Origin of the sequence: Pseudomonas sp. SWI36 (genome assembly GCF_002948105.1) — a bacterium.
Classification (GTDB): domain Bacteria; phylum Pseudomonadota; class Gammaproteobacteria; order Pseudomonadales; family Pseudomonadaceae; genus Aquipseudomonas; species Aquipseudomonas alloputida.
Map to the genome: position 1 here is coordinate 3384685 of NZ_CP026675.1, position 55757 is coordinate 3440441.

The 55757-nt window shown below is 63.1% G+C and carries 54 protein-coding genes and 1 pseudogene (2 of these 55 only partly in view); 28 read left to right on the forward strand and 27 right to left on the reverse strand.

The features are described 5' to 3' along the window. Window positions 1–71, forward strand: partial view of a MerR family transcriptional regulator gene (locus C4Q27_RS16150; RefSeq protein ID WP_041167076.1) — the 3' end only. The gene continues 865 nt to the left of window position 1, outside the view; only the last 71 of its 936 coding nucleotides appear in the window; its start codon lies off the left edge, out of view; the stop codon is at window positions 69–71. On the opposite strand, the gene C4Q27_RS16155 is transcribed toward C4Q27_RS16150, so the two are convergent. Continuing rightward, window positions 56–673: a hypothetical protein gene (locus C4Q27_RS16155; protein WP_064491632.1), complete on the reverse strand. Its 618-nt coding sequence runs from the start codon at window positions 671–673 to the stop codon at window positions 56–58. The genes C4Q27_RS16150 and C4Q27_RS16155 overlap by 16 nt on opposite strands. A gap of 59 nt (window positions 674–732) precedes the next feature. Beyond that, window positions 733–1161, reverse strand: a complete 429-nt coding sequence (locus C4Q27_RS16160; RefSeq protein WP_014592344.1) for a PAS sensor domain-containing protein — start codon at window positions 1159–1161, stop codon at window positions 733–735. Between the two features lie 115 nt (window positions 1162–1276). Here C4Q27_RS16160 and C4Q27_RS16165 point away from each other — a divergent pair, with 115 nt between their 5' ends. Further along, a complete protein-coding gene (locus C4Q27_RS16165) occupies window positions 1277–1732 on the forward strand; it encodes a flavodoxin (RefSeq protein WP_003251656.1) in 456 nt (151 codons plus the stop codon). Window positions 1733–1753: 21 nt separating this feature from the next. Here the strand turns inward: C4Q27_RS16165 and C4Q27_RS16170 are convergent, their stop codons facing one another. After that, on the reverse strand, window positions 1754–2635 hold the full coding sequence (locus C4Q27_RS16170; RefSeq protein ID WP_064491629.1) for a LysR family transcriptional regulator: 882 nt from the start codon (window positions 2633–2635) through the stop codon (window positions 1754–1756). Window positions 2636–2732: 97 nt separating this feature from the next. On the opposite strand from C4Q27_RS16170, the gene C4Q27_RS16175 reads away from it, so the two are divergent. From C4Q27_RS16175 to C4Q27_RS16190, 4 genes are all read left to right on the forward strand, one after another. Continuing rightward, entirely contained in the window at window positions 2733–3119 is a 387-nt protein-coding gene (locus C4Q27_RS16175) for a CidA/LrgA family protein (RefSeq protein WP_020192814.1), read from the forward strand. Then, complete coding sequence (locus C4Q27_RS16180) at window positions 3109–3795, forward strand: LrgB family protein (RefSeq protein WP_010955287.1); 687 nt, start codon at window positions 3109–3111, stop codon at window positions 3793–3795. The genes C4Q27_RS16175 and C4Q27_RS16180 overlap by 11 nt, the downstream gene beginning before the upstream one ends. Window positions 3796–3971: 176 nt before the next feature. After that, window positions 3972–4877 carry an alpha/beta fold hydrolase gene (locus tag C4Q27_RS16185; protein ID WP_020192813.1) on the forward strand — a complete coding sequence of 302 codons (906 nt, stop codon included), beginning with the start codon at window positions 3972–3974 and terminating at the stop codon, window positions 4875–4877. Window positions 4878–5209: 332 nt separating this feature from the next. Beyond that, a complete protein-coding gene (locus C4Q27_RS16190; RefSeq protein WP_104887062.1) occupies window positions 5210–8434 on the forward strand; it encodes a hypothetical protein in 3225 nt (1074 codons plus the stop codon). Here the strand turns inward: C4Q27_RS16190 and C4Q27_RS16195 are convergent. Beyond that, entirely contained in the window at window positions 8365–9198 is an 834-nt protein-coding gene (locus C4Q27_RS16195; protein WP_064491627.1) for an IclR family transcriptional regulator, read from the reverse strand. The genes C4Q27_RS16190 and C4Q27_RS16195 overlap by 70 nt on opposite strands. A 112-nt stretch (window positions 9199–9310) precedes the next feature. Between C4Q27_RS16195 and hmgA the strand changes: the two genes are divergently transcribed. From hmgA to maiA, 3 genes are read left to right on the forward strand one after another with little or no spacing between them, the layout of a single operon-like run. Next, window positions 9311–10612, forward strand: coding sequence for a homogentisate 1,2-dioxygenase (hmgA, locus tag C4Q27_RS16200; protein ID WP_019436969.1), 1302 nt, complete (start codon window positions 9311–9313; stop codon window positions 10610–10612). 3 nt (window positions 10613–10615) lie between these two features. Further along, window positions 10616–11908, forward strand: a complete 1293-nt coding sequence (fahA, locus tag C4Q27_RS16205) for a fumarylacetoacetase (RefSeq protein ID WP_064491625.1) — start codon at window positions 10616–10618, stop codon at window positions 11906–11908. Window positions 11909–11920: 12 nt separating this feature from the next. Continuing rightward, entirely contained in the window at window positions 11921–12553 is a 633-nt protein-coding gene (gene maiA, locus C4Q27_RS16210) for a maleylacetoacetate isomerase (protein WP_003251674.1), read from the forward strand. On the opposite strand, the gene C4Q27_RS16215 is transcribed toward maiA, so the two are convergent. Next, entirely contained in the window at window positions 12547–13353 is an 807-nt protein-coding gene (locus C4Q27_RS16215) for a SirB1 family protein (protein WP_064491624.1), read from the reverse strand. The two genes, maiA and C4Q27_RS16215, sit on opposite strands and share 7 nt — an antisense overlap. A 124-nt stretch (window positions 13354–13477) precedes the next feature. Between C4Q27_RS16215 and C4Q27_RS16220 the strand changes: the two genes are divergently transcribed. Next, window positions 13478–14497, forward strand: a complete 1020-nt coding sequence (locus C4Q27_RS16220) for a Glu/Leu/Phe/Val dehydrogenase dimerization domain-containing protein (protein ID WP_020191462.1) — start codon at window positions 13478–13480, stop codon at window positions 14495–14497. A gap of 58 nt (window positions 14498–14555) precedes the next feature. Here the strand turns inward: C4Q27_RS16220 and C4Q27_RS16225 are convergent, their stop codons facing one another. The 3 genes from C4Q27_RS16225 to C4Q27_RS16235 all read right to left on the reverse strand — a co-directional run bounded on the left by C4Q27_RS16225 (window position 14556) and on the right by C4Q27_RS16235 (window position 15776). Then, complete coding sequence (locus C4Q27_RS16225) at window positions 14556–14819, reverse strand: YebG family protein (protein WP_003251679.1); 264 nt, start codon at window positions 14817–14819, stop codon at window positions 14556–14558. Window positions 14820–15115: 296 nt separating this feature from the next. Continuing rightward, window positions 15116–15379, reverse strand: coding sequence for a DUF3077 domain-containing protein (locus C4Q27_RS16230; RefSeq protein ID WP_104887063.1), 264 nt, complete (start codon window positions 15377–15379; stop codon window positions 15116–15118). Window positions 15380–15533: 154 nt separating this feature from the next. Beyond that, complete coding sequence (locus C4Q27_RS16235) at window positions 15534–15776, reverse strand: hypothetical protein (RefSeq protein ID WP_064491623.1); 243 nt, start codon at window positions 15774–15776, stop codon at window positions 15534–15536. A 448-nt stretch (window positions 15777–16224) separates the two neighbouring features. Between C4Q27_RS16235 and C4Q27_RS16240 the strand changes: the two genes are divergently transcribed. Both C4Q27_RS16240 and C4Q27_RS16245 read left to right on the forward strand, forming a co-directional pair. Beyond that, on the forward strand, window positions 16225–16695 hold the full coding sequence (locus C4Q27_RS16240; protein WP_003251685.1) for a phosphate-starvation-inducible protein PsiE: 471 nt from the start codon (window positions 16225–16227) through the stop codon (window positions 16693–16695). 114 nt (window positions 16696–16809) lie between these two features. Beyond that, entirely contained in the window at window positions 16810–17106 is a 297-nt protein-coding gene (locus C4Q27_RS16245; protein ID WP_064491622.1) for a hypothetical protein, read from the forward strand. Between the two features lies 1 nt (window position 17107). On the opposite strand, the gene C4Q27_RS16250 is transcribed toward C4Q27_RS16245, so the two are convergent. The 5 genes from C4Q27_RS16250 to C4Q27_RS16270 form a co-directional block, all read right to left on the reverse strand. Then, complete coding sequence (locus C4Q27_RS16250) at window positions 17108–17410, reverse strand: DUF3509 domain-containing protein (protein ID WP_064491640.1); 303 nt, start codon at window positions 17408–17410, stop codon at window positions 17108–17110. Window positions 17411–17530: 120 nt separating this feature from the next. After that, window positions 17531–17878, reverse strand: coding sequence for an HPF/RaiA family ribosome-associated protein (locus C4Q27_RS16255; protein WP_014592331.1), 348 nt, complete (start codon window positions 17876–17878; stop codon window positions 17531–17533). Window positions 17879–18056: 178 nt separating this feature from the next. Further along, window positions 18057–20381 (reverse strand): TonB-dependent Fe(3+) dicitrate receptor FecA, encoded by a 2325-nt coding sequence (gene fecA / locus C4Q27_RS16260; RefSeq protein WP_064491621.1) that lies wholly within the window; start codon window positions 20379–20381, stop codon window positions 18057–18059. Window positions 20382–20475: 94 nt separating this feature from the next. Continuing rightward, a complete protein-coding gene (locus C4Q27_RS16265) occupies window positions 20476–21402 on the reverse strand; it encodes a FecR domain-containing protein (protein WP_064491620.1) in 927 nt (308 codons plus the stop codon). Continuing rightward, entirely contained in the window at window positions 21399–21911 is a 513-nt protein-coding gene (locus C4Q27_RS16270) for a sigma-70 family RNA polymerase sigma factor (protein ID WP_064491619.1), read from the reverse strand. Before C4Q27_RS16270 ends, C4Q27_RS16265 begins: the two co-directional genes overlap by 4 nt. A 139-nt stretch (window positions 21912–22050) precedes the next feature. Between C4Q27_RS16270 and C4Q27_RS16275 the strand changes: the two genes are divergently transcribed. The 6 genes from C4Q27_RS16275 to C4Q27_RS16300 all read left to right on the forward strand — a co-directional run bounded on the left by C4Q27_RS16275 (window position 22051) and on the right by C4Q27_RS16300 (window position 28404). Continuing rightward, complete coding sequence (locus C4Q27_RS16275; RefSeq protein WP_064491618.1) at window positions 22051–22356, forward strand: DUF3649 domain-containing protein; 306 nt, start codon at window positions 22051–22053, stop codon at window positions 22354–22356. Beyond that, window positions 22353–23930 carry a PepSY domain-containing protein gene (locus C4Q27_RS16280; protein ID WP_064491617.1) on the forward strand — a complete coding sequence of 526 codons (1578 nt, stop codon included), beginning with the start codon at window positions 22353–22355 and terminating at the stop codon, window positions 23928–23930. Before C4Q27_RS16275 ends, C4Q27_RS16280 begins: the two co-directional genes overlap by 4 nt. Next, on the forward strand, window positions 23930–24256 hold the full coding sequence (locus C4Q27_RS16285; RefSeq protein WP_104887064.1) for a DUF3325 domain-containing protein: 327 nt from the start codon (window positions 23930–23932) through the stop codon (window positions 24254–24256). The genes C4Q27_RS16280 and C4Q27_RS16285 overlap by 1 nt, the downstream gene beginning before the upstream one ends. A 5-nt stretch (window positions 24257–24261) precedes the next feature. Beyond that, window positions 24262–24837, forward strand: coding sequence for an RNA polymerase sigma factor (locus tag C4Q27_RS16290; protein WP_104887864.1), 576 nt, complete (start codon window positions 24262–24264; stop codon window positions 24835–24837). Beyond that, on the forward strand, window positions 24834–25814 hold the full coding sequence (locus C4Q27_RS16295; protein WP_104887065.1) for a FecR domain-containing protein: 981 nt from the start codon (window positions 24834–24836) through the stop codon (window positions 25812–25814). Before C4Q27_RS16290 ends, C4Q27_RS16295 begins: the two co-directional genes overlap by 4 nt. 199 nt (window positions 25815–26013) lie before the next feature. Next, complete coding sequence (locus C4Q27_RS16300) at window positions 26014–28404, forward strand: TonB-dependent siderophore receptor (RefSeq protein WP_104887066.1); 2391 nt, start codon at window positions 26014–26016, stop codon at window positions 28402–28404. Between the two features lie 29 nt (window positions 28405–28433). On the opposite strand, the gene C4Q27_RS16305 is transcribed toward C4Q27_RS16300, so the two are convergent. Next, window positions 28434–29309 (reverse strand): helix-turn-helix domain-containing protein, encoded by an 876-nt coding sequence (locus tag C4Q27_RS16305; protein WP_104887067.1) that lies wholly within the window; start codon window positions 29307–29309, stop codon window positions 28434–28436. Window positions 29310–29494: 185 nt separating this feature from the next. Between C4Q27_RS16305 and C4Q27_RS16310 the strand changes: the two genes are divergently transcribed. Then, complete coding sequence (locus tag C4Q27_RS16310; protein ID WP_104887068.1) at window positions 29495–30397, forward strand: DMT family transporter; 903 nt, start codon at window positions 29495–29497, stop codon at window positions 30395–30397. A 309-nt stretch (window positions 30398–30706) separates the two neighbouring features. On the opposite strand, the gene C4Q27_RS16315 is transcribed toward C4Q27_RS16310, so the two are convergent. Then, window positions 30707–31681, reverse strand: a complete 975-nt coding sequence (locus C4Q27_RS16315) for a D-glycerate dehydrogenase (RefSeq protein WP_020193821.1) — start codon at window positions 31679–31681, stop codon at window positions 30707–30709. Window positions 31682–31856: 175 nt separating this feature from the next. Next, the gene (locus tag C4Q27_RS16320; RefSeq protein WP_003251712.1) at window positions 31857–32804 is read right to left on the reverse strand and encodes a LysR family transcriptional regulator; all 948 of its coding nucleotides are present in this window, start codon (window positions 32802–32804) and stop codon (window positions 31857–31859) included. 192 nt (window positions 32805–32996) lie between these two features. On the opposite strand from C4Q27_RS16320, the gene C4Q27_RS16325 reads away from it, so the two are divergent. The 4 genes from C4Q27_RS16325 to C4Q27_RS16340 are packed head-to-tail and all read left to right on the forward strand — an operon-like array spanning window position 32997 to window position 37761. Next, complete coding sequence (locus C4Q27_RS16325; protein WP_104887069.1) at window positions 32997–34526, forward strand: efflux transporter outer membrane subunit; 1530 nt, start codon at window positions 32997–32999, stop codon at window positions 34524–34526. After that, a complete protein-coding gene (locus C4Q27_RS16330) occupies window positions 34523–36700 on the forward strand; it encodes an FUSC family protein (protein WP_104887070.1) in 2178 nt (725 codons plus the stop codon). The genes C4Q27_RS16325 and C4Q27_RS16330 overlap by 4 nt, the downstream gene beginning before the upstream one ends. Further along, entirely contained in the window at window positions 36690–36890 is a 201-nt protein-coding gene (locus C4Q27_RS16335; protein ID WP_003251718.1) for a DUF1656 domain-containing protein, read from the forward strand. Before C4Q27_RS16330 ends, C4Q27_RS16335 begins: the two co-directional genes overlap by 11 nt. A gap of 10 nt (window positions 36891–36900) precedes the next feature. Beyond that, window positions 36901–37761 carry an HlyD family secretion protein gene (locus C4Q27_RS16340; protein ID WP_004575355.1) on the forward strand — a complete coding sequence of 287 codons (861 nt, stop codon included), beginning with the start codon at window positions 36901–36903 and terminating at the stop codon, window positions 37759–37761. Between the two features lie 71 nt (window positions 37762–37832). Here the strand turns inward: C4Q27_RS16340 and C4Q27_RS16345 are convergent, their stop codons facing one another. Then, a complete protein-coding gene (locus C4Q27_RS16345; RefSeq protein WP_104887071.1) occupies window positions 37833–38285 on the reverse strand; it encodes a universal stress protein in 453 nt (150 codons plus the stop codon). A gap of 216 nt (window positions 38286–38501) precedes the next feature. Between C4Q27_RS16345 and C4Q27_RS16350 the strand changes: the two genes are divergently transcribed. The 4 genes from C4Q27_RS16350 to C4Q27_RS16365 all read left to right on the forward strand — a co-directional run bounded on the left by C4Q27_RS16350 (window position 38502) and on the right by C4Q27_RS16365 (window position 43626). After that, window positions 38502–39407, forward strand: a complete 906-nt coding sequence (locus C4Q27_RS16350) for a LysR family transcriptional regulator (protein WP_019752517.1) — start codon at window positions 38502–38504, stop codon at window positions 39405–39407. Window positions 39408–39543: 136 nt separating this feature from the next. Further along, window positions 39544–41085, forward strand: coding sequence for an MFS transporter (locus tag C4Q27_RS16355; RefSeq protein ID WP_104887072.1), 1542 nt, complete (start codon window positions 39544–39546; stop codon window positions 41083–41085). Between the two features lie 28 nt (window positions 41086–41113). Continuing rightward, window positions 41114–42175 carry an HlyD family secretion protein gene (locus tag C4Q27_RS16360; RefSeq protein ID WP_104887073.1) on the forward strand — a complete coding sequence of 354 codons (1062 nt, stop codon included), beginning with the start codon at window positions 41114–41116 and terminating at the stop codon, window positions 42173–42175. Continuing rightward, on the forward strand, window positions 42172–43626 hold the full coding sequence (locus C4Q27_RS16365) for an efflux transporter outer membrane subunit (RefSeq protein ID WP_104887074.1): 1455 nt from the start codon (window positions 42172–42174) through the stop codon (window positions 43624–43626). The genes C4Q27_RS16360 and C4Q27_RS16365 overlap by 4 nt, the downstream gene beginning before the upstream one ends. A 374-nt stretch (window positions 43627–44000) precedes the next feature. Here the strand turns inward: C4Q27_RS16365 and C4Q27_RS16370 are convergent, their stop codons facing one another. Next, on the reverse strand, window positions 44001–44813 hold the full coding sequence (locus C4Q27_RS16370; protein ID WP_104887075.1) for an SDR family oxidoreductase: 813 nt from the start codon (window positions 44811–44813) through the stop codon (window positions 44001–44003). 123 nt (window positions 44814–44936) lie between these two features. After that, the gene (locus C4Q27_RS16375) at window positions 44937–45401 is read right to left on the reverse strand and encodes a hypothetical protein (protein ID WP_014592314.1); all 465 of its coding nucleotides are present in this window, start codon (window positions 45399–45401) and stop codon (window positions 44937–44939) included. Window positions 45402–45564: 163 nt separating this feature from the next. On the opposite strand from C4Q27_RS16375, the gene C4Q27_RS16380 reads away from it, so the two are divergent. Next, entirely contained in the window at window positions 45565–46023 is a 459-nt protein-coding gene (locus C4Q27_RS16380) for a hypothetical protein (RefSeq protein WP_371919358.1), read from the forward strand. Between the two features lie 39 nt (window positions 46024–46062). On the opposite strand, the gene C4Q27_RS16385 is transcribed toward C4Q27_RS16380, so the two are convergent. From C4Q27_RS16385 to C4Q27_RS16425, 8 genes and pseudogenes are all read right to left on the reverse strand, one after another. Then, window positions 46063–47517 carry a mannose-1-phosphate guanylyltransferase/mannose-6-phosphate isomerase gene (locus C4Q27_RS16385; protein ID WP_104887077.1) on the reverse strand — a complete coding sequence of 485 codons (1455 nt, stop codon included), beginning with the start codon at window positions 47515–47517 and terminating at the stop codon, window positions 46063–46065. A gap of 35 nt (window positions 47518–47552) precedes the next feature. Continuing rightward, window positions 47553–48200, reverse strand: a complete 648-nt coding sequence (locus tag C4Q27_RS16390) for an alginate O-acetyltransferase AlgF (RefSeq protein ID WP_104887078.1) — start codon at window positions 48198–48200, stop codon at window positions 47553–47555. Between the two features lie 20 nt (window positions 48201–48220). Continuing rightward, window positions 48221–49377: pseudogene (locus C4Q27_RS16395) on the reverse strand (alginate O-acetyltransferase). 11 nt (window positions 49378–49388) lie between these two features. After that, complete coding sequence (locus tag C4Q27_RS16400) at window positions 49389–50846, reverse strand: MBOAT family protein (protein ID WP_010952409.1); 1458 nt, start codon at window positions 50844–50846, stop codon at window positions 49389–49391. Between the two features lie 198 nt (window positions 50847–51044). Continuing rightward, a complete protein-coding gene (locus C4Q27_RS16410; RefSeq protein ID WP_104887079.1) occupies window positions 51045–52148 on the reverse strand; it encodes a mannuronate-specific alginate lyase in 1104 nt (367 codons plus the stop codon). A gap of 8 nt (window positions 52149–52156) precedes the next feature. Beyond that, window positions 52157–53596 carry an alginate O-acetyltransferase gene (locus tag C4Q27_RS16415; protein WP_064490717.1) on the reverse strand — a complete coding sequence of 480 codons (1440 nt, stop codon included), beginning with the start codon at window positions 53594–53596 and terminating at the stop codon, window positions 52157–52159. A 13-nt stretch (window positions 53597–53609) separates the two neighbouring features. Further along, window positions 53610–55169 carry a mannuronan 5-epimerase AlgG gene (algG, locus tag C4Q27_RS16420; RefSeq protein ID WP_003251754.1) on the reverse strand — a complete coding sequence of 520 codons (1560 nt, stop codon included), beginning with the start codon at window positions 55167–55169 and terminating at the stop codon, window positions 53610–53612. A gap of 21 nt (window positions 55170–55190) precedes the next feature. Continuing rightward, window positions 55191–55757, reverse strand: partial view of an alginate export family protein gene (locus C4Q27_RS16425; RefSeq protein ID WP_064490718.1) — the 3' portion only. The gene runs 912 nt beyond the window's last position; the window shows 567 of its 1479 coding nt (coding positions 913–1479); its start codon lies off the right edge, out of view — the gene reads right to left on this strand; its stop codon occupies window positions 55191–55193.

Sequence of the window (55757 nt, forward strand, 5' to 3'; positions counted from 1 at the left end):
GCCTGGGCGCGCAGGGCAGTGTGATGCGTCAGCGCTTGCGGCAGTTTCTGGCCCGTCAGCTCGATACTTGAGTGTGCAGTTCGGGGTGGGCGTGGCGGTGGGCCTGGAGGATGTAGTCGCGCAGGCGTTCGATTTCTTCGGCTGGGCTTTGGCCGAGGTCGTAGGCAGCCAGGTCCGTGCCGATGCGCCGGCCCAACACACCATGCAGTTCGATCGGGGTGATGCCGCCCGGGGCGAAGCGCAGCTCGAAGCGGGCGGGGGCTGTTGGCAAATCACGGACTTCCAGCAGCACGCCTTTGAAGGAAATCTCGCGCACCCACAGGCCACTTGCCTCGTCATGGGCATCGAGCAGTGCGCTCGGCTGGTCCAGCGACAAGCGCCATGGGCGCAGCATGGGGCCGTCTTCGTAGATTTCCGGTGATCCCAGCTGCAGGTGCAGGGCGTGGAACTCGTCCTCTACCAGCTGCAGGGGAAAACTGATCTGCTGGTTGTTGAACTGGGCCTGCAAGGTCACCTGCTCGTTAGCCACCAACCGGGTGAGCAAGCTTTGTATGCGGCGGTCGCCATTGACCAGCAGGCTCGACATGGTGTCAGCCAGGTTAAGTTGCGGCGAATGCTGCATGTTCTGTATGAAATCCAGCTCGTCCTGGGTCAGGAGCGCGTCTGCTTGCATGATCGAACTCGGTGGTGGCGATTTCTTCAACGGAATTGACCGTGCGTGGCGGACTTGGTTCAGGCGCGTTCGTCGGGTTTCGGACGAGCGCGCAGTTCTGCCAGCTCCCGTTCCAGTTCGACCTGGCGGCTGACGTCCTTCTGGATGCCGATGAAGTAGGTGCGCTGGTCGAAGTCGCTCTTCACCGGCGTGATCGACAGCTCGTTCCAGAAGGCGCTGCCATCCTTGCGATAGTTGCGCAGCACTTCGCGACATGGGCGGCCCTCGGCCATGGCCTTGCGGATGCGTGCGCGGCCAAGCTGGTCACGGTCGTCACCCTGCAGGAACCGGCAATCCTGATAGAGAATCTCGTCACGGCTGTAGCCAGTGAGGCATTCGAAAGCGGCGTTCACGTAGATCAGGATGGTGTCGTCGCCTTCCTTTTCGGCAACCACGATGCCGTCATTGGACGCATCGACCATCGATTGCAGCAATTGCGCATTGATCATGTCCGGGCCATTGGTAAAGAAAAACGGAAGATGGCGCCGTGGGTAACGGCGGCCTTTTGCCAGCGTTGAATGCTAGTATCCTACGTTTTCACTCAGTTTCGGAATCCTCTACCCGATGAAAGTCGCCATTATTTCCGGCTCGGTCTATGGCACCGCCGAAGAAGTCGCCCGTCATGCTGAATCGCTGCTCAAGGCGGCGGGGTTCGAGGCCTGGCATGCTGCGCGTGCCACCCTTCAGGATCTTCAGGGCTTTGCCCCCGACGCCTTGCTGGCCGTGACCTCTACCACCGGCATGGGTGAGCTGCCGGACAACCTCATGCCGCTGTACAGCACCCTTCGTGACACACTGCCTGCGGCCTGGCGCGGCCTGCCTGGCGCGGTGATCGCGCTGGGCGACTCCAGTTACGGCGATACCTATTGCGGGGGAGGCGAGCAGATGCGTGAGCTGTTCGCCGAACTGGGCGTGCGCGAAGTGCAGCCAATGCTGCGCCTGGATGCGAGCGAGACGGTGACCCCGGAAGCGGATGCCGAGCCTTGGCTGGCTGAGTTGGCGAGCGCACTGAACGCCTGACCCGGCACCTGTGCAGGCGCGTTAGCCGTGGGGCTCGCGCAACAAGGCCAACCACGCCTGCGCCGCCCGTGACAGGTAGGCGCCGCGCCGCCAGATAAACGCGATATCCCAACGCAAATCCTCCTGCGCATGCAACGGCACACGCACCACCCCGGGGCGCTCCAGCGCTTTTGCCACCACCCGGGGCAGCATCACCACGCCCTGGCCCGCCGCCACCAGCGCCGCCAAAAAATCCGCCTGGCCGCTGCGCCCGCCTTCCTTGGGGGTGAAGCCCTGCTGCTGGCACGCCTTCAGCAGCCGGTCGTTGAGCACGAAACTGCGCTGGTACAGCAGGAACGGTGTATCGGCCAGTTGCCCCAGGCCCACGGCGTCCAGGCCCGCCAGGGCATGGCCAGCCGGCAGCAAGGCATCCAGCGGTTCGTTGCAGAAGGGCTGGTAGTCGAATGCCTCGTCGGTGGGCGTCAAACAGCCGCCCAGTTCCAGTTCGCCACTTCTGACGGCCTGTTCGACGCTGCGGCTGCCGCCTTCGAGCAGCTGGATGGCGATGTTCGGATGGCGTCGCCGGTACTCGGCGAACAAGCCGGCGAACAACGTGTCGCTGCCAAGCATCGGCAAGCCCAGGCGTAGTTCGCCACGCTCCATCTGGCTGAGATCGTCCAGCTCGTTGAGCAGCGCCTGGCGCTGGCGCAGCAGGGCTTCGCCACGCTCCAGCACGATGCGCCCGGCAGCGGTCAGGTGCAGGTGCGACGCCTGGCGCTCCAGCAGCGGCTGGCCCACATCTTGCTCAAGCTGGGCCACCTGCTTGCTCACGGCCGACTGGCTGATGTGCAGGGTCTGTGCCGCCTGGGTAAAACCGCCACGGTGCACCACTTCGATGAAGCTGCGCAGTTGTTTGAATTCCATGCTTCGAATTCCATTTTGGAATGGCGAGCAGTCTAACAATTCGCTTCTGGCCTAGGCAGCCAAATCCTAAAATGAGGGCCTGTCGAGGAACCCCCCCATGAAACCTGCATTATTGAAAAAAGCCCTGCGCCTGCTTGTCGAGCTGGCGGTTCTCTGTGCGCTGTTCCTGCTTGGTGGTCAGATTGCCAGTTGGCTGGGCTGGCCGATCCCCGGTGGTGTGATGGGCCTGGCACTGCTGTTGATACTGTTCGCTTCGGGTGTGCTCAAACCGGCCATGCTGCAATTGGGGGCCGGCTGGCTGATGGCTGAGATGCTGCTGTTCTTCATCCCGGCGCTGATGAGCCTGCTCGACTATGGCGCATTGATCCGTGAAGAGGGCTGGCGCATCTTGCTGGTGATCGCCGTGAGCACGCTGATGGTGATGATAGTGACCGCCATGACTGTTGAGATGGTGTGCCGCTGGAGGCTGCGCCGTGAGCCTTGAACCCATGCCGCTGTTCTGGTTGGCCTTGACCTTGCTGGCTTACCTGGGCAGCCGTTGGTTGTATCGGCGTAGCCAGCGCTACCTGCTGTCGCCGTTGATCCTGGTGCCGGTGTTGCTGCTGGCTGTGGCCGTGCCGCTGCATACGGCCTATGCCGAGTATGCGCGCAACACCCACTGGTTGATGGGCGTGCTCGGCCCGGTGACTGTCGCCTTCGCGGTGCCGATCTGGCAGCAGCGGGCCATGCTGGCGCGCCATTGGCCGGCCCTGATGGTGGGCATGGTAGCCGGCAGCAGTGCCTCGATCGCCAGCTCCTGGGGGCTGGCGCACCTGTTGGCGCTGGACAGCGCAACCAGCCTGTCGCTGGTGCCGCGCTCGATCACCACGCCATTTGCCATGCCCCTGGCCCATGACCTGGGTGGGGTGCCAGAACTGACCGCGGTGTTCGTGATGTTCACCGGCGTGCTCGGTGCCATGTTCGGCGGTGTGCTGTTGCGTTGGCTGCCGCTGCGTACGCCGTTGGCACGGGGGGCGCTGTTCGGTGTTGGCGCGCATGGTGCCGGGGTCAGCCGGGCGCAGGAAGTGGGCCGTGAGGAAGGCTCGGTGGCCGGCCTGGTGATGGTCCTGACCGGGCTGCTCAACCTGTTCGCGGCGCCGTTGTTGGCCTTGCTGCTCTGACCGTTCGTGCCACTGACTCGCTCAGTCATCAAGCTGGCTGGCAACGCAAGTTCCAGCCAATGGGCTGCTGGCTAGACTTTGCCTCGACATAGAGAGCACATGTAAGTGCCGAGGTGACATGCAATGACCGCAGCCTTGCCCTATTCCGCCAATACCACTACACCGGGACCCAACTGATGCCTATGGCCGAGATTCCATTGTGCGTCTGGCGTACCCGGGCACAGAGTTTCATGTTCCGGGGCCAGAGCATCCGCTACTGGACCGCAGGGCAAGGAGAGCCTCTGCTTCTGTTACACGGTTTCCCCACCGCCAGTTGGGACTGGCACTACCTGTGGGGCCCTCTGAGCCAACGTTTCCGGGTGATCGCTTGCGACATGCTCGGCTTTGGTGATTCGGACAAGCCTGTCGATCACACTTACAGCCTGATGGAGCAGGCAGACTTGCAGCAGGCATTGCTTGCCCATCTGCAGGTCGCGCAGCCCGTGCACCTGCTGGCCCACGACTACGGCGGCAGCGTGGCTCAGGAACTGCTGGCGCGACACCATGAGCAGCGTGCCGACATCGCCAGTTGCGTGTTTCTCAACAGCGGGCTGTTCCCCGAAAGCTGCCGCATGCTACTGATCCAGAAGCTGCTGCTCAGCCGGTTTGGCTGGCTGGTCGGGCGCTCGTTCGGGCGTGACGACCTGGTGCGTAATGTGATGCAGGTGTATGGCCCTTGCACCCATCCCAGTGAAAGCGCGCTGGATGATTTCTGGAGCCTGATCGCTGCCAACCGGGGCACGCGCATCCTGCACAAGCTGGTGGGCTACATGCCGGAGCGCAGGTTACACCGCGAACGCTGGGTCGGGGCGATGCAACGTAAAGGCGTGCCGCTGCGCTTGATCAATGGCGTGGTCGACCCGCTTTCCGGCGCGCACATGCTTGAGCGCTACCGGCAACTGGTGCCGGAGCCGGACACCGTGCAGTTACTGGGCATTGGCCATTACCCGCATACTGAAGCGCCGGTGCAGGTGCTGCGCCACTACCTGGCCTTTCGTGAGCAGCCGCTGAGCTTCTACCCGCCGAAAGTGGCGTGGTCATGACGAGGCTTCGGCGTCGGCCACCTGACAGCCAGGGTGCATGTTCAGACGCCAAAAAAAAGGCCGCTGCAAGCCGCAGCGGCCAATCGAGACGTCAGATCAAGGAGCTTCAAAATCTACGTCGGTGAACCTGGCAGGCTTGAAAGGCGGGGGGAGAGCCCTTCAAGCCGGCCAGTGAGTCAAGAATAAGCGCTTGATCCGTCAGGAAAAATAGCTTCTGTCGACATTCACCGTTACGTATCAGGCAACAGTGCCAAGTGCTGGGTAAGCTTCCCTGCGCTATTGCCTTTATCATCCGTTCACTCTGCTGCTTCGGTAATTTTGGAGCACAGTTCATGTCTTTCGATTTTAATTTTGGCACCCACGATCTCGGTGAGGGGTGCCCAGATGCAGGCTCTGTGAAAGAACAGGTGAAGGCCATGATGGCTCACGCCCAGGAGCTGCAACAACTGATGGCTACGGTTGCGCAACTGGCCAGCCTGATCCCGGAGGCTCATCGACAACAGTTCACCGAGCAGAAGCGTTTACCGTTGGCGGTTGTCGAGTCGCTTGTGCCGCAAAGGCAGGCGGTGCTTGACCAGTGGTGGGAGCAACAGTCCAGATTAAGTTTGAAACCACTTACCCTGGCGTCCCGTTTGATCCAGCTGATGTTTGCCGAAACGCGCCTCAAGGCCCTTACGTTCAAGGCCTGGGAAGCCGGTATCGAGGCCCTCGAACAGGACGGGGACGCAAACAAGCATGAGGTGTACCTGGTTGCCGGAGATTTGCGCTTTCGCTTGCCGGGTGTCGTTGCCAGCAGTCATGACCTCGAACAGAACCCGTACGCCCCTGCGGATTTTCTGATTTACAGCCTGGCCAGCGGTTGCTGGTTCGACACTGAACGCGCGCGCGCAGCCAGCGCAATCGCCCCTGCCTTTGCTGAAGGCAGCCCGTTGCGTTGGCTGTTGTCTTCGCAAGAGCGGGCGGCGTTGTCTACAGAGGGTTTGACACTCGATTTCGTGCCGCTGCAGGTGCCACTTCACAGGTATTTCATCCGTGATCTGCAGGCTATCCAGCTTAAGGCCACCCAGCGCAGCCTGAGGATCAAGGTCGATGACGCCCGGCGTCTGGCCCAGCTCGACAGTGCGGCTCGGCTTGAGCCTCTGGTGGCTGCGCTGCAGAAACGTGCGACGCGGCATGTGCGAGCGTACCGCACCAGCCTGCTGCCCGAATGGCGGCGGTTCATGCAGGGCGAGGAACTGCAAGCCTATCGACAACTGGAAGATGACCTGCAGGTGAAGGAGCAGCGTTGCACCGAGCGTCTGGCGCAATGGCGCGACCTGCGCAGCTTCGCCAGGAAACAGGTCAAGCAAGCCCTTGGCCTGGATATCGACCCCGAGCAGGTACGACTGCGTGTCAGTCACGTCGATGACCCTGAGCAGGCGATGAAACACACCCTGCTCGATTGGGCGCTGAGTGGTGGCTACAGCGGGGGCCAGCTCAAGGTCGAAGTCCTGGGTGAGCGGCACCGTTCATTGTTGGGGAGTACCTCTATCCAGAGCATGATCGAAAAACTGGATTTGCGCGTGAACTACGTCAAGCAGATCCGTACGCTCTATGACGACACTCTGACCATGGCCGCACTGTGTGAGGTGCTTGATGCACGCCTGGCGCTGGCCAATCAGGCCGCTCGTCATCAGGGTTTTCACCCGGCGGCGTTCGATCTGTTGCACCACGCACGCCTGGGGAAAATGCAGGCCAATGTCATCAGCGCCGGTCTGGTTTGCCTCGATGGTGCGCAAACGCCCTTGAAGGACCTGCTGTGCCTGGTGCAGGGCGATCAGTACTTGCTCTACGCCCCTGGTGCACCAGGAGGCGATTTTCATCTTTTCGACTCACTCGAAAAAATGGCGCTCGAAATCGGTAGCTGGACCTTGTGGCCGGTAGGCAGTGAGTACCTGCTGGGGCAATGCTCGCGGGCCCAGCATGATTCGCTCAAGCGCCATTTGCGCAAGGTCGAGCTGCTACCCACCGACTGGTCCATGCACAGCGTGACGCTCGCGCCGATCAAGTCGCAGCAGTGGCCGGATGTGCTCAAAGCTCTGGCCAAGCGCAAGATCCTTGCCCTGATCGAGGATCAACAGGCCACCACGCCAAGCTGGTTCATCAAGGCCAGTCGTACCGAGCAGCAGGCACTGGTTGATATCGACCAACTGCTCAAGCTGGCGCAGGCCAGGTATCAGTCGCTGATGAAGATGCCGAGCTTTCGCACCTTCGCCCATCGACAGGTGACGGAAAAGATCAATTCATACCCGGGCAATCGCGGCGGCCCAATCAACCCGGATCAGGTATTGATAGCGCTGGAAGAGGATGCTTTTCGCACACTGACGCAGACCGTCATCAAAGGGTACCCCACGTATTACAATTTTTCCGGCTTTGCCCGCATCACCTCGGCTACCGGCCAGGATATCTCGCACCTGAGCCCGGCGCTGCTGGGGAGCTACATCCGTGCTGCCGACCTGGGCAACAAGTACATCGAAGAAGTGAAAGCGCAGTTACTCGACCGCTCCAGGCCGGAATATGAAAGGCTCAGGCAGTGTTATCGCACGCTCTTCGCTTTGAAGATCAGGCGTGCCGTGCTCAGCGAGAAACTTCTGGGCAGTTTGTCGCGCCGCCATGCGCAGTGGCTGGAGTCGGTGAGCGACAGCTTTTCGGGGACCTCGATCGACGCGGCGTGCAACCTTTATCCGTTGTGGATGGACGATTGCCCCGTCCAGGGTGCCTACCTGCTGAAACATGCTTGGGACCGCGAGCTTGAGGCCTTGGTCTATCTGCCAGAAATCGAGCAGGGGCCCACGCTGCGGACCCTCAGCGAGCTGGCAAGGACTTGGCGTGAGCACGACTTGGCAGGTTATTGCCAAGACCGCGTGCCGTTATCGAACCAGGCGCGCCTGAACGTATTGATCGAAGAGCAACTGCGCGCCGGGGATGGCATTGAGGTGGTGCTGGACGCCGTTGCCCGAGGCAGGGGCGTGCGGCCGCCGATAGGCGAGACCGGGCGTATCGGGGATCCTGTCCAGGACCTGGAGAAACGTATCAGGCGGATGATCAACGAAGCCGCTGAAGACAGCGCCGACGCTGCCGAGCGTATTTCGGCCGTGGTGGTGGAGTGGGGGATCGTACTGGCCGGCATCCTCACCGTGCCGTTTCCGCCGGCGGCTATGGCCGTCGGGCTGTTCTGTGCGGCCAGGTCCTTTGTCACCGGGGCCATCGCGTGGAGCGATGGCGACCGTTCCGCCGCCTTGCTGTCGTTCGCGGCGGGGGTTGCAGGAACGGTGGCTTCCACGGGGGTCTTGGTGCGGCTGTTCGGTGCCGCACAGAAATACATCACCGTGCTTTCCCGGGCAGAGGTGTCTCAGCCCACGGCATTCTCGCGTGTGATCGGGCGGCTATGCGATGACTACGGCGATTTGGTGAGTGAGGTGGCGCCCGCCCTTTATGACGGCTTCTCTCAGGAACTGCTCTGGCTCGTCGAGGAGGAAACGCTAGACGTCGAAGCGCAGTGTGGGTTGCCCGCGTAACCCATGCGCCAGCTCACGGTTCGTGCGGCCGTGAGCAGGCGCTGCGCCGCCGGCCCATGTTCATCGGCATGGAAGATCGACGTCGGCCCGACCACGGTCATCACCGCGGCGATCTGCCCCATGGCGTTGAATACCGGCGCCGACAGCGCATCCACCCCCGGCATCAGCAGGCCATGCACATGGTGCAGGCCCTTTTCGCGGATGCCGGCCAGCAGTGTGTGGTAGTCACTGGCGGTTTGTTGCAATGCAGCCAGTTCCCTGTCGCGCAGTTCCTGGGTTTCTCGCTCGGGCAGGTAGGCGGCGAATACCAGGCCAGTGGACGAACTGAGCAACGGCAGCACCGAACCGATCTGGGTCACCACGGTGACCGCGCGCACGGCAGGTTCGATGCTTACTACCGTGGCCCCCTGGTTGCCCCACACGGCGATGAAGCAGCTTTCGTTGAGCTCATCTCGCAACTGCGACAACGGCATTGCCGCCACCTTCAGCACATCGATGCTGCCCAGCGCCGCCAGCCCCACCCGCAATGCCTCGCGCCCCAGCCCGTAATGGTTGGTGGCCGTATCCTGTTCGGCAAAACCACTGGCAATCAGCGCCTGCAGGTAGCGATGCACTTTGCTCGCAGGCATCTGCACGTGCTCGGCCAGGCGTGATAGTGACGTCGAGGGTGAGAGTTCAGCGAGGGCCTTGAGGATATCGGTGCCGACTTCCGCCGAGCGGACCTTCTGCTTGCCGGTGTCGGTGGAGGCGTTGGCTTTGGCCATGGGAGGGGAGGTTCCGGGTTTATCGTGTCGCCTTTATAGCTTGACGCCTTGAACGGAGCAAATTACGTTATTCGTAATCTGATTACGAAAAAAACAAAACCCGGAGGCATCGATGAACCGCGACACGTCGCCCGACCTTCACTACCTGAGCGGCTTCGGCAACGAATTCGCCAGCGAAGCATTGCCCGGGGCGCTGCCTGTCGGGCAGAACTCCCCGCAGAAGGCCCCGTATGGCCTGTATGCCGAGCTGCTGTCGGGCACGGCGTTCACCATGACCCGCAGCGAGCTGCGCCGTACCTGGCTGTACCGCATTCGCCCTTCTGCCTTGCACCCACGCTTCGAGCGCCTGGCGCGCCAGCCGCTCGGCGGGCCACTGGGTGGCATCAACCCCAACCGCCTGCGCTGGAGCCCGCAGCCGATTCCTGCTGAACCGACCGATTTCATCGAAGGTTGGCTGCCCATGGTTGCCAACGCCGCAGCGGAAAAACCGGCTGGCGTGAGCATCTACATCTATCGCGCCAACCGGTCCATGGAACGGGTGTTCTTCAACGCTGACGGTGAGCTACTGCTGGTGCCGGAACAGGGTCGCCTGCGTATCGCCACCGAACTGGGCGTGATGGAGGTCGAACCGCTGGAAATTGCGGTGATCCCACGTGGCATGAAGTTCCGCGTCGAACTGCTCGACGGCCAGGCCCGTGGCTACATCGCGGAAAACCACGGTGCGCCGCTGCGTCTGCCGGACCTGGGCCCGATCGGCAGCAACGGCCTGGCCAACCCCCGCGACTTCCTCACGCCCGTGGCCCACTACGAAGAAGCCGAAGGCCCGGTGCAACTGGTACAGAAGTTCCTGGGGGAACACTGGGCCTGCGAGCTGCAGCACTCGCCACTGGACGTTGTGGCCTGGCATGGCAGCAACGTGCCGTACAAGTATGACCTGCGCCGCTTCAACACCATCGGCACGGTCAGCTTCGACCACCCGGACCCCTCGATCTTCACCGTGCTCACCTCGCCAACCAGCGTGCATGGCATGGCCAACATGGACTTCGTGATTTTCCCGCCACGCTGGATGGTGGCCGAGAACACCTTCCGTCCGCCATGGTTCCACCGCAACCTGATGAACGAGTTCATGGGCCTGATCAATGGCGCCTACGACGCCAAGGCCGAGGGCTTCCTGCCGGGTGGTGCCTCGTTGCACGGGGTGATGAGTGCCCATGGCCCCGACGCCGAAACCTGTGAAAAGGCCATTGCCGCTGACCTGGCGCCACACAAGATCGACAACACCATGGCCTTCATGTTCGAGACCAGCCAAGTGTTGCGCCCGAGCCTGCAAGCCCTTGAATGCCCGCAATTGCAGGCCGACTACGATAGTTGCTGGGCGACTTTGCCGAGCACCTTCAACCCGAACCGGAGATAACCCATGAACCACTCTGCCAATGCCCGTAGCTGGGTCGAGCACGCCAACGGGCACAGCGACTTCCCCCTGCAGAACCTGCCATTGGGCATCTTCAGCCGGCCGGGTGAAGCCAGGCGCTGTGGCGTGGCCATCGGCGACGCGATCCTCGACCTGGAGGCGGTGCTGGCCGCCGGGCTGTTCGACGGGGCGGCCAAGGCCGCCGTTGAAGCCACCCGCGGCGGGGCTCTGAACGCATTCTTCGCTTTGGGCCGCAACGCCCGCGTAGCCCTGCGCGAGCGTTTGCAGGTGCTGCTGGGCGAGCACAGCGAACACCAGGCAGCCCTGAAGCCGGCGCTGCTCCCGGCCAGCGACTGCCAGCTGCACGTGCCAGCGCAGATCGGTGACTACACCGATTTCTACGTTGGTATCGAGCATGCGAAGAACGTGGGCAAACTGTTCCGCCCCGACAACCCACTGCTGCCCAACTACAAGTACGTGCCGATCGGTTATCACGGCCGCGCCTCCACCATCCGCCCGTCCGGCACCGACGTGCGTCGGCCCAAGGGTCAGACCCTGCCGGCCGGGCACACCGAGCCGAGCTTCGGCCCTTGCGCTCGTCTGGACTACGAACTGGAACTGGGTATCTGGATTGGCCAGGGCAATGACATGGGCCAGGCAATTCCGGTAGGCGATGCCGCCGAGCACGTAGCCGGCCTGTGCCTGCTCAACGATTGGTCGGCGCGCGATATCCAGGCCTGGGAATACCAGCCACTGGGGCCGTTCCTGTCCAAGAGCTTCATCACCACCATTTCGCCCTGGGTGGTCACCGCCGAAGCGTTGGAACCGTTCCGCTGCGCCCAGCCGGAGCGCCCGGAGGGCGACCCGCAGCCACTGTCGTACCTGCTGGACAAGCGCGACCAGGCCAGCGGTGCATTTGATATCGAACTCGAAGTGCTGCTGCTGACCGAGCGCATGCGTGAGCAGGGCATTGCCCCGCACCGCCTGACTCTGAGCAACACCCGCAGCATGTACTGGACCGTGGCACAGCTGGTGGCGCACCACAGCGTCAACGGCTGCCAGCTGCAGCCGGGTGACCTGTTCGGTTCGGGCACGCTGTCGGGCGCCACGCCGGGATCGTTCGGTAGCCTGCTGGAGATCACCGAAGGCGGCAAACTGCCGGTCGAGCTGGCCAGCGGCGAGGTGCGCAAATTCCTTGAAGACGGCGACGAAATCATCCTGCGTGCCCGCTGCACACGTGACGGCGTGGCCAGCATCGGTTTCGGTGAGTGCCGCGGCACGGTCATCGCAGCCAACTGAGGAGGCAGGGGTATGGAGCTGTACACCTATTACCGTTCCACCTCGTCCTACCGGGTGCGCATTGCCCTGGCACTGAAGGGGCTGGCTTACCAGTCCCTGCCGGTCAACCTGCTGCAGGGTGAGCAGCGTGGCGAGGGCTATGTAGCCGTCAACCCGCAGGGCCGCGTACCGGCCTTGCGCACCGACGGTGGTGAGGTGCTGGTGCAGTCGCCGGCGATCATCGAGTACCTGGAAGAGGTTTATCCACAGCCTGCGTTGCTGCCGGCCACAGCCGAGGCACGGGCCAAGGTACGTGGGGTGGCGGCCATCATTGGTTGCGACATTCATCCGCTGCACAACGTCAGTGTGCTCAACCGGCTGCGCCAGGCCGGTCAGGATGAGGGGCAGGTCAACCAGTGGATCGGCCACTGGATCAGCCAAGGGCTCGCGGCAGTGGAGCAACTGATTGGCGATCACGGTTTCTGCTTTGGCGACACGCCTGGGCTGGCGGATGTGTACCTGATCCCGCAGTTGTACGCGGCCGAACGCTTCAACATCGACCTCGACAGCTTCCCGCGCATCCTGCGGGTTGCCGCACTGGCGGCCGCGCACCCGGCGTTCGCCAAGGCCCATCCCGCCCAGCAGCCGGACAGCCCGGCTCAGTGAAGTGAACGGTTCGCCGCCGGAAGCTTGCCGATTCGCTCGGACAGCTTCAGGCGCTGGACCGGGTCTTCCGTCAGCAGCAATGCATGCTCCAGGTCGAAGCGCTCGGCCTGTGGGCAATCCAGATGATGGTAGAGCGAGGCGCGAGTCATGTAGTCGCTCACCTGCACCGGGCCCAACTGCATGATCCGCTCTGCATCGATCAACGCCGCCAGGTGGTTGTCGTTACTGATGTGCAGTTGGCGCAGGTTGCGTGACAGGCGTTGCAGTATCTGCAGCGGGCTGGCGCTGCGCAGGTGCTCGGCTGTCAGCGCCAGGTGCGGGCCGAACTGGCGCGCCAGCAATTCGCGGCAGTCGCTGGGATACAGGCGCCGGCCGCCACAGGGATCGAGCAGGTGGTCGGCACCCGGCACGCGCAGCAGGAAATGGCCAGGGAAGCCCACACCCTCCAGCGGTATGGACAGGCGTCTGGCCAGTTCCAAAGCGAGGATGGCCAGGGTCAGTGGTTGGCCGCGGCGGCGCTGCAGTACCTTGTCCATCATCGCCGCATGGGGGCGCAAGGGGTGATATTCATCCTGCTGAAAGCCCAGCGCATTCAGCTGGCGCAGCAGTGGCTGGGCCAGTTCGCTTAGGGGAAGCATCGGCAGGTTGGCGCTTATCTCGCGCTGCAGGTCGTGCAGCGCAGCAAGGCTGGCCGCGGGCTCGACACCAGGGTCGTGCTCGGCGGCAATCCACAATGCGGCTTCCAGCAGGTCGACAGGCTCGCGTTCCAGGCAGGCCAGGCAGGCTTGACGTGGCTTCATGGGGCATCTCCACACACGTTTGAGTATTAGCCGTGGCGCGGGGTTTCGTCCAGTGGTCCGGCGGCGGCGTCAACGCTGATGCCGTGCCTATACTGGAAGGAGCACCTCTTAGGGGAGCCGGTCGATGTTCGCGCTGATGCAAAGCACCCGTACCCAGTCACTGCACCTGTTCAATGACCCGTCTACGGGCCTGAAAGCCGTTGTGGCAATCCACAGTGAGCATTTGGGCCCGGCCATGGGGGGATGCCGCTATCTACCTTACGCCGATGACGAAAGCGCCATGACCGACGCTATTCGCCTGGCCCAGGGCATGAGCTACAAGGCAGCACTGGCCGGCTTGCCGATGGGGGGCGGCAAGGCGGTGATCATGCGCAACCCGCATGTGGAAAACCGCGCCGCGCTGTTCGAGGCCTTTGGCCGCTTCATCGATACCTTCCATGGCCGCTTCATTATCGCCGTGGACAGTGGCACCTCGACCTTGGACATGGACTGCATTGCCCACAGCACTCCCTACGTGACCAGCACCACTGCGTCGGGCGATCCATCGCCACATGCGGCGATGGGGGTGTTCGCGGGCATACGTGCCACAACCTCGTTCCGGCTGGGCAGCGATGACCTGAGAGGCTTGCGGGTAGCGGTGCAGGGGTTGGGCAATGTCGGTTATGCACTTGCGGAGCAATTGCATGCGGTGGGCGCGGAGCTGCTGGTCAGCGACCTGGACCCGGGGCGGGTGCGGCTGGCGATGGAGCAGTTCGATGCCAAACCGGTGACCAACGATGCGTTGATCAGTACCCCTTGCGATATCTTTGCACCCTGCGGCGTGGGCCCGGTACTGAACGGGCAGAGCGTGATGCAACTGCGTTGTGCGGCAGTGGCGGGGGCGGCCAACAACCAGCTGACTACCTTGCAGGTGGCAGACCAGCTGGAGTCGCGCGGCATATTGTATGCACCTGACTACGTGATCAATGCCGGTGGGCTGATCTATGTGGCACTCACCCACCGTGGCGAAGACCAGCGCACCATTACTGCGCACCTGGCGCGGATCCCTTCACGGCTGACCGAAGTGTTTGGCCATGCGCAGGCGGAGAAGCGTTCGCCGGCAAGGGTGGCGCAGATGTTGGCGGAGCGGTTGTTGTATGGCTGAAGGTTGATGATGGCGTGGTGGGCCACTTCGCGGGTAAACCCGCACACCTCCGGCGATATCACTCGGCAGCAGTACCCTCAAGCAATTCAGCCAACGCATCCGGCTGGCTTTTGAACGCCCGGGCGAACACATCGCGGTTCTTCGCCATGTAGATACCGGCTTCCTCGACCTGCTGCTCGGTCAGCGACGGAACCGCCTTGTGCAGCACTTCGGCCAGGCGCTCGGCCAGTTCGAGCATTTTGTCGTGACGGTCTGCTTCGGCCTTATCCATGAACAAGCGCTCCGGGTCGCGGCTGCTGCGGTACACCACTTCGACGGCCATTCATCACCTCTATGCCTTTTTGCTGGTTGCTTTGCGATTTACTGTATCTATATACAGTAATGGCAATGCTGGTTGGTTCGCAAGCAGAAATTGTAGCGTGGTACAGACCGAGCGCTGCGGGTGTGCCTTTGCCAGGAACAATGTATGACCGGGGGATATTGGCCAGCAGGTCCGGCCTATTCGCGGGTAAACCCGCTCCTACAATGGTACGCCGCGCGGGCGGGGCTCGATTTCACAGGCGCTGAAACTGCTGCGGCAAACACATAGAGGCCTTCATCCAACCTGAAGCGAAATCCTCATTGCTTCATGCCCAGCTCGGCATCATCCATCAGCGCCTTGGCCATGGCTCTCAGATAATGGGCGGCCCATATCATCATGGGCTTCTCCTCCATCAGGCCAGTAATGGTCAATTCACGCACATAGCCCATCAATTCCGACGACTGCTCGCGGGCGTCCCTGCAGGGGATGCCGGGCTCGATGCGGAACAGTGGATGGGTGCTGTTTTCGCCTTGATAGAAAGTGGTCTTGCCGACGGTGAATTGGGTGTCTTCTGTTGTCATTGTTCAATTCCCTGAAGTTTCTCGAGTGCCTGGCCGACCCTTTCGCGGGCATGCCCGCTCCCACAGGTACAGTGCAAGTCTTGAAGACTGTGGTGATCCTGTGGGAGCGGGCGAGCCCGCGAAGAGGCCGGCCCTCCCGGCGCATTAACCAGCCTTAGTGCGAAGTCCTGGGCTCAGCGGGCATCTGCACCTGAACCAGTGCCGACTCAAGCAGAGCCCGCAGCGCCTCCAGCTCATGCATCGAGGTCATCATCAGGATCGAAACCGGTGATTTGGGCTGAAGCAGCAACGCCTGATGCACCACGGTGGCTGCGCACAACGCGTAGTCGGTGGCCTGGATCAGGGTGTCTTCGAGGGAATGGGGGTAATGGGGTGGATCGGGAACTACTTTCAGCATGGTGAAGGCCTGTTCAAAGTTGGGGCCACCACCTCCTGCTGTCAAACAATGAGGCGGCAGCTGTACATGGGTTGACAGACCGGTGAACAGAACCAAAAGCCGGCGCACACGAGGTGCCCCATGACAGCTGCCATAAAGGCAAAGCCATGTGGTTAGTTCAGGGCGGCCTGTCAAAGCCGGTCGCTGATTGGCAGCGACGACCCCAGACTAGTGCGCATGCCCGAACGCCACAATGGCAGGGAGTATCTTTGGGAAATGCCCTACAAGGAAGGGGTTAAATCTGATTCTTCCCCAAGCACGGCGTGCTTTTTTGCAATGCGCCACGCCTCAAGGTGCCTTGCGGCAATCGGTCGCCTTCCAAGACAGGGGCTTGGCCCTTTAACTGCATGGCACAAGCGTCACATCAGCGACGCATCATCCTTAAAGACGTATCGGGGAATGGAACATCGTGAACATCAAATGGGCAGAAAAACTGCGCAAGGGCCTGCACGGCTCGGCCGACTCGCTGGGCAACCTGTGTGTCGAGGCGTTCCATTACCTGGCGCTGTTCGGCATTGGCGCCATCACCGCCTACGCGGCAGTAGTGACGTTCCTGGACATGCTGGGCAAGGGCGGGATCAGTGTCGATGACATCCTGCTGTTGTTCATCTACCTGGAGCTGGGGGCGATGGTGGGGATCTACTTCAAGACCAACCACATGCCGATCCGCTTCCTGCTGTACGTGGCAATCACCGCGCTCACTCGCCTGCTGATCGGCGATGTTTCGCATCACAAGGCACCGGATGAAGGGCTGCTGTACCTGTGCGGCGGCATCCTGCTGCTGGCGTTCTCGATCCTGGTGGTGCGCTACGCTTCGTACCGCTACCCCTCGACCAAGGTGCTGGACGCCAACGGCAAGGCAGTGGAGGAGGGTAAGTAAAGGGGCTACTTACCCAGTGCCAAGGCCTGCGGTGCAGGTTGTTGAATCCTGGCTGGCGCTCGGGAAAGAATCGCGACATTGGGTTGCGGTCATTGGGTGCCAAAGGAGACAGCAATGAGTGTGACCACCGAACAAGTACATGCCCATCTCAAGACTGCGCTGAAGCTCGACCCCGATGCTGTGCATGTCACCGAAGTTGCCGATATGATCGGACTGGACGTGATACGTAGCCGCACGCTGCTCGAAGAGTCGCTGCACTGGTTGAAACAGAATCAGGAACCGACCTACGACCAAGGCCTGTTCGGCCTGTTCGATAAACCCAGTACCTTCGACCCGGCGCATCGGGTAGCTGGTTTGCGCCTGCCCGACCTGGAGCGTGAAATCGGGCGGATGCTGGGGAGGTTGGGCTGAGTCAGTTGGTCATGCTTACTGCCGCGAACGGTCGGGCGTTTGTGCTCGGTTCGCGGGTCAGTGCTGCCAACACCTGCAAAGGGTTCTGCCCCAATTCGATGGCCAAGCCCAAGCGGATGCTGTCGATCACCCGCTGCAGGCGCACCGGGTCGTTGCGTTGGGCCGGGGTGATGAGGCGCTTGGCGACCACGCCGGCGTCGTCGGACAGGGTCAGCATGATGCTGCCGTCGAGGTTCGCAATGCTCAGGTTCACCCGGTATTCGGGGGCGAATGCAGCACTGATTCGTTCGAATGGGTTGTTCATGGTCTTGCTTCTGCGGTGAGTGATGCAGAGGTTGACCGGGACGTTCGCACGTTGGTTCAGCGCCATTGATCGGCACAAACGAAAACGCCCGGCTCAAGGCCGGGCGTTTTGCATTGCCGATCAGGCGTCCGGGTCACTCAGTTCCAAGGCGCCGCGCTTGCTGCGCAGCTTGCCGTAGAAGTGCTCCAGCGCGTGATTGAGCTTGGTGGCGGCACCGTCGACTGCCTGGTCCAGCGAACTGGCGGTGTGGGTCACGGAAATCGGTTGGTGGCCTTTCGGGCGAGCCTCCATCTGGCAGCGTTTGTCATGCGGTCCGGGCTTGACGCCGTTCTCGTCGCGCAGGTGAACCTCGATGCGGGTGAGGTCTTCTTCGTAACGTTCCAGCGAGTTCTGCAGTGTGCTGCGGACCCACTGGTCGAGCCGGGCGTTACCGTCGAAATCGTTGCTGCTGTTGACCTGGATTTGCATGATTCAATCCTTATTCAGCTTGCTCGCATGGAGACGCGCCTAGGCCCTTGAGACCCTTGGAATTTCTGCGCCTCTTGACTCTAAGGTCAGGCAACTGCGGAATGAATTCAAGCCCTTTTTGAAAATAAATTTCTTGTTGCAAAAGGGGGGCTACAAAGCGGCCCCCATTTGCTACCGGTCAGAATTCCACCGACGTCTGCACATACAAGGTACGTGGTTCACCCACATACTTGCCCTTGTTGTTGTCATCGTAAGAACGCGTGTAGTACTCGCGGTTGAACAGGTTCTTCACCCCGACTGCCACCTTGAGGTTCGACAACTGCGGGCCAAAGTCGTACCCGGCACGGGTGCTGACCAGCATGTAGCCCGGAATGCGCCCGGTGCTTCCATCGGCGCTTTCGGTGCTGGTGTTGGCGTTGTCGGCGTACTGGCTGCTCTGGAAGCTGCCGTCCAGGTTCAGCTGCCAAGGGCCCTCGGTGTAGCCCACGCCCAGGTTGCCCTTGTGGCGCGACGAGAACGGCACCTGGTTGCCTTTGTTCGGCCCGTCCTCACGGATGGTGGCGTCGACGAACGCATAGCTGGCGTGCACGTCGAAGCCGGCCAAGGCCGGGCTCAGGCCGTCCAGCGCATAGCGGACGCTGGTCTCGATACCCTGGTGGCGGGTTTCACCACGGGCGATCACCGAGTCGTTGGTCTGGTTACTTTCATACTGGTTGTCGAAGTTGATCAGGAACGCGCCGATCTCGGCCTGCAAGTCGCCGTTGTCGTAACGGGTTCCCACCTCCCAGGTGCGCGCTTTTTCCGGTTTCACTTCGCCACTGCTGACCCGGTTGGGCATCTGGCTGTACTGCACGCTGCCGAACGATCCTTCGGTGTTGGCGTACAGGTTCCAGCTGTCGGTCAGGTGGTACATCACGTTCAGGGCTGGCAGTGCAGTGTTGTAGCTGCCCTGGTAGCGCTGGCCGTTGAGCTTGTTGCTCTGCTCGGAGTCGATCATCTCGTAGCGCACGCCCGGGGTGATGGTCCAGCGGCCGATGTCGATGCGGTCATCCAGGTAGATGGCATGGGCTTCGGTGCTGCCACGGGTGTCGCGGTCGTTGCGGCTGGCGGTGGTGGGCAGGCTGCCGTTCACCGGCTCGCGGAAGCGCAGTTCGTGGCCGGCTTCGTTGACGTAGCGGTAGCCGATGCCCAGCTCGTGCCAGCTGTCACCCAGGGCCACGCCCTGCGAGAAGCGGGTTTCGATGCCGCGCACCCAGTACTCGCGTGGCGACAGCGAGACGAAGCTGCCTTGGTCCAGGTAGCCGCTGCGCAGGGTCTTGGTGAAGAAGCTGTTGACGCTGAACTGGCGGTCATCCTGCTTGTAGTCGTAGCCGAAGTTGAACAGGGTGCGGCGGCCCCAGAACTTGTCTTTCAGGCGCGTGGACTGGTACGGGTCGGCATCGAAATCGGCGGTGCTCAGGCCGCCGGGCATGTCGGCCTCGCCCTCGTAGTACTGGGCCATGGCGTGCAGGCTGTTGGCTTCGTCCAATTGCAGCTTGCCCTTGAGGATCAGGTCGTCGATCTGCGTGTCGCTGTGTTCGCGCCAGTCACCCCCGCGGGTGCCGGAGTACAACAGGGCGCCGCCCAGGCCGTTGTCGTTGGTGCCACCGACCAGCAGGTTGGCGCTGTTCTTGAAACCGTCGTGGCTCGAAGACGGGCTGATCTGGTTTTGCATGGCGGCCTTGAACGTGGCCTGTTCAGGGATCGCCCGGGTGACGAAGTTGACGATGCCGCCGACGTTCTGCGGGCCGTAGCGCACCGCGCCGCCACCGCGCACTACGTCCACGGCGTCCATGTTGCCCATGCTCAGCGGGGCCAGCGACAGCTGCGGCTGGCCATACGGCGCGAAGGGCACCGGGATGCCATCCATCAGCACGGTCGAGCGCGATGCCAGGCGCGGGTTGAGGCCGCGGATGCCGAAGTTCAGCGCCAGGTCATGGCTGCCGGTACCGTTGTTGTCGGGGGCGTTGACCCCGGGGATGCGGTTGAGCACTTCGCGGGCGGTGGTAGCACCGTTGCGTTCGAATTCCTCACGGCGCACTACGTCGCGGGCGCCGGGGTGCTCGAATACGTTGTCCTGCTGCGCCTCGGCCAGCCAGTCGCCGACCACGGTGGAGGCGCCTAGCTCGACTGCTGCGCCGGCAGCTGGGGCTGTGATGGGTTGCAGGCTGAACGCGTTGTCGGTTTCCTGGCGTGCTTGCAGGCCGCTGCCGCGCAGCAGGGCGTCCAGCCCCTGGCGCGTGTCGTACTGGCCGTCCAGGCCTTGAGTGCTCATGCCCTGGGTCAGTTGCGAGCCGAACGAGATCAGTGCACCGCTTTCACGGCCGAACTGGTTGAGGGCGTCTTCAAGAGAACCGGCGGCGATGTGGTAGCTGCGGGTTTCGGCCTGGGCGGCGGGCATGGCCAGGCCGAGGGTGGTGGTGAGCAGCAGGGCGTGAACGAACGGGCTGGGGCGCAACGGCATGGGTGGTGTCCTGAGAGAGGGCTTCTGCCATGTCTGTCACGCGAGGTCGGGAAAATGGCTCATTCGATGTGAAAGTATTTCGCCTTTGCTGGCGCTAACTGATTTTGGGCTCGACCGTCACCCAGTAGCGGGTGAACTGCTTCACACGCACCGGCAACGCCACTTCCAGCATTTGCAGGATGCGCTCACTGTCATCCAGCGGATACGACCCGGAAATGCGCAAGTCGGCAACCTGCTCGCTGCACCCCAACTGCCCATGGCGATAGCGCCCGAGTTCGGCAAGGAAGTCTGCCAGGCGCATCTGCGAGGCCACCAGCATGCCGTCGACCCAGGCGCCGACATTGCGGTCGAGTGCCGACACCGAGCGCCAGGCGCCGGTGAAGCGTGCCTGTTGCCCGGCCATGAGCGGCTGCCCATGTGCGCTGGCCCCGCCTTCGAACACCGACACCAGGCTATACCCGTCGAACTGGCGTACGTTGAAGCGCCCGCTGTCCAGGTACAACACACCCTCACCAGTACGTAGCTGCAGCGGCCGTGCTTCGCTGGCCACTTGCAGTGCCAGTTCGCCCTCGAACAGTTGCACCCACCGCTGCTGCCCGTCGAAACGCACATCGGCGGCGCTGCGGGTGTTGAGTTGCAGCACGCTGCCGTCGCCAAGTTGCATGCGTCGGCGCTGACCGACCGGGCTGCGGTAGTCGGCCATCATCCCGGGAAGGGGGTTGTGCTGTTGCAGGCCAAGCCCCGTGGCGCTGGCCACACCGACCAGCAGCAAGGCCTTGAGCGCCCGACGCCGGGCTGAAGATTGCGGGGCTTGCAGCGTTGCGTGCACCACCGGCGAGGACACCCCACGCAAGCGTTGGTTGACCTGTTGGATATGCGCCCAGGCCCGCTGATGCTCCAGGTCGGCCTGCAACCAGTGGTCGAACGCCAGCTGTTGCGCCTGGCCGAAGTCATCACCTTGCGACTCGATCAACCAATGCACGGCCTGTTCCGCCACCAGCGGGGAAAACGAGGCGTTCACAGCGCGAAGTAGCAGCGCATGGCTGCCTTGTTCAGGTAGCGCTTGACCGTGGCCAGCGAAATGCCCAGTTCGCGGGCGATTTCGCCTTGGCCCAGGCCGTCGACCTGGGCCAGCAGGAAGGCGCGTTTGACCAACGGTGGAAGGCCGTCCAGCAAGTGGTCGAGCGCTAGCAATGTCTCGAAGATGATCGCCTTCTGTTCCTCGCACGGCGCGACCTCTTCCGGTACCTGTGCGAGCGCTTGCAGGTAGGCACGCTCCAGTTCCTGGCGGCGGAAGTGGTTACACAATACGCGTTTGGCTACGGTGGCAAGAAACGCACGCGGCTCCACCAACTGGGGCCCCTCGCGCGCCTGGAGCAGGCGCATGTAGGTGTCCTGGGCCAGATCGGCGGCGCTGTGCGGGCAGCCCAGACGGCGACGCAACCAGCCGGTGAGCCAGTTGTGGTGTTCGTGGTAAAGGCCTTCGACCGTCGATGTAAGCGCGCTGGTCACCGTGATACTCCGGCGCATGACAGCGCAACTGGTAGTAAGAATTGTTCGCATTGTATGGGTGGCCGTCTGTTTCGGCAATCGTCACCTGTCAGCAGGCTTTGCTTATGAGAATTGAAATCATTAGTATTGCAACCCCGAAAACGCCCGGACCTTCGCCATGACGCGCAAAACCGCCGGCCTCCCGCTCAGTTACCGGCTGGGCGTTGCCTCACGCAGCCTGGCCGCGCTGCTGGGCGGCTACTTGCTGGCGTCGATGGCCAGTGTCTGTATTGCCTTGGTGGCGCCGTTGCCCAAGGTCGATGCCACGCTCACCGGCCTGCTGCTGTCGTTCATCTTCTACCTGCTGGCGTTCATCTGGTGTTTCGCCTGCCGCAGCGCCTGGCGTGCCTGGTTGGGCGTATTGGCGCCAAGCCTGCTGCTGGGCGTGATCAGCGGCGTTGCCTACTGGATGAAAAACCCATGAAAGAAGGCTTCCGCCAGGCCATGGCCTGGCTGCACACCTGGACCGGCCTGATCTTCGGCTGGCTGTTGTTCGCCATCTTCCTTACCGGCACGCTGTCGTACTTCAAGGAAGAAATCACTCATTGGTCGCAACCTGAAGTGCGCAGCCATGCCCTGGACCCGATCAATAGCCTGGCTGTGGCTCAACGTTACCTGCAGGACAATGCAGGGCATTCGAGTACCTGGTTCATTCGCATGCCGAACGAACGGGAGGCCGCCTTGAGTGTGGGGTACCGCGACCCCAGTGGCGGCCCGCGTGGCTTCGTCAGGAAAACCCTCGATACCCAGACCGGCCAGCCGGTGGAAGCACGTGACAGCCGCGGTGGTGAGTTCTTCTACCGCTTTCACTTCCAGCTTCAGATGCCTTATCCGGTTGGCCGTTGGCTCTCGACGTTCTGCGCTTTCATCATGCTGCTGGGGTTGGTCACCGGCATCATTACCCACAAGAAGATCTTCAAAGAGTTCTTCACCTTTCGCCCTGGCAAGGGGCAGCGTTCCTGGCTGGACGGGCACAACGCCATCGGCGTGCTGGTGCTGCCGTTTCACCTGATGATCAGCTACAGCAGCCTGGTGCTGTTCATGTACATGGTGATGCCGGCAGGCATCATGGCCAGCTACGGCAATGACACCGACAAGTACTTCAACGACCTGTTTGGCCGCAACGATGCGCCCAAGGCGGCCCAGGTGGCCACACCGCTGGTAGCGCTGCCGAGCCTGTACGCCAAGGTGCAGGAGCTGCAGCCGGGGGCGCGTGTCGGCAACATCCAGGTGCAGAACCCGGGCGACAGCAATGCCCGCGTCACCTTCACCCAATCGGCAGCCGACCACGTGGCTTATCGGCGTAGCGCCAACTGGACATTCGATGGGGCCAGTGGTGCGCTGTTGAGCCAGGGCAAGCCAGAGAGCGGGGTAATGATGACCGCCTTCAGTTTCGCCGGCCTGCACATGGGTAACTTTGCCGGGCCTTGGCTGCGCTGGCTGTACTTCTTCTTTGGCGTGGCCGGTACTGCGGTGATTGGTACCGGGTTGGTGATGTGGTTGGGCAAGCGCCAGCTCAAGCACGCCAAGAGCGGAGCTGTGCCAGGTGAGCTGCGCCTGGTCGAAGTGCTCAATATGGCCAGCATGAGCGGCTTGTTGCTGGCGGTGGCGAGCTTCTTCTGGGCCAACCGCCTTGTGCCCATGGCTGTCGAAGGCCGGGCCGACTGGGAGGTGAATGCTTTCTTCATCGCCTGGGGCCTGTCGCTGGTGCACGCCGTGCTGCGTAGCGGGCGCAAGGCCTGGGGCGAGCAACTGGCGCTGGGGGCGCTGGCCTTCGCCCTGCTGCCGTTGCTCAATGGCCTGACGACTGACCGGGGCTTGAACCATTCGGTACTGGAGGGCGACTGGGCCATGGCCGGCTTCGATCTGACAGCCCTGGGGACCGGCCTGTTTCTGGCCTGGCTGGCTCGCAAGATGCTGGCCAGCTCCACGCCCGTAGCCAAGCGCGCCGCGCGTGCGACAAAAAAGCCGAGCATTGAAACGGTGGGGGCGAGCTGATGCTGGGTAACGCACTGATCGCCTTTGCAGGCTTCGTTGCCCTGTGCCTGGCGATGGAAAAGCATTTCAGCGACTTGCTCGGGCGCAAGCCGCGCCCGCGCCACTTGCACCTGTTGCGTTTTGCAGGTTGGCTGCTGCTGATACTGTCGCTGGTGCTCAGCGTGCACCAGCGTGGCTGGGCCCTCGGCCTGGTGGAGTGGACCGCGGTGCTGATGGCCGGGGTAACACTGTGGGTGTTCGGCCTGCCGTACCAGCCTCGTCTGCTGCTGGGCCTGGCCGCCGCCAGCGTGGTGCTGGGCCCGATGCTCGCCGTGTTTGCCGTGTGACCCCCGTGAGCGAGCCAGGGGATATCATCGAGCCTCACGCTGACAGCGCAGGCGCACGTGCACGTTTCGTCCAGGTGTTCCAGGCCCAGCGTGCGCGTATGGAGGCGTTGGTAAACCGTCGGGTCGGCTGCCGCGCCACCGCTTCGGACCTGGTCCAGGAGTTGTTCCTGCGTTTCTGGCGTCGCCCCGAGGTCAAGGTCGAGGCGCTGGACACTTACCTGCTGCGTTGCGCGGGCAACCTGGCCATAGACCACCTGCGCAGCGAAAGTAGCCGCGAACGCGTGGCCGAAGCCGCTGTGCCGGTGAGCGAGGCGAGCCTGGCCCAGGCCCCTGAGCAGGCCGTGGAGGTTGACCACGACTTGCAGCGTATCGAGGCCACCTTGCGTGCCTTGCCCGAGCGCACCCGGCAGATCTTCCTGCTCAACCGCATTCACGGCTGCAAGTACAGCGAAATCGCCAAAGTCATGCAGCTGTCACAGAGCGCCGTGGAAAAGCATATGATGCGCGCCCTCGAAGCGTGCAAGGCGAGTGTTGCCGAGCCCGCGTCCACCCCACGCCGGCCAGGGAGCGCCCGTCGATGAGCCGTTTACCGCCGATCACCGAAGCGCAGTTTCAGGCTGCCCTGCAATGGTTCAACCGGATCAACGAGCAACCCGGGCAAGCCGAAGGCGCGGCATTCAAGCGCTGGTTGCTGGCCGACCCCGCACACCGCGCAGCCTACGACCAGGCCCAGGTACTTTGGCAGAAAAGCGCCGCCCCGGCGGCGCGGCTGGCGGACGAAGAACAGGACGCCCTGCAGCGCTACCTCGATGCCATGGCCAGACCACCGGCGCGTGGCGGCTGGCGGCGGGCGGCAGGGCTGGCGATGGCAGCCTGCCTGGTGCTGGCCGTGGGCGTCGCGGGTGGTTGGCACCCGGGGTACTGGTTGCAGGACCTGCAGGCGGACTACCGCAGTGCCGGGCAGATTCGCCAGGTGACCTTGGCCGACCAGTCGCAGGTGACGCTTGATGCAGGTAGCGCCATTGCGGTCGATTTCGCCCAGGGTGAGCGCCGTGTGCGGTTGCTGCATGGCGCGGCGTTCTTCGAGGTTACCCATACCGGTGAGCCGTTCCTGGTGGAAGCTGCCGGCGGCGAAGTGCGGGTGCTCGGCACCCAGTTCGAGGTGCGTGAGCAAGGCGAGGGTGCCCAGGTGACGGTGCGCAGTGGGCGTGTGGGCGTCAGCCCCGCGCAGGGCACTGTGGCGCGAGAACTGACTGCCAACCAGCAGGTGACCTACCGCGCAGGCAGGGTAGGCGACACCCTGGCGGTGGACAGTGACAACCGTCTGGCCTGGCGCCAGGGGTGGCTGAACTATTACCAGGTGCCGCTGGCGCAGGTGATCGATGACCTTGGGCGTTATTACCCGGGGCGTATCCTGTTGCTCGATAGTGACCTGGGGCAGCGCAAGGTCAGCGGCAGCTTCCCGGTGGCCGAGCCGCTGCTGGCGCTGGATTCGCTGGGCAAGGTGATGGGTTTTTCAAGGCAGACCGTATTGGGGCGTTTGACCCTGGTTCGGTAGTTGCCTGTGCCGGCCTCTTCGCGGGTAAACCCGCACCTACACCGTTGCGCGCCCCCCTGTAGGAGCGGGTTCACCCGCGAAGAGGCCGGCACAGCAAAAAATATTTCCAGGCACAGGTGAGGTAACAGCACGTGGCATCCGTGTAATGAGTGAAAGTGCGATTCATTCGCAGTAATCACCCTCTCACAGGTCAGCGTCCATGAAGTTCTCCCCGCGTTGCGTCCCTCTCTGGTTCGGCCTTGCTGCGCTCCCGGCCTTCGCTGTCGCCCCCCTGGCAACCGCGGCCGAGCAGTTGCAGGCCTATGCCTTCGCCCAGCCGGCCCAACCCTTGGCCCAGGCCCTGAACGCCTTCAGCCGCACCACTGGCCAGAGCGTGGTCTACACCCTCGAGCTGCCGGGCGTGCAAGCGCCGGCGCTGAATGGTCGGTTCAGCGCCGAGCAGGCGCTGCAACAACTGCTGGGCAACGCTGGGCTGGCCTGGCGCCGCGTCGACGCACGTACTCTGACCCTCGAACCTGCAGACACCTCCGGGGCCCTCAGCCTGCAGGCCACCACCGTGACCTCGCAACTGGACGACTACAGCTACCAGCCCCCGGCCAGCGCTTCGATCATGCGCGGGCAGGGCCCGAACCAGGACATCCCCCAGGCAATCAACGTGGTACCGGCCCAGGTCATCCGCGACCAGGCCCCGCGCAACCTCGATGATGCCCTGGCCAACGTCAGCGGCATTACCCAGGGCAACAACTTCGGCGGCACATCCGACACGGTGATGAAACGTGGCTTCGGCGACAACCGCGACGGTTCGATCATGCGCGATGGCATGCCCGTGGTGCAGGGCCGCAACCTCAACGCCAGCACCGAGCGGGTCGAAGTGCTCAAGGGCCCTGCCTCGCTGCTGTACGGTATCCAGGACCCGGGTGGGGTCATCAACGTGGTCAGCAAGCGTCCGCAGTTGCAGCAGTACAACGCCCTGACCGTGCGCGGCTCGACCTACGGCAGCGGCAAGAACGGCAGCGGTGGCGGGTTCGACAGCACGGGCACACTGGGTGACAGCAACTTCGCCTACCGCCTGATCGTCGACCACGAAGACGAAGACTACTGGCGCAACTACGGCGTGCACCGCGAATCGCTGGTGGCGCCGTCGCTGGCCTGGCTGGGCGAAGACACCCAGGTGGTGCTGGCCTACGAGCACCGTGAATTTCTCTATCCGTTCGACCGTGGCACCGCTTTCGGCAACAACGGCCACCCGCTGAACATCCCTGCCACGCGCCGCCTGGACGAGCCGTTCAACGACATGGAAGGGCGCTCCGACCTGTATCGTCTGGAAGTCGACCATCAGCTGGCCGATGACTGGAAGCTGCACTTCGGCTACAGCTTCAATCGTGAGACCTACGATGCCAGCCAGGTTCGCGTGACCGGCGTCAACGAAACCCAAGGCACGCTGACACGCAGCATCGACGGCACCCACAACGCCATGAGCCGTGACCAGTTCGTGACCCTGAGCCTCAATGGCAATGTCGAGCTGGCGGGGATGCAGCATGACCTGCTGTTCGGCATCGACCATGAAGACCGCAAGATCTTTCGCGGTGACCTGATTCGCCAGACACCACAGTCCACGTTCAGTTATCTGGACCCGGTCTACGGACAGGAAGTGGAGGGCACCAACGTACGAGCCAGCGACAGCGATCAGACCGACAAGCTGCGCACCGATGCGCTGTTCGTGCAGGACGCGCTGCACCTCGATGAGCACTGGATCCTTGTTGCAGGTGCGCGTTTCCAGCAGTACGACCAGTACGCTGGCCGCGGTCGCCCGTTCAAGGCCAATACCGACATCAGTGGCCAGGCCTGGGTACCCCACGCCGGTATCGTTTACAAAGTCGACGACCAGCTCTCGTTCTATGGCAGCTACAGCGAGTCGTTCAAGCCCAACTCGACCATCGCGCCGCTGACCGGCAATGTCGTGCTCGACTCCTCGGTGGCGCCTGAGGAGGGCAAGGCGTGGGAGCTGGGCGCCAAGCTCGACATGCCAGGCCGCATCACAGGCACCCTGGCATTGTTCGATATCACCAAGCGCAATGTACTGGTCTCGAACTTTGACGCCGTCACAAGCGAGACGGTCTACAGCAATGCGGGTGAGGTCAGTTCACGCGGTGTGGAACTCGACGTAACCGGCCAGCTCAGCGAGCGCTGGAGCCTGATCGGCAGCTATGCTCTGACCGATGCCAAGGTCACCAAGGACCCTGATCTTGAGGGCAATCGCCTGCAGAACGTGGCCCGGCACAGCGGCTCGCTGTCGGCGGTGTATGACTTTGGCAGCCTGTTCGGGGGGGACCGGCTGCGCTTCGGTGCCGGCGCCCGTTATGTGGGCGAGCGTTCGGGTAACGCGACCAACACCTTCGACCTGCCGAGCTATACCGTTGCCGATGCGTTTGCCACTTATGAAACCAAACTCGACGAACACAACGTGCGCCTGCAACTGAACGTGAAGAACCTGTTCGACAAGGTGTATTACAGCTCGGCGGTGAACCAGTACTTTGTGGCGATTGGCGATGCGCGGCAGGTCAGTTTGTCGAGCACCTTCGAGTTCTAGGTAAAGGGGGCCGCAGAGCGGGCGCTTTTTCAGGTGAAAAAGGCCTTGCGGTATTCGCCAGGTGTGGCCCCCAGAGCTTGGCGAAACCGGTTGCTGAAATGGCTGGCACTGGCAAACCCGCACAACAAGGCAATCTCCCCCAGCGGTAACACGCCCAGCCGCAACAGCTGGCATGCCCGGTGCAGCCGCCGGGCCAGCAGATACTGGTGCGGCGGGAGCCCGAAACTGGCGCGGAACATGCGCGCAAAGTGGTATTCGGACAGATTGCAGCGCAGCGCCAGCTCGTCCAGGGTGATGGGCTGGTCCAGGTGTGCCTCGATGTAGTCGACCAGCTGTCGGCGCAGGTTTGGCGCCAGCCCGCCTTTGAGGCGCAGGCCTTGGCGCAACCCGACCTGGCTGAGCAGCGCATGGTCAACGATCTCGTGCGCCAGGCTGCTGGCCAGCAGGCGCTCGCCGGGCTCGTCCCAGTCCAGCTGGATCAATTGACGAAAGCGGGCAGCCTGCTGCGGGTCGTCCAGAAAGGTCGCTTCCTGCAGTTGCAGCTCGCGCGGTTCCCGGTCGAGCAGGCGTACACAGCCTAGGGCGAACTGTGCCTCGCTGACATACAGGTGTGCCAGGCGGATCGCGCCATTGACGACCCAGTTCGATTCCTGCCCGGCCGGCATCACGCACAGCTTGTCGGGCGCACCTTTGTCGGCCGGGCGCTGGCGGCGGAAGGTGCCGGTGCCGTCGGCGATGTAGCACGACAGGGTGTGATGGCTAGGCGCCTGGTAGTCGCGCGCATCGTCACGGTTGCTCCACAAGGCCGCCGCCAGTCCGTCGCCCAGGTGCGCGCTCAGCTCCAGCCTGGCGTTGGGCGAGGCATGCATGGCGTTGAACACTTGCAACTGGGTGAGTGGCGTCATTGGCGGGTCCTCTTGCCTGCCATCCTACTGCGCCCAGGATCGAGTGACATCCACCGGCGCAAGAAAAGCGCAAGTTCGTGCAAGCAGCCAGAGGCCGATCGAAAGAACACTGGTGATCCCTGTTGGAGCGGGTTTACCCGCGAAGCGCCGGGCACCGATTTCCAAAGGCCCAAGGAACCGCCACCATGAACCTGTCACTCTACCTGCTCACCGTCCTGATCTGGGGCACCACCTGGATCGCCCTGAAACTCCAGCTAGGCGTGGTCGCGATCCCGGTTTCGATCGTCTACCGCTTCGCCCTGGCCGGCCTGATCCTGTTTGCTTTCCTGTTGATTACCCGCCGGCTGCAACCCATGAACCGCCGTGGCCACCAGATCTGCCTGGCCCAGGGCCTGTGCCTGTTCTGTGTCAACTTTATCTGCTTCCTCAGCGCCAGCCAGTGGATCGCCAGCGGCCTGATCGCGGTGGTGTTCTCCACTGCCACACTGTGGAACGCGCTTAACGCCCGCATTTTCTTTGGCCAGAAAATCGCCAGCAATGTGCTTGGCGGTGGTGCCTTGGGCCTGCTTGGCCTGGGCCTGCTGTTCTGGCCGGAGCTGTCGCATCACGCAGCCAGCCGCGAAACCCTGTACGGCCTTGGCTTGGCCCTGTTGGGCACGCTGTGCTTCTCGGCCGGCAACATGCTGTCGAGCATGCAGCAGAAGGCCGGGCTCAAGCCGATGACGACCAATGCCTGGGGCATGGTCTATGGGGCGGTGATGCTGGCGGTGTTCTGTGTGGTCAGTGGCGTGCCGTTCAGCATGGAGTGGAATGCGCGCTATATCGGATCGTTGCTGTACCTGGTGGTGCCGGGGTCGGTGATTGCGTTTACTGCCTACCTGACCTTGGTCGGGCGCATGGGGCCGGAGCGGGCAGCTTACTGCACGGTGCTGTTCCCGCTGGTGGCGTTGAATGTGTCGGCGGTGGCCGAGGGTTATCAGTGGACGGCGCCGGCCTTGCTCGGCTTGGTGGCGGTAATGGCGGGGAATGTGCTGGTGTTTCGCAAGCCCCGGGCCAGGGGGGCTGAGGGTGTTGTGGTCGCCAAATAGGTGATGGGTTGCCTGGGCCGGCCCTTTCGCGGGTAAACCCGCTCCTACAGGGCAGTGCACACCCGTTGTAGGAGCGGGTTTACCCGCGAAGAGGCCAGCACAGGCATTCCAAATCGTAGGGGCGGGTTTCCCCGCGAAGAGGCCACCACAGGCACTCCAAATCGTAGGAGCGGGTTTCCCCGCGAAGAGGCCACCACAGGCACTCCAAATTGTAGGGGCGGGTTTACCCGCGAAGAGGCCAGCACAGGCACTCCAAATGGTAGGAGCGGATTTACCCGCGAAGGGGCCAGCACAGGCACTCCAAAACGGTCAGCCCTTCCACACCTGCGGGTTCACCAGGTCCCGCGGCCGCTCGCCCAGCAGCGCCGCACGCAGGTTGTCGATCGCCCGGTTGGCCATGGCCTCACGGGTTTCGGCAGTAGCCGAGCCAATGTGCGGCAAGGTCAGCGCATTGGGCAGCTTGAACAGCGGCGAGTCGCTCAGCGGTTCCTTCTCGTACACATCCAGGCCTGCGCCGCGAATGGTGCCCGCCTGCAGTGCCTCGATCAGCGCCGCCTCATCCACCACCGGCCCACGGGCAATGTTGATCAGGAACGCACTCGGCTTCATCAGCTTCAGCTCGCGGCTGCTGATCAACTTGCGGGTGGCATCGGACAACGGCACCACGATGACCACGAAGTCGGCTTCGGCCAGCAACTGATCCAGGCTGCGGAACTGCGCGCCCAGCTCCTGCTCCAGCGCGGTCTTGCGGCTGTTGCCGCTGTACAGGATCGGCATGTTGAAGCCGAAGCGGCCACGGCGTGCCACAGCTGCACCAATGTTGCCCATGCCGACGATGCCCAGGGTCTTGCCATGCACATCGCTGCCGAAGTGGGCCGGGCCCACGGTGGCCTGCCAGTTGCCGGCCTTGGTCCAGGCATCCAGCTCGGCGGTGCGCCGGGCGCAGCCCATGATCAGTGAGAAGCCCAGGTCGGCGGTGCTTTCGGTCAGCACGTCGGGGGTGTTGGTCAGGGCGATGCCGCGCTCGTTGAAGTAGTCGAGGTCGTAGTTGTCATAGCCGACCGACACGCTGGACACCACTTCTAGCCTGGCCGCACCTTCAAGCTGCGCCCGGCCGAGCTTGCGGCCAACGCCGATCAGGCCATGGGCTTCGGGCAGGGCTTCGTTGAACTGGGCGCTGATGTCGCCGAGCTTGGGGTTGGGCAGGATCACGTTGAAGTCTTGCTGCAGGCGTTCGGCCATGGCCGGGGTGATACGGCTGAAGGCCAGGACGGTCTTTTTCATCGGGCAACTTCTCTGCAAGGCGGGGTGGGGCTGTGCTGGTCCCTTCGTGGGCAAGCCCGCTCCTACGGGGGGGCGCGGTGCCTTGTAGGAGCGGGCTTGTCCGCGAAGGGGCCGGAACAGGCGAAATCAATGGTTAGCAACCTACCATTGTCCGCCCCCGCAATGCAGCAGCTTTTTAGTTGGCGATCAGCACCTGATGGGTTTTCAGGTCTGCCTCATGCGCGGCAAGAATCTCTGGCAGCGAGTTGCGCAGGTACTCGACCCAGGTCTTGATCTTGGCATCCAGATACTGCCGCGATGGATAGATGGCATACAGGTTCAGCTCCTGCAGGCGATATTCGGGCAGCACCCGTACCAGGCTACCGTCCCGCAGGCCCTCGATAGCCGAATAGATCGGCAGCACGCCTACGCCCATGCCACTGCGAATCGCAGTCTTCATGGCATCGGCGGTGTTCACCATGAACGGCGAACTGGTGATGTTGACCATCTCTTGGCCTTCCGGGCCATCGAACAGCCATTTCTCCAGCGGTATCACCGGGCTGACCATGCGCAGGCAGGCGTGCTTGAGCAGGTCGGCAGGCTTGTGCGCCACGCCATGCTGGGCGATGTAGGCGGGCGAGGCACAGACAATGCTGTAGGTGATGCCCAGGCGCTGCGAAACGAACCCCGAGTCGGGCAGTTCGGTGGCCAGCACGATGGAGACGTCATAACCCTCGTCGAGCAGGTCGGGCACGCGGTTGGCCATGGTCAAATCGAAGGTCACGTCCGGGTGCGTTTCGCGGTAGCGGGCGATGGCATCGACCACGAAGTGCTGGCCGACCCCGGTCATCGAATGCACCTTCAACTGCCCGGCCGGGCGCGCATGGGCGTCGCTGGCTTCGGCCTCGGCTTCTTCGACGTAGGTAAGAATCTGTTCGCAACGCATCAGGTAGCGCTTGCCGGCTTCGGTCAGCGCAATGCGGCGGGTGGTACGGTTGAGCAGCCTTGTTTGCAGATGGGCTTCCAGGTTGGAGACCGCCCGCGACACGTTCGCGGTGGTCGTATCCAGTTGCGCCGCAGCGGCAGTGAAGCTGCCGAGTTGGGCTACGCAACTGAAAGCACGCATGTTTTGCAGGGTGTCCATGGGTCACTCTCGAGGTAGAGGACAAAATTGTGTCACGAAGTAACTTGGAAAAGAGAAAAAGTTGCCTTCGACCAAAGGCGGATTATCGCTGTTTTGGTAACAAAGATTCGCAGGAATCTGTGCTTATCGCCAGTGCTGCCGCCCCCTAGAATTGCCCGGCCCCCTTCACCTCTTCCTCGGGAAATCGCAGCTGTGCCGCGTCGCATCATCAGAACGCTCAAGGCGTTCAGTGCCAGTGCCCTTGCCCTCACCTTGAGCGGCTGTATCGGAACCTGGGGCATTGCCCCGCAAAGCAAGACGCTGCAAGCCAATACCTTGACCACCGACGCGGCCATTCGCGAAGCCGCGACCGACGCCCACTGGCCTGACCAGCAGTGGTGGCACGCCTATGGCGACCCGCAGCTGGACCGCTGGATTGCCCTGGCCGTGGCCGGTAGCCCGAGCCTGGCCATGGCTGCGGCGCGGGTGCGCGAAGCCAAGGCCATGGCCGGTGTGGTCGAGTCGGCGGAAAAGCTCCAGGCCAACGGCCAGGCCACGCTCAAGCGCCACAACTGGCCGGAAGACCAGTTCTATGGCCCTGGCGCGCTGTCCGGTGCCAACACCTGGGACAACAACGCTGCCATCGGCTTCAGCTACGCCCTCGACTTGTGGGACCGTGAACGCAATGCCAGCGAGCAGGCCGTGGACCAGGCGCACATGAGCGTGGCCGAAGCCCGCCAGGCGCAGCTGGAACTGCAGAACAATGTGGTGCGTGCCTACATCCAGTTGAGCCTGCATTTTGCCCAGCGCGATATCGTCAAGGCCGAGCTGGAGCAGCAAGAACAGATCCTGGCCCTGGCCAAGCGCAGGCTGGATGCCGGCATCGGCACCCACTTCGAAGTCAGCCAGGCCGAAGCGCCGCTGCCGGAAACCCACCGCCAGCTCGACAGCCTGAACGAAGAGATTGCCCTGACCCGCAACCAGCTGGCGGCACTGGCAGGCAAGGGCCCGGGCGAAGGCGCCCAGTTGCAGCGCCCGACCCTGGCCCTGGCTGCACCGCTGAAGCTGCCGTCGAACCTGCCGGCCGAATTGGTTGGTCAGCGCCCCGACGTAGTTGCCAGCCGCTGGCAGGTGGCCGCGCAGGCGCGGGGTATCGACGTCGCCCACGCCGGCTTCTTCCCCAACGTCGATCTGGTCGGCAGCCTGGGCTTCATGGCCACCGGCGGTGGCCCGCTGGAATTCCTGACCGGGCGCAAGTTCAACTACAACGTCGGCCCGGCCATCAGCCTGCCGATCTTCGACGGTGGCCGTTTGCGCTCGCAGCTGGGCGTGGCCTCCGCCGGCTATGACGTGGCCGTGGCGCGCTACAACCAGACTGTGGTCGGTGCGCTGAAAAACATCTCCGACCAGTTGATCCGCCGCGAGTCGATGAAAGAACAGTCGCACTTCGCCGCCGAATCGGTTGCTGCCGCGCAGAAAACCTACGACATCGCCATGGTCGCGTTCCAGCGCGGCCTTACCGACTACCTGAACGTACTCAACGCGCAGACCTTGCTGTTCCGCCAGCAGCAGGTGCAGCAGCAGGTGCAGGCCGCCCGCCTGATTGCCCATGCCGAGCTGGTCACCGCCCTGGGTGGTGGCCTGCAGGCTGGTCAGGATGTGCCGAAAGAGGAACGCCAGGCAGCACCTAAGACCCCGGCCACCCTGGCCATTTTCGACAAGAAGCCGGATAACGCCGAATGAGCACTTCCAGTTTGCCCGTGCGCTGGCTGCAAAGCCTGGAATGGCGCCGGGGCTTCTTTGCCTGGGCGCGCACCGACGGCGTGACCTGGGTGTACATCTTCAAGGTGCTGGCCGCTGCGTTCATCACCTTGTGGTTGGCCATGCGCCTGGAGCTGCCGCAACCGCGTACAGCGATGATCACTGTTTTCATCGTCATGCAGCCGCAAAGCGGGCATGTGTTCGCGAAAAGCTTCTATCGGGTGCTCGGCACCCTGGCCGGCTCGGCGATGATGGTGGCGCTGATTGCCATCTTTCCGCAGAACACCGAACTGTTTCTGCCCAGCCTGGCCCTGTGGGTGGGCCTGTGCTCGGCCGGTGCCATGCGCTACCGCACCTTCCGCGCCTATGGTTTCGTGCTGGCCGGCTACACCGCAGCGATGATCGGCCTGCCGGTGCTGCAACACCCCGACCAGGCGTTCATGGCAGCGGTATGGCGGGCGCTGGAAATCGCCCTGGGTATTCTGGTGTCGACCTTCGTCAGTGCCGCGATCCTGCCGCAGTCGGCCAGTGCCGCAATGCGCAACGCCCTGTACCAGCGCTTTGGCGTGTTTGCCGGGGTGGTGGTCGAGGCCCTGCGTGGCGACAGTCAAAAGGACCGCTTCGAGAGCAGCAACGTGCGCTTCGTGGCAGAGGCAGTGGGCCTCGAGAGCCTGCGCAACGTCACCGCTTTCGAAGACCCGCACATGCGCCGTCGCAGTGGCCGGCTGGTGCGCATGAACAGCGAGTTCATGGCCATCACCACCCGCTTCAATGCCTTGCACCGCTTGCTGGAGCGCCTGCGTGCCCGTGGCCCGCTGCAGATCGTCAGTGCCATCGAACCAGGCCTGAACACCCTTGTGGAGTTGCTGCAGCCCTATGTGGACCGGGCGTTGACTGACGCCGATGCGCTGCGCCTGACCCTGGAGCTGGCCGCCTACAAGGAAGGCCTGCAGGCCCAGGTGCGGGGGCTGCGGGCTGAGTACCTGGCAACGGACCCCAGCGAGTCCGACCTGCTCGATTTTCATACCGCGTTCGAGCTGCTGTACCGCTTCGTCGACGAGATGTTGAGCTACGCCGAAACCCATGCCTCGCTGGCCGCCCACAAGCACGAGCGCGAGCAGTGGGACGAGCCCTACGTGGCGCAGACCAGCTGGCTGGTATCGCTGGCCGCCGGTGTGCGCGCCTCGGCAGTGCTGTTGCTGCTGGGCAGTTACTGGCTGCTCAGCGATTGGCCCAGTGGTGCCATGATGACCCTGATCGCCACGGTCACTGTATGCCTTTCGGCAGCGTCACCCAACCCCAAGCGCATGTCGTTCCAGATGGCTTGCGGCACGGCCATCGGCGCTTTTGTCGGCTTCTTCGAAACCTTCTTCGTGTTCCCCTGGATCGACGGTTTCCCGCTGCTGTGCATGGTGCTGGCGCCCGTGTTCGTGCTGGGCGCGTTTCTTTCGTCGCGCCCTGCCTACGCCGGTTATGGCATCGGCCTGCTGGTGTTCTTCGCGATTGGTTCGGTGCCGAACAACCTCACCGTTTATGACCCGTACACCTTCATCAACGACTACATCGGCATGGTGATCGGCATGTTCGTCTGTGCCGCCGCCGGGGCGATCATCCTGCCGCCCAACAGCCGCTGGCTGTGGAGCCGCCTGGAGCAGGCGTTGCGCGAGCAGGTGCTGTTCGCGATCAGCGGCCGCCTGCGCGGTCTGGGCTCGGCCTTCGAAAGCCGCACCCGCGACCTGCTGCACCAGGCCTATGGCCTGGCGGCCGGCAAGCCGCAGGTGCAAAGCCAGCTGATGGGCTGGATGTTCACCGTGCTGGAGATCGGCCACGCCGTCATCGAGCTGCGCAAGGAGCAAGCCCGCGCCCCGGTGCACCCGGCCTATGCCGAGTCGCAGCCCTGGCGCCAGGCAATCCGTGTCATGGGCCGTGCGCTGACCCGGCTGTTCCTGCAGCCCAGCGCCAGCAACCACGAGCGCGCACTGGTGGCAGTGGACCACGCCATCGCCCGCGTGCAGGCCACCGACGAGCCATTCGCCCGGCACTTCGACACCTCGGTGCTGCGCCGCGTGCAAAGCTACCTGCACTTCATCCGTACTTCCCTGCTGGACCCACAGTCGCCACTGGCACCGGCGAAAGGACTGCACCATGCCCCGTGAGATCGCCTTCCATGGCGTGTACATGCCCACCATGACCTTGATGTTCCTGTTTGCCCTGGGCCTGGCCTGGGGCCTGGACCGGTTCATTGCCAGCCATGATGGCTACCGCTTCTTCTGGCACCCGGCGTTGCTGCGCCTGAGCCTGTTCGTCTGCTTGTTCGGCGCCATGGCGCTGTCTGTCTACTGGTGAGAATCCTTCGATGAAAAAGTTCTTCAGCCTGATCGCCACCCTGCTGGTGCTGGTCGCTGCCGTGGCCATCGGTCGCCAGTTGTGGCTGCACTACATGACCACGCCATGGACCCGTGATGGCCGTGTGCGTGCCGACATCATCAACGTTGCTGCCGACGTGCCCGGCTACGTGGTGGATGTACCGGTCAAGGACAACCAGCGGGTGAAGAAGGGCGACTTGCTGATCCAGATCGACCCTGAGCACTACCAGTTGGCAGTCGACCAGGCCAAGGCACTGGTCGCCTCGCGCAAGGCCACCTGGGAAATGCGCAAGGTCAATGCCAAGCGCCGTGCCGACATGGACAACCTGGTGATCTCCAAGGAAAACCGCGACGACGCCAGCAACATCGCCAATTCCGCCCAAGCCGATTATCAACAAGCCCTTGCCGAGTTGGCCGCAGCCGAGCTGAACCTCAAGCGTACGCATATCGTGGCGACGGTTGACGGCTATGTGACCAACCTGAATATCCACAAGGGCGATTATGCGCGTACCGGTGAAGCGGTGATGGCGGTGGTCGACGAGCACTCGTTCTGGGTTTACGGCTTCTTCGAGGAGACCAAGCTGCCGCATGTGAAGGTGGGTGATCAGGCCGAATTGCAGATGATGAGCGGCGAGCGTCTCAAGGGGCATGTGGAGAGCATCGCCCGCGGCATCTACGACCGTGACAACCCACAGAGCCGCGAGCTGATCGCCGACGTGAATCCGACCTTCAACTGGGTGCGGCTGGCGCAGCGGGTGCCGGTGCGCATTCACATCGATGAAGTGCCGGAAGGGTTTTTGCTGGCGGCGGGGACGACCTGTACGGTGGTGGTGAAGCCGAGTTCGCCTTGAGAGGCAGGTCGCCAGACTGATCGAGCGCCGCTCGCGTGGTGCTCGATCTTACAGGCGGCACATCGCTCCAATCATGCACTCGCCGCCCCCACCAACACCGGCACTTCGACCCGATCAATCACCTTCGCGCTGATCGACGGGTCGAGTAACCGCCCCAGCCGCGACAGGTGGCGGTGGCCCATGATGATCAGCTCGCAGTTCAATTCCTGCGCCTTGGCCACAATCGCTTCAACCGGCAGCCCGGCCACCATGCAGCCCTGGCTGGCGAAGCCGGCTTGCTGCAGTTCGCGCACGGCCTCGGCTACGGCGTGGTCGGCATGCTGCTGTTCCATGCAGGCGGCGGGGTATTCTTCCAGTTCCTCGGCGGTGTAGGGCGCGGGTTGCTCGTGCACCGCGAAGGTCGAATCGATGGCCAGCAGCACGTGCAGTTCGTGCTCGCCCGGGCGGCAGTAGCGGCGGGCGAGGGCAAGCAGGGCGGCAGATGCGGGGGAGGCGTCGATGGCGATCAGGACGGGGCTGGGCATGCAGAATCCTTGATGTATTTGGGGGCTGGGGCGGCCTCTTCGCGTAGACCAACGTAGGAGCGGGTTTACCCGCGAAAGGGCCAAACCTGCCATGCATCATTCTTGACCCAACCCTTCCCCTGAATAAATGGCCCACCACGCACAAGCGCATTGCGTCCGGTGCAATCCATCTACCTGATACCATCGCATTCCCTACAGCTGTAACGGAAAACGGCCATGCAACTTCCGGACATGAACCTGCTTGTCGCCCTCGATGCCTTGCTCGACGAGGGCAGCGTGGTTGGCGCGGCGCAACGCATGAACCTGAGCCCGGCAGCCATGAGCCGAACCCTGGGGCGTATCCGCGAAGCGCTGGGCGACCCGATCCTGGTGCGCGCCGGCCGTGGCCTGGTGCCGACGCCACGTGCGCTGGCCCTGCGCGAGCAGGTGCATGGCCTGGTGGAGCAGGCCGGGCAGGTATTTCGCAGTCGCGACGATGTCGACCTGGTGAACCTGGACCGTGCCTTCAACATCCGCACCAATGACCTGTTCATCGCCCTGTATGGCGCTCAGTTGTTGCGCATGATGCTGGCCCAGGCACCGCATACGGTGCTGCGTTTTGTGCCGGAGGGCAGCGGCGACGATGATGCGGTGCTGCGCAATGGGCAAATCGACCTGATCATCAGTTCAGCCATTGATCTGGGCCCCGAAATCAAGGCTCAGAGCCTGTTCAACACCTACTTCGTGGGCTTGGCGCGTGAAGGGCACCCGGTTTTCGATGACGAGATCACCCCTGAGCGCTTCGCCGCCTACCCGCACATCAGCGTGTCACGCCGTGGCCGTGCCAATGGGCCTATCGACGTGGCGCTGGCCAATTACAAGGTGGAGCGCCGGGTAGCGCTGATCACGACGAGTTTTCACTCCGCGATGTTTTCGCTGCCGGACTCGGACCTGATCTTGCCGATACCCGCCAATATCCTGAACAGTGTGAACCGGCTGAAACTGCCATTGCGGTCCTTCGAGATCCCTGTGCCACTGGAAAAGGTCAACGTCATGCAGGCATGGCACCCGCGGTTCGATAACGACCCGGCCCATCGCTGGCTGCGGCAGACGTTGAAGGCGTGCGGCAGGATGGACCCTTGAGGCGTGGGGCACGTGCGCATCCGCTGCCCGATTGCGTTTGACGCAATATAAAACTGCCAACAAGTCAGTTTTCGTAAGCATTCGACCTTTTTAGACTTGCTCCAGTCGCAAATTTTGTTGCCGGAGATGTCTGCCCATGAGTTCCCTGTCCGTCCCGTCTGCCGCCATGGCCGCCGCCCCTGCGCCGGCTGCGCCCGCGCAGGCTGCGTTCGGCCTGCAGGTAGTGGTCGGGTTGTTCGGTGTATTGCTGGCTGTGCTGTGCGCCGGCCTCAACGAGTCGGTAACCAAGATTTCCCTGGCCGATATCCGCGGCGCCATGGGCATCGGCGCCGATGAAGGTGCCTGGTTGCTGGCGGTATACAGCGCCGCTTCGGTCTCGGCCATGGCCTTTGCGCCGTGGCTGGCCACGACCTTCTCGCTGCGCCGCTTTACCATGAGCGCAATTGGTCTGTTCGCCGTGCTTGGCCTGCTGCAACCGTTCGCCCCCAACCTGCACAGCCTGATGTTGCTGCGCGTACTGCAGGGCTTTGCCGCTGGCGCGTTGCCGCCGATGTTGATGAGCGTGGCCCTGCGCTTTTTGCCGCCAGGTATCAAGGTCTACGGCTTGGCTTGCTACGCCCTGACCGCCACCTTTGGCCCCAACCTCGGCACGCCGCTGGCGGGGCTGTGGACCGAATACGTCGGTTGGCAATGGGCGTTCTGGCAGATCATCCTGCCCTCGCTGCTGGCCATGGTCTGCGTAGGCTGGGGGCTGCCGCAGGACCCGCTGCGCCTGGAGCGTTTCAAACAGTTCGACTGGCGAGGCGTACTGCTGGGCCTGCCCGCCATCAGTTGCATTGTGCTGGGCCTGTCGCTGGGCGACCGCTGGGGTTGGTTTGATTCGCCGCTGATCTGCTGGCTGCTGGGCGGTGGCCTGCTGTTGCTGGTGTTGTTCATGTACAACGAGTGGTCCGAGCCGTTGCCGTTTTTCCAGTTGCGCTTGTTGCAGCGGCGCAACTTGAGTTTCGCCCTGGTGACCCTGGCCGGCGTGCTGATCGTGCTCTCGGGTGTGGGCAGCATCCCGTCGGCCTACCTTGCGCAGATCCAGGGCTACCGACCAGCGCAGACCAGCCCGTTGATGATGCTGGTGGCCATGCCGCAACTGATCGCCCTGCCGCTGACGGCGGCACTGTGCAACATCCGGGCAGTGGACTGCCGCTGGGTGCTGGGCATTGGCCTGGCGCTGCTGGCGGTGTCCTGTGTTGGCAGCAGCCTGCTGACCAGCGAGTGGATCCGTGGCGACTTCTACCCGTTCTACCTGCTGCAGGTGTTCGGCCAGCCGATGGCAGTGCTGCCGCTGCTGATGCTGTCCACCAATGGCATGACCCCGCAGGAAGGCCCGTTCGCCTCCAGCTGGTTCAACACCGTCAAGGGCCTGGCAGCCGTCATCGCCGGTGGCCTGCTGGATGTTCTTGGCACCCTGCGCCGGCATTTCCATTCCAATCACCTGGTGGACAGCCTGGGCAACGCCCCGCTGGTCGACGGCAACGCCGCCGGCCTGGCCAAGCGCATTCACGACCAGGCGCAGGTATTGACCTCGGCTGACCTCTATCTGGTGCTGGCCTGTATCGCCGTGGCCCTGATCTGCCTGATTCCTTTCGTGCCTACCCGGGTCTATCCGCCGCGTGCGGTGGCTTGAACCCTGGATGATTTCGAGAACCATTGAAATGACCAACAACCGCAAAACCCTTTTCATCGGCTCGGTGCTGGCCGTGGCCGTCCTGGCCGGCATCGTCGGCCCCTGGATGTTTGGCAGCGATCACCGCCAGAGCACCAATGACGCCTATGTGACCGCCGACTACACCGTGGTCGCGCCCAAAGTCGCCGGTTTCATCAAGCAAGTGCTGGTGGAAGACAATCAGCAGGTCACGGCTGGCCAGTTGCTGGCGACCATCGACGCGCGTGACTACCAGGCCGCGCTGGATGCTGCGCAGGCGCAGTTACTGGTAGCCCAGGCACAAAGCGCCGATGCCCGCGCCACGCTTGAACGCCAGGACGCGCTGATTGCCCAGGCAGAAGCGGCAGTGAAGGCGGCCCAGGCTGAGGTGGCGTTCGCCGACCATGAAGTCAACCGCTACAGCCGCCTTGCCGAGCAGGGCGCGGGTACCGTGCAGAACGCCCAGCAGGCGCGCAGCGCTGTCGATCAAGCCCGTGCTCGCCTGGCCAACGCTCAAGCTGCGCGGGTGGCGGCGCGCAAGCAGGTGGACATCCTCACGGCTCAAGTGGCCAGCGCCGATGGCCAGCTCAAGCGTGCCGAAGCAGGCCTGGAAAAGGCCCAGCTCGATCTGTCCTACACCCGCATCACCGCGCCGGTGGACGGTATGGTCGGCGAACGCGCCCTGCGCGTGGGGGCCTACGTCAACCCGGGCGCTCGCCTGCTGTCGGTGGTGCCGTTGCAGCAGGCCTATGTGGTCGGCAACTTCCAGGAAACCCAGCTGACCCACGTACGGCCGGGCCAGCCGGTGCGCATCAGCGTCGACACCTTCTCCGGCGAAACCCTGCAAGGCCATGTGCAGAGCATTGCCCCGGCTACCGGCGTCACCTTCGCCGCAGTCAAGCCAGACAACGCCACCGGCAACTTCACCAAGGTGGTGCAGCGCATTCCGGTCAAGATCGTTCTCGATGATGGCCAGCCACTGCTCACCCGCTTGCGTGTGGGCATGTCGGTCGAAGCCACCATCGACACGCGTGGCGACAAGCTGGACGGCAAAGAGGTAAGCGCGCGATGAAACCGGGATTACGCTTGAGCCCGTTGCTACTGGCTGTGCTGCTGACCGGTTGCACCCTGGGCCCGGATTTCCTGCGCCCAGATAGCCAGGCCCCGCAGCAGTGGGCGCCGTTGCAAGGCGAGGCAGCGGCCAGCCAGCCGCAGGCCGAACCGCTTGAACTGCGCTGGTGGGAAACGTTCCACGATGCCCGCCTGAGCGCGTTGATCCAGCGCGTTGCCGAACGCAACCTCGACCTGCAGATGGCCAGCGCGCGGCTGCTGCAAAGCCGTGCCCTGCGCAGTACCTTGGCTGCCGACGAAGTACCGTCGGTGGACGTGAACGCCGGTTACAGCCGCGCTCGTAACAGCGCCGATGGCTTGAGCGATCCGTCCGGCAAGGCCGGGAAAGAAGCCTTCAACCTCTGGCAGGGCGACCTGGTGGCCGGTTGGGAACTGGACCTGTGGGGCCGTGTGCGGCGTCAGGTCGAGGCTGCCGATGCCACGGTCGAAGTGGCCGAGAATGACCGCCGCGGTGTGCTGCTGGCACTGCTTTCGGAAACCGCCGGCAATTACATCCAGCTGCGTGCCGTGCAGCACACCCTCGATGTGACGCAGGATAACCTCAGGGTCGCCCGGCACAGCCTGAAGCTGTCCCAGGACCGCCAGGCCGAAGGCGTTGCCACGCGCTTGGACGTGGCCCAGGCCAGCGCCCAGGTCGCTTCTATCGAAGCGCGCCTGCCAAGCCTGGAAGCGCGGCGTGATGACCTGATCAATGCCCTCAGCCTGCTCGCTGCCGAGCCGCCGCGCAGTCTCCAGGCCGAATTGCTGCAAGGCGGCGAGCTGCCTGCGCCGCAGCAGAAGTTTGCCATCGGCTTGCCGTCCGAACTGGCCGAGCGCCGCCCGGACATCCGCCAGGCCGAGGCCCGCCTGCATGCCGCCACTGCCAGCATTGGCGTGGCCAAGGCGGATTTCTACCCGAGTATCCGCCTGTCGGGCAGTGTCGGCTTCCAGGCCCTGCAGCTGTCGGATTTCGGTGGCTGGGATTCGCGCCGGTTTGCCTTCGGTCCACAGATGTCGCTGCCGATTTTCGAAGGTGGCCGGCTCAAGGGCACCCTGGAACTGCGCGAGGCGCAACAGCAGGAAGCCGCGCTGAACTATCGCAAGGTGGTGCTGGGGGCCTGGCATGAAATTGACGATGTGCTACGCCTGTACAACGCCAGTCAGTTGCGCCGTGATCACCTTGCCGAGGCCGTGCGGCAAAACCGTATCGCCCTGGAAACCGCCCAGCGCCAGTATGTGGAAGGGGCGGTGGACTTTCTCAATGTGCTGACGGTGCAAGGCGCGCTGCTGGCCAGCGAGGAGCAATGGATCGACAGCTCGGCCGCGGTGTCGCAGGCGCTGGTGGGGCTGTACAAGGCGCTGGGTGGAGGCTGGCAGGCGTTTGATGAGCCGCCGCCGAATGCTCACGGTTAGAGAGGACGCGCAGTATCTGGAGGGCGGGGTACTGCGGTCCATGGCATGATGCTTTACAGCCTGTACTGGCCTCTTCGCGGGTAAACCCGCTCCTACAGCGGCCTGTGTCCAACCACCGATGCGTGTGTGTAGGAGCGGGTTTACCCGCGAATACGGTAGCGGCGGCAACGGTAAACGGCGGGTGAAAATTGGCCAGCAGGCCCGGCCCTTTAGCGGGTAAACGGCGGCCTGTGTCCAACCACCGATGTGTGTCCACCACCAAATCTGTGTAGGAGCGGGTTTACCCGCGAATACGGTAGCGGCGGCAACGGTGAACGGCGGGTGAAAATTGGCCAGCAGGCCCGCCCCTTTCGCGGGTACAGGCAGGCGATCACTCAGAGCGGGCGCAGCAGGCCAAAGCGCTTGCGCAGCGCCCAGTCCAGCAACCGCCGCGGCAGCAACCGTGCCATCAGCGGCAAGGCTGTACTGCCATTCCCCAAACGTACCACCGCGGGCACCGAAGACTTGCCGACTGCTGCCAGCACGCCTTGGGCAAATACCGCCGCCGACGTTGGCTTGTCCTGCGATGCCCGCGCCCGTGCCTGCACATGCTCACGCAAAGGCCACCACGCCGAGTCTGCCGCCAGCACCTGTTCGGCCTGGCGCTGGGCATTGCTGGCGAACTGCGAGGCAATTGCGCCCGGCTGTACTTCCATTACCCGTACACCGAACGGTGCCAGTTCCAGGCGCAAGGCATCGCTCAGGGCATGCACAGCCGCCTTCGAGGCGCAGTACGCGCCGGCGAATGGCGTGACCAGTACGCCCGATACACTGCCGATATTCACCACCAGGCCGCGTGAGCGGCGTAGCAGCGGGAACAGCGCTCGGGTAACGCCGACCACGGCGAAGACGTTGGTTTCGAATTGCTGGCGCAGGGCGTCGACGCCACCATCGAGCAGTGGGCCCATGGCGCCGTAGCCGGCGTTGTTGATCAGGATATCGAGGGTCTCAAGTTCCTCTGCCAGGCGGGCCAGCGCCTTGCCATCGTTTACATCCAGCTGCCGGGCCGTGTAGCCGGCGGCACTCAGCTGCTCGACATCCTCAGGCTTGCGGGCGGTGGCCCAGACATGGTGGCCCGCATCGCGGAAGGCGTCGGCCAGGGCGCGGCCGATGCCGCTGGAACAACCGGTGATCAGGACGGTGGGCATGGTTGGGGCCTGTTGTCATGGAGGATTGGTTGTGGCCTGTGCCGGCCTCTTCGCGGGTAAACCCGCTCCTACACACCCTGCAGGAGCGGGTTGACCCGCGAAGAGGCCGGCATAGGCAACACATCAATTGGCAAATGTACCTTGCAGGCGTTCTGCGCGGAATTCCAGGGTCTGCGGCCGATACCCGGAACGCAGTGGCGGCAATGGCAGGCAGTCTTGCCACTCGGCCCCCGGCTGCAATTCACCTGGCCCTCGGTATCGCGGGGCGTTGTAGGTGTTCTCGGCCAGGTTCACGGTATCGCCCGGTGCGTACGCCGCCACGCGCCAGCGCAGTTCGGTCAGCGGCACGTCGTTGCCGTTCTTCATGCGTACCTGCAAGGCACGGTCGGCGGGGCAGTGTTCGGGGGCGTAGGTCAGACGCAGGTCCAGGCGCGCCAGTCGACTGCTTTCGCGGCTGTCTTGCCAGACGACGAACAAGGCCACCAGGCCCAGGCCACACACAGCCGCCAGGGAGATGGGAAGAGCCTTGGCTGGGTAACGCAACAACAACACCAGCCAGGTGAGGATCAGCAGGGCACCGATCAGCATCGCGTAATCGCCTCATTCGCGCGCAGGGATGGCTACAGCCTACCTAAAACCCAGCAGTCAGGTAACCGGTGAGCAACCATGCCAGAAGCCAGACCTGGCAATACTGCGAGTAGTGGAAAGGGTATATCCATTCTAGATTCCGCCATGCCTATTCAAAAGGAGCATGGCCATGAGTCACACAGCAATTGAGCGAGAGCTTGTGCAAGAAATGAAAAAAACGCCTGCCAAGGGCAACGTTACGGCTGTCATCAGCCTTGCGGGTCAAAGGGAGGATTTCGTTTCCGAGGGCGTGGACTACGGGAACGCTGAAAAATCAGCGTGGTTGTACGCCTACAAGGGGCAGGCCGAAGATGCGGACGTCTACATTGACTTCGATCTGGAACTACAGGAGGGCGTGAGGGATGTCGTTATCGGAGGTGAGGCGAACCGGGCGCTTGTTCACAAGCGCGGCACAACCTATGGCGGCTATGCGAAATCCGGGTGTATCCGGAAACTCGAAATGACTGCCACGAGCATCAGGGCTGAATCCTTCGAATTTGAAGGGGAGGATGATTTGCAGCGACCTTTCAAGGTGGTGGGTGGCCCATTCGACATCTACGTCATAGCCCCGAGCGGTGAGTGAGCAGGCTCGCCCCTGGTCAGCCCAGGGGCGAGTCAGCATTTACTGCGCGATGGTCTTTACCGAAACGCCGCGCTCGATGGGGGTGGACGTGCGCCCATACACATCCTCGAAGCGCTCGATGTCATCCTCGCCCAGGTAGCTGCCGGACTGCACTTCGATGATCTCAAGCGGGATCTTGCCCGGGTTGCGCAAACGGTGCACCGAAGCGATGGGGATATAGGTCGACTGGTTTTCGGTCAGCAGGAACACGTTCTCGTCGCAGGTCACCTCGGCGGTACCGGATACCACGATCCAGTGCTCGGCGCGGTGATGGTGCATCTGCAGCGACAGGCTGGCGCCCGGCTTGACGGTGATGTGCTTGACCTGGAAGCGGCCGCCCATGTCCACCGAGTCGTACGAGCCCCACGGGCGATACACTTCCAGGTGGTTCTGGGTTTCCGTGCGGCCCTGTTCGTCGAGGGTCTTGACCATCTGCTTGACGCCCTGGACCTTGTCCTTGTGGGCAATCATCATGGCATCCTTGGTCTCGACCACCACGATGTTCTCCAGGCCGATCACCGACACCAGTTTGCCGTTGCCGTGGATCATGCAGTTGCGGCTGTCTTGAACCACCACGTCGCCCTTGGTGACGTTGCCGTTGTCGTCTTTCTCGTGCACTTCCCACAGCGACGACCAGCAGCCTACATCGCTCCAGCCGGCCGACATCGGCACCACGCAGGCACGCTGGGTTTTCTCCATCACCGCATAGTCAATGGAGTTGTCCGGGCAGCAGGCGAAGGTGGCTTCGTCGATGCTCAGTACATCGCCGTCTTCCTGGCTGCGCTCCAGGGCCAGTACGCAGGTATCGTAGATGTCGCCGTCGTGCTTTTTCAGCTCTTCGATGAAGCGGCTGGCGCGGAACAGGAACATACCGCTGTTCCAGAAGTAACCACCGGCCTGGACGAACTCGGCGGCGCGTTTTTCGTCGGGCTTCTCGACGAACTGCGCAACCCGCGCCACGCCTTCGGGCAGCAGCGCATCCTGGCTGGAACGGATGTAGCCGTAGCCGGTTTCCGGCTTGGTCGCTGGCACGCCGAACAGCACCATCTCGCCACGCTCGGCGGCCACGGTGGCCAAGGCCAGGGCACGTTGCAGGGCTTTCTGGTCATCGATCACATGATCGGCAGGCAGCACCAGCATCAGCTCGTCGCGGCCTTCGTTTACCAGCTTCATGGCAGCCATGGCCACGGCCGGCGCGGTGTTGCGGCCGAACGGTTCCATGAGGATGCCTTGGGTTTCCAGCTTCAGTGCGGCCAGTTGCTCCTGGACGATGAACTTGTGGTCCTTGTTACAGACCACGATCGGGGTGTCCATGCCCTCGAATACAAGGCGCTCGATGGTTTGCTGGAACAGCGTGTGCTCACCGGTCAGGGCCAGGAACTGTTTGGGGAACTGCTTGCGCGACAGAGGCCACAGACGGGAACCGCTACCACCAGAAAGAATTACCGGGATCATCATGTTTCTCCAATAGTCGTTGAGAGGCAGGGGAATCAGTTGCTAGCCACGGGGCGAGTTACCCACACCGGCGACAAGGTGTTGCCGGAACCCGTTACGTACAGCACTGCGGCTTCGCCGCGCTCCAGGGCGACGGGTTTCACGTCACCCACTTTCTTGTCTCCTTGGTACAGCGCCAGGTTGACCTTGACCGGGTTGATTTCGCGTTCGCCACGGCCGTTGGCGGGTACCGGCTTGACCACTTCGGTCTTGCCGTCGGCGGTTTTCAGGGTCAGTTGCTGGTCGCTCAGGTTCTGCACGCGCACCAGGGCTTTCTGCTTGTTCTTGAACGGTGGTTCTTCGATCAGTTTCGGGGTGCCGCTGTTGCTGTTGACCAGGGTGTAGTACTTGTCCGAGGCCAGCTTGACCGGCACGCTCTTGCCGCCGACCTGGGCGGTGTAGTCGCCGCCTGGCAGGAAGCTGAAGTCGCTGCTGGCCTGTGCGCCAACCTGTTTGATCTGGGTGTTGCCGACCGACGCGGCGGCCGGTGCGCTGGTCGCGTTGTACAGGCGTACGAAGGTCGAGCCTTTCGGCGCGCTTGGGCCATACAGTGCGGCGTCGGCACCGGCGAAGGCCTGCATCGAAGCAAGGGAAAGGCCGGCCGCGAGGGTGAGGGCTTTGGCAATGGAAGTCTTGGTAGTCATGTGCGTTTCCTCTCTATCAGTCAGTGGTCTGTCCGGGTGGACGACAAGGCCAGGTTTTCTTCGGATTTACGGGAGTTTTTCAGCTGCGCGATCCACTGCGGATCGAAGCTGCTGAGGTCGTTTTTCATTGGCAGATAACGTTCGGGGAATTCCCACACCACCACTTGTGGTGCGGCGTTCTTGAAGGCATCGCTTTGCAGGTACTTGAGCATCGGCAGCAGCGGGCCATGGCCGTCTTCGGCGTAGTTGGCGACGTCACTGCGCAGGGCCTGCTGCAGCGCGCCAAGGAAGTTCCAGTGCGGGTTGGCGCTGTAGCTGGTGCCTACCAGTGCAACCGGGATCTGCTTGTCGGCGAACAACGCGTCGCCGGCGTCACCCTCGGCATCGACCGGCCGGGTGGTGCGTTTCTGCAGGTTGTCCGGGGCCGGCAGCAGGTTGCTGAACAAGGGGTCCAGTGGCAGGAAGTTGGTCAGGTCGCCCTTGTAGGGGCGGTGTTGCCGGCTTCGGTGATGAAGGCTTGTGGGTCGCCGTTGAGCAGGCTCTGGCGGCTGACCGCTTCGGCCAGCGCCTGCGCCGCCACTTCGGCACCCATAGGCGTCCAGTGGGTATCGGTACGCAGGAATACCTGGCCGCGGGCCTTGGCCTGCTCCATCGGTGCCATCAGGTCCGGTGCGAACACGTTGGCCTGGCGTGCCTGGGCATGGAACTGGTTGTACAGGTCGTCATGCAGGCTGGCAGGCCGCTCTTTGCCCAGGTACTCGGCGTAGACCCGCGCCTTGGCCGGCACGATCGCCAGCACCAGCTGGCTACCGTGTTGCTGCAGGGTGTCGCGTACGCCACGGATCAGTGCCAGGTTTTCCTGCATCAATTGCTCGGCACCGGCGGTGGGCTTGAACTCTTCGTCGCTGAACAACCACTGGTCGCGGCCCAGTACCACACCCGGGCGGCCTTCGTTGAACAGCTTGAAGTCCATTGCCGCCCACAGGTTGGTGCCCAGGCGCTTGATCGGGAACTCGGCGTCGTAGTGGGTCTCGGCGGCCTTGGCCAGCTTGCCGTTGAGCAGGGTCATCTGCTCGGTGCGCTGGAAGCTCTGCAGGCCACCGGTGGACCAGGCGCCCATGCCGACCAGCAGGCCGAGGAACGACAGGGAGTAGGTGATGCGTAATGTCCGGGTCATGGTCATCAACCTCAGAACTGGAAGTAAAGGAACGGCGAGTAGCTTTGCGCCGAAAGCTTGAGGATCGAGGCGACGAACAGCAGCAGGATCAGTGCGCGGGTCATCACCCGGGTCCAGTCCAGGCCGATAGAGCCGTCAGCGTTGACCTGCACCGGGGTCGCCTTGGGCGTCGGCCTGGCATTGCGGTAGAAGTCGCGCAGGCCGAAGAACGCCAAGGTGAGGTAGGCGATGACCAGGGTGGCCACCTGCAGACCGGTGAGCTGGGCGCGGTTGAGCTCCGACAGCTGCCAGTCGCCGAAGCTGAACATGGCGCCGTACATACGGGCGGCCACATGCAGGTTTTCGGCGCGGAAGATCACCCAGCCGACCACCACCAGCAGGAAGGTGAAGGCCCACTTCACCGGGTTGAAGCGCTGCGGGTTGGTGTCGAGGCCCAGCGCGCGCTCGATAGCCAGCCACATGCCGTGCCAGGCGCCCCAGATGATGTAGGTGAAGTTTGCACCGTGCCACAGGCCGCCCAGCAGCATGGTCAGGAACAGGTTGCGGTAGGTATTGAAGGTGCCTTTGCGGTTACCGCCCAGGGTGATGTACAGATAGTCGCGCAGCCAGGTCGACAGGCTGATGTGCCAGCGCCGCCAGAACTCGGTGATCGACTGGCTGATATAGGGCTGCTTGAAGTTTTCCATGAAGCGGAAGCCCATCATCAGGCCCAGGCCGATGGCCATGTCGCTGTAGCCGCTGAAGTCGAAGTACAGCTGTGCGGTGTAGGCCAGGGCGCCGAGCCAGGCATCGCCCGTGGTGGGGTTTTGCAGGGCGAAGCAGTGGTCGGCGACCACGGCCAGGGTGTCGGCGATAAACACTTTCTTGATGAAGCCCTGCATGAAGCGGGTGCAGCCTTCGGAGAACTTGTCCAGGGTGTGGGTGCGGTTGTTGAACTGGTCGACCAGGTCCTTGAAGCGCAGCACGGGGCCTGCGATCAGGTGCGGGAAAATCGCCACGAACGCTGCGAAGTCGATCAGGTTGCGGGTAGCCGGGGTGTCACCGCGGTATACGTCGATGATGTAGCTGATCGACTCGAAGATGTAGAACGAGATACCGATCGGCAGCAGCACGTGGGTCAGAATGAATGGCTCCAGGCCAAACGACGTCATGATCGCGTTCAGGCTGTCGACGCCGAAGTTGGCGTACTTGAAGTAGCCGAGTATCGCCAGGTCGACACCCACGCCGAGCAGCAGCCAGCGCTGCGCAGGCTTGGTGCGCACACCGGCGGCACCGACTTTCAGGCCGATCCAGTAGTTCCACAGGGTGACGCCGGCGAACAGTGCCAGGAAGTCCACCCGCCACCAGGCGTAGAAGATGTAGCTGGCGACCAGCAGCAGCAGGTTGCGATAACGTTGCCCGCTCAAGTAGTACAGGCCGAGGAAGATCGGCAAGAACAGGAACAGGAACACGTTGGACGAGAAGACCATCCCGGTTCTCCTAATTTGTTCACAGCATCCAGGGCAAAGCGCCCCCCAAACCCCCCAGTGCAAGACTGGAAGGCAACTTAGATCCCTGTGGGAGCGGGCAAGCCCGCGAACAAGGGCGAAGCCCTTGCCATGCACCGCGGTGGCTTCTTCGCGGGCATGCCCGCTCCCACAGGTTCCGCCCCCACAATGGGGGTCAATTCATTTCTTGCTCTCTGCACTCGGGTCATAGACCCGGGTCACATCGCCCCCCAGCCGGAAGCTGTTGAACGGCTGCATGTCGTGCTTGCGCTCAAGCGTGTCGCCAACGCAGTGGTACAGCGCACACCAAGGCTCGAGCCAGGAGTACTTGCTGTCGACCTTGAGGTCGGTCATGTCCTGTTTCTTGCCCGCCCGCGCCTTGAAGTGGCTGGGATCGCGGGCGCCGGCCAGCACGCCTTCACCCAGGCGCTGCAAGGCGAAGTTGTTCTCGGCGCGCAGGTCGACGCCATTGGCCTGGGCGAAGCTGGCAATCATCGCCAGCGGCGGCAAGGCGTAGTTGTGATAGGCCAGCGCGCGCTGCTTGCGCTTGATTTCGTTGGGCAGGAAGCCCTGGTCATCCACCTGGTTGGCGCCCACCTTGTATTCCTTCACGGCCCAGTCGAACAGGTCGCGACGGTCGGTGGCGACGGCGGTAGCCATGACCGACCAGGCCGCCCAGTAGCTGTGGTTGTTGATCTTCTCCAGCGGCAGGTCGCTCCAGTCACGCACAGTCTGCTCGGCCAGGCGGGTGAGCCATTTTTCGATCAGGTCGGCCTCGGCCTGGTGTGCCGCCAGCGGCTGCGAGTTGGAGAATTTCAGCCGCAACCATGAACCGCTCATGCTGCCCAGCGCCCATTTGCGCATCGACTTGCCGGTATGGTTGTAGTCGGTGGACAGCAATGCACCGGCGCGTGCCCAGGTGCCCAGCCACGTCAGGGTGCAGTCGAGTTGCGCCGGGCGGCCGTCGCGCATGTACTGGCCGACCATCTTGCTCACGCCTTTTTCAAGCGTGGTGATGTCTTCGGTCGACTTGCGGAAGGCCTTTTCCGAGGCTGCGTTGAGCGTTGCCCGTGCCTTGTCTGAGCCTTCGTACTTGCTGCGAAACTGCAGCGGGCCGGTGTATGGCTTGGGCGCCGCTTCGCAGCGGAAGTTACCCTCACCGGTCTTGAGCTTTTCGATCCCTTGGTAGTAACCCTGCGGCGGTACCAGCGCGGCGTGCGCGGCACCACCAAACAAGGCCAACGCGAGCAGGGCGGGGCTGGAAATTCGCTTGAAAATGGTCATGGGTCGCCTCACTGGCCAGCCTGCGCGGTCTGCGCAGGCACGGCGAAGTTGTTGCGTTTGCAGAGCTTGGCTTCGACCTTCTGGGTGCCGCTTTCCGGCCCCTGTACCTCGAACGCCAGCAGGCTCTGGCTGGCCCAGTCCTCGTCTTCGCGCATCTGGAAGACGAAGCGGCCGTCGGTGTCGGAGGTTTCCGGTTTTTCCAGCTTGATGTCCTCGTGGCGGCCGTTGAGGTACCAGAGGGTGGCCTGCAACACCTTCACCGAGGGGTCTTCGAACTTGACGTCCATCTGCAGGTTGCGGTTGATCAGGTCTTTGATCACGCCGCCCTTGCCGTTGACCATCAGCTCGTTCTTGCCAGGCTTGAGGGTGGTGCTGGCGCTCATCAGGGCTGGGCGGTCGTCGCAGCCGTCGTCGAGCAGGCCAAGGATTTGCCGCCAGATGGTTTCCTGGTCCAGGCGGTACAGCGGGGAGAATTCCCAGATCAGGATCTTCGGCGGGTTCTTCTGGAATTCCTCGCTGCCCAGGTACTGGATCATCGACCCTTCCAGGCCACCGCCTGGGAAAGCGACGTTGAGCACGTCGGCGCCGATGTATTGCTCGAGGAAGCCCGAGAAGTTGTAGTTCTTGCCACTGTGGCTGGTACCGACCAGGGTGATCTGCGCGTTGCCGCTGTCACCGAACAGGTCGTCGCCGCCGCTCGCGCCTTTCGGCTCGGTGGCGAACTGGTCCATGTACTGGACGGCGTAGCTGGTGCCGCACAGTTGGCCGGCAACGTTGTGCAGGGTGCCGGTCTTGCCCATGCGCCCGGACTTCTTCGTCTCGAATTCCTTGCGCGGGATGCCTTCGAAGGCCGGCATCTTGTGCACGGTGTCGGCCACGATCTTCGCCGCACGCTCGGCACCGTACGGCGTCCAGTGCTGGTCGCCACGGAAGTAGAAGTCCTTGCCCTGGTCAGCGGCGGCCAGTTGCTCGTTGGTCAGCGGTGACAGGTCGGGCACGTTGTAACCCATGCTGGCGAAGCGCTTGAGCATGGCCTGGTAGTTGCCCAGGGCCTTCTGGTAGTCGAAGGCGGCTTTTTCTGCCGGGTTGAGCATGTTGCGGTTCACCAGGCCACGGGTCGGCTGGTACACCACCACCAGTTCCACACCACGTTTCTTGAACGCGTCGTGCACTTGCTGCAGGCGTTTGTAGCCGGCCGGGGTGGTGTTGAACTCGGTGCGCAGGTCTTCGCGGGTGCGGAACAGCCAGTCGCCCTGGGCCTGCACCAGCGTGGTGAAGTTTTGCTGATAGCGGGTGGTGTAGCGGCTGGCATCGTGCGCTTCAGGGCACAACTGGCAGCAGGGCTCGGCGTTGAAGGTCGGGGCCTTGACGTCTTCGGCGCGCACGCCCTGGCTGATTGCCAGAAGGGCGGCGGACAGGCCCAGCAGTTTCATCAGGTGTGGAGTCATGGTCTGGGCTTCCTTAATCGATCATTTCGGTCTGGCGTTCGACCGGGTCGATCAGCACAGCCTTCTGCTGGCGTACCAGCAGGTCGAGGATTTCGTCCTGGCGCTCACCCAGCACACCATTGAGGCTGATGCCGCTGGCCTTGCGTGGGGCGAGCATGGACACCTTGTACAGCTCGACCGACAGCGGCGAGTCGATCGACAGCGGGCCGGAGCCGTTGGCCGACAGCTCGCCACCCACCACGATCAGCGACACCTTGGTGTCGAACGGGTCGAGGGCGATGTCGCGGTCGGTGTCGGACAGGTCCTTGATGTGGCCGTATACGCCGACCAGGCCGTTGGCCATGGCGACGTTTTCATACAGGCGGATGTTCACGCTGTTCCGCACGCGGATGCCGTGGCGGCGGTTGTTGACCAGCTTGTTGCCCCAGATCAGGTTGTCGCCGCTTTCGTACAGGGTGATGCCGTCGGTGTGGTTGCGGTAGATCTCGTTGTAGGCCACCAGGTTGTTGACGCTGTTACGGTCGATCACCACGCCCGAGAGCTTGTTGTCGTAGCTCTTGTTGTTGATGATCCAGCTGTCGTTGACCTCACGCGAAACGATGATGCCGTGCTTCTTCTTGGTGCCGTACACCGTGTTGCCGGCGATGATCAGGCGATGCGAACGGTCGTGCGGGTCGATGCCGTAGACGATGTTGTCGCGGTAGGTGCTGTCCTTGATCACGAAGTCCTGGGTTTCGTAGCAGTAGAAGCCGTACCACATGTCGCTGAACTCCGAACCGATGATCCAGCCGGTGGGCTCCGGGCGGCCCATGCGCTTGGCCATGTTCGGCGTGTACTGCGAGATGCTTACGCCATACGACTTGGACTTGGCGTAGCCGAAGCTGGCCATCTTCGTATTGACGATGTAGGTCTCGGTGCCGCCCCACGACAGCAGGAACGGGCGGAATTCCTTGGGCGAGCGGAAGGTCGCCGGGCCGTTGTCCTTTTCCCGCCAGCCGGTCACCTGGGTGTCGGTTACGAACAGCTTGCCGTCATTGACCAGAAATGCGCCGCCCTCCTGGGACAGGCGCAGCTGTTTGACCTTGCCGTCGATCTCGAGGATGCCCTTTTGCCCGACCACGATCGGCAGGCGTGCCAGGTAAACCCCAGGCTCGACTTCGCTGAAGTACTGTTTGGGCACCTTCTTGCTCAACTCGGTCAGGTCGACATGGCCGTCATCGACGAAGATCGCCTGCGGGATGCCGTGCTGGCGCTGCACCCACTCGGCGGCCTTGTTGTCGCCGCCGACGAACTCCTTGAGGGTGTCCTCCTGGAACATACGGCGCAGGCTGACCTTGCCCTTGTGGCGGCGGTCGATTTTCTTCTGCACCGCCTCGGCCGTGAAACCGGTGAGGTCGGGCAGCTTTGGCGGGTCCATCTGCAGCGGTTCGATCGGTGCGCTGGCCACCGTATAGGTCTTGGCCTGCTGCAGCTCCTTGGCGATCACCTGGGGCTCTGCGGCAGTGGCCAGGCCGCTTGCCAGCAGCAAGGCACTGGCCAACAGGCTGTGACGTAAGTGCGGGTGAAGGTTCATCACGGTCAGTCCCCTACGGCCTCAGAAGCGCCAGATGACGTCGACGAAGGCGCGGTGCATGTACGAGTCCGTTTCCTTGCCGTAGGCGTCGCCCGGCTTGAATACACCGGCACGCAGGCGCACCAGGGCTGACGGCTCGTCGATTGCCTGGCTCATCGAAGCCGGTAGCAGGCCTTGCTTGAAGTACTTGGTTACGACCACGTCCATTTCCTGTCCAAGGTCCTTCTCGCCGTCGACCAGCTGACGGTTCACGCCGTTGTCGTCGACCACCGCGTTGATACCGCTGGAACCGATGTTCTGGTTACCGTCGACACGCCAGAACTTGTGGTAGATCAGGCTGGCGTCGTAGTCGTCGCGCAGCTGCCACGAAGCGAACAGGGTGGCGGCCTGCAGGTTGCCCAGTTCGCCGCGGAACGCTTCGCCGAAGCGATGCACGCGCGAGCGGGTGCCGGTGAAGTTGGAGCGGTTGCTCTCCAGGCCGGTCTGCTCGAAGTTGTTCGAACCGTCATCGCCGCCGCCGCCGCTACCCCGGGCGTAGGCAGCGCCGACCTGCCATTGCGGGTCCAGGCGCAGGCGGATACCGAGGTC

Bases quoted from the DNA above. Each gene is read 5' to 3' on its own strand.
- C4Q27_RS16155 (WP_064491632.1), bottom strand. From the start codon at position 673: ATGCAAGCAGACGCGCTCCTGACCCAGGACGAGCTGGATTTCATACAG.
- C4Q27_RS16160 (WP_014592344.1), bottom strand. From the start codon at position 1,161: ATGATCAATGCGCAATTGCTGCAATCGATGGTCGATGCGTCCAATGAC.
- C4Q27_RS16165 (WP_003251656.1), top strand. From the start codon at position 1,277: ATGAAAGTCGCCATTATTTCCGGCTCGGTCTATGGCACCGCCGAAGAA.
- C4Q27_RS16170 (WP_064491629.1), bottom strand. From the start codon at position 2,635: ATGGAATTCAAACAACTGCGCAGCTTCATCGAAGTGGTGCACCGTGGC.
- C4Q27_RS16175 (WP_020192814.1), top strand. From the start codon at position 2,733: ATGAAACCTGCATTATTGAAAAAAGCCCTGCGCCTGCTTGTCGAGCTG.
- C4Q27_RS16185 (WP_020192813.1), top strand. From the start codon at position 3,972: ATGCCTATGGCCGAGATTCCATTGTGCGTCTGGCGTACCCGGGCACAG.
- C4Q27_RS16190 (WP_104887062.1), top strand. From the start codon at position 5,210: ATGTCTTTCGATTTTAATTTTGGCACCCACGATCTCGGTGAGGGGTGC.
- C4Q27_RS16195 (WP_064491627.1), bottom strand. From the start codon at position 9,198: ATGGCCAAAGCCAACGCCTCCACCGACACCGGCAAGCAGAAGGTCCGC.
- hmgA (WP_019436969.1), top strand. From the start codon at position 9,311: ATGAACCGCGACACGTCGCCCGACCTTCACTACCTGAGCGGCTTCGGC.
- fahA (WP_064491625.1), top strand. From the start codon at position 10,616: ATGAACCACTCTGCCAATGCCCGTAGCTGGGTCGAGCACGCCAACGGG.
- maiA (WP_003251674.1), top strand. From the start codon at position 11,921: ATGGAGCTGTACACCTATTACCGTTCCACCTCGTCCTACCGGGTGCGC.
- C4Q27_RS16215 (WP_064491624.1), bottom strand. From the start codon at position 13,353: ATGAAGCCACGTCAAGCCTGCCTGGCCTGCCTGGAACGCGAGCCTGTC.
- C4Q27_RS16220 (WP_020191462.1), top strand. From the start codon at position 13,478: ATGTTCGCGCTGATGCAAAGCACCCGTACCCAGTCACTGCACCTGTTC.
- C4Q27_RS16225 (WP_003251679.1), bottom strand. From the start codon at position 14,819: ATGGCCGTCGAAGTGGTGTACCGCAGCAGCCGCGACCCGGAGCGCTTG.
- C4Q27_RS16230 (WP_104887063.1), bottom strand. From the start codon at position 15,379: ATGACAACAGAAGACACCCAATTCACCGTCGGCAAGACCACTTTCTAT.
- C4Q27_RS16235 (WP_064491623.1), bottom strand. From the start codon at position 15,776: ATGCTGAAAGTAGTTCCCGATCCACCCCATTACCCCCATTCCCTCGAA.
- C4Q27_RS16245 (WP_064491622.1), top strand. From the start codon at position 16,810: ATGAGTGTGACCACCGAACAAGTACATGCCCATCTCAAGACTGCGCTG.
- C4Q27_RS16250 (WP_064491640.1), bottom strand. From the start codon at position 17,410: ATGAACAACCCATTCGAACGAATCAGTGCTGCATTCGCCCCCGAATAC.
- C4Q27_RS16255 (WP_014592331.1), bottom strand. From the start codon at position 17,878: ATGCAAATCCAGGTCAACAGCAGCAACGATTTCGACGGTAACGCCCGG.
- fecA (WP_064491621.1), bottom strand. From the start codon at position 20,381: ATGCCGTTGCGCCCCAGCCCGTTCGTTCACGCCCTGCTGCTCACCACC.
- C4Q27_RS16270 (WP_064491619.1), bottom strand. From the start codon at position 21,911: ATGCGCCGGAGTATCACGGTGACCAGCGCGCTTACATCGACGGTCGAA.
- C4Q27_RS16275 (WP_064491618.1), top strand. From the start codon at position 22,051: ATGACGCGCAAAACCGCCGGCCTCCCGCTCAGTTACCGGCTGGGCGTT.
- C4Q27_RS16280 (WP_064491617.1), top strand. From the start codon at position 22,353: ATGAAAGAAGGCTTCCGCCAGGCCATGGCCTGGCTGCACACCTGGACC.
- C4Q27_RS16285 (WP_104887064.1), top strand. From the start codon at position 23,930: ATGCTGGGTAACGCACTGATCGCCTTTGCAGGCTTCGTTGCCCTGTGC.
- C4Q27_RS16295 (WP_104887065.1), top strand. From the start codon at position 24,834: ATGAGCCGTTTACCGCCGATCACCGAAGCGCAGTTTCAGGCTGCCCTG.
- C4Q27_RS16300 (WP_104887066.1), top strand. From the start codon at position 26,014: ATGAAGTTCTCCCCGCGTTGCGTCCCTCTCTGGTTCGGCCTTGCTGCG.
- C4Q27_RS16305 (WP_104887067.1), bottom strand. From the start codon at position 29,309: ATGACGCCACTCACCCAGTTGCAAGTGTTCAACGCCATGCATGCCTCG.
- C4Q27_RS16310 (WP_104887068.1), top strand. From the start codon at position 29,495: ATGAACCTGTCACTCTACCTGCTCACCGTCCTGATCTGGGGCACCACC.
- C4Q27_RS16315 (WP_020193821.1), bottom strand. From the start codon at position 31,681: ATGAAAAAGACCGTCCTGGCCTTCAGCCGTATCACCCCGGCCATGGCC.
- C4Q27_RS16320 (WP_003251712.1), bottom strand. From the start codon at position 32,804: ATGGACACCCTGCAAAACATGCGTGCTTTCAGTTGCGTAGCCCAACTC.
- C4Q27_RS16330 (WP_104887070.1), top strand. From the start codon at position 34,523: ATGAGCACTTCCAGTTTGCCCGTGCGCTGGCTGCAAAGCCTGGAATGG.
- C4Q27_RS16335 (WP_003251718.1), top strand. From the start codon at position 36,690: ATGCCCCGTGAGATCGCCTTCCATGGCGTGTACATGCCCACCATGACC.
- C4Q27_RS16340 (WP_004575355.1), top strand. From the start codon at position 36,901: ATGAAAAAGTTCTTCAGCCTGATCGCCACCCTGCTGGTGCTGGTCGCT.
- C4Q27_RS16345 (WP_104887071.1), bottom strand. From the start codon at position 38,285: ATGCCCAGCCCCGTCCTGATCGCCATCGACGCCTCCCCCGCATCTGCC.
- C4Q27_RS16350 (WP_019752517.1), top strand. From the start codon at position 38,502: ATGCAACTTCCGGACATGAACCTGCTTGTCGCCCTCGATGCCTTGCTC.
- C4Q27_RS16355 (WP_104887072.1), top strand. From the start codon at position 39,544: ATGAGTTCCCTGTCCGTCCCGTCTGCCGCCATGGCCGCCGCCCCTGCG.
- C4Q27_RS16360 (WP_104887073.1), top strand. From the start codon at position 41,114: ATGACCAACAACCGCAAAACCCTTTTCATCGGCTCGGTGCTGGCCGTG.
- C4Q27_RS16365 (WP_104887074.1), top strand. From the start codon at position 42,172: ATGAAACCGGGATTACGCTTGAGCCCGTTGCTACTGGCTGTGCTGCTG.
- C4Q27_RS16370 (WP_104887075.1), bottom strand. From the start codon at position 44,813: ATGCCCACCGTCCTGATCACCGGTTGTTCCAGCGGCATCGGCCGCGCC.
- C4Q27_RS16375 (WP_014592314.1), bottom strand. From the start codon at position 45,401: ATGCTGATCGGTGCCCTGCTGATCCTCACCTGGCTGGTGTTGTTGTTG.
- C4Q27_RS16380 (WP_371919358.1), top strand. From the start codon at position 45,565: ATGGCCATGAGTCACACAGCAATTGAGCGAGAGCTTGTGCAAGAAATG.
- C4Q27_RS16385 (WP_104887077.1), bottom strand. From the start codon at position 47,517: ATGATCCCGGTAATTCTTTCTGGTGGTAGCGGTTCCCGTCTGTGGCCT.
- C4Q27_RS16390 (WP_104887078.1), bottom strand. From the start codon at position 48,200: ATGACTACCAAGACTTCCATTGCCAAAGCCCTCACCCTCGCGGCCGGC.
- C4Q27_RS16400 (WP_010952409.1), bottom strand. From the start codon at position 50,846: ATGGTCTTCTCGTCCAACGTGTTCCTGTTCCTGTTCTTGCCGATCTTC.
- C4Q27_RS16410 (WP_104887079.1), bottom strand. From the start codon at position 52,148: ATGACCATTTTCAAGCGAATTTCCAGCCCCGCCCTGCTCGCGTTGGCC.
- C4Q27_RS16415 (WP_064490717.1), bottom strand. From the start codon at position 53,596: ATGACTCCACACCTGATGAAACTGCTGGGCCTGTCCGCCGCCCTTCTG.
- algG (WP_003251754.1), bottom strand. From the start codon at position 55,169: ATGAACCTTCACCCGCACTTACGTCACAGCCTGTTGGCCAGTGCCTTG.